The sequence below is a fragment of the Streptomyces hazeniae genome (assembly GCF_031845485.1).
GTDB classification, from domain to species: Bacteria; Actinomycetota; Actinomycetes; order Streptomycetales; family Streptomycetaceae; genus Streptomyces; species Streptomyces hazeniae.
Map to the genome: position 1 here is coordinate 57,672 of NZ_JAVREQ010000004.1, position 55,457 is coordinate 113,128.

General features: G+C 74.3%; 52 protein-coding genes, 2 pseudogenes and 1 riboswitch (2 of these 55 cut by a window edge). Of the genes and pseudogenes, 24 read left to right on the forward strand and 30 right to left on the reverse strand.

What is annotated here, in order from left to right:
* Together RM572_RS06640 and RM572_RS06645 are read right to left on the reverse strand one after the other, a co-directional pair.
* Positions 1 to 1,286, reverse strand: partial view of an MFS transporter gene (locus RM572_RS06640; protein ID WP_311672350.1) — the 5' portion only. The gene continues 184 nt to the left of window position 1, outside the view; the window shows 1,286 of its 1,470 coding nt (coding positions 1–1,286); it begins with the start codon at positions 1,284 to 1,286; its stop codon lies beyond the left edge, outside the window.
* An 86-nt stretch (positions 1,287 to 1,372) separates the two neighbouring features.
* Positions 1,373 to 1,849 (reverse strand): MarR family winged helix-turn-helix transcriptional regulator, encoded by a 477-nt coding sequence (locus RM572_RS06645; protein WP_311672351.1) that lies wholly within the window; start codon positions 1,847 to 1,849, stop codon positions 1,373 to 1,375.
* A gap of 138 nt (positions 1,850 to 1,987) precedes the next feature.
* On the opposite strand from RM572_RS06645, the gene RM572_RS06650 reads away from it, so the two are divergent.
* Positions 1,988 to 2,170: a ribbon-helix-helix protein, CopG family gene (locus tag RM572_RS06650; RefSeq protein WP_136183605.1), complete on the forward strand. Its 183-nt coding sequence runs from the start codon at positions 1,988 to 1,990 to the stop codon at positions 2,168 to 2,170.
* 19 nt (positions 2,171 to 2,189) lie between these two features.
* Here RM572_RS06650 and RM572_RS06655 read toward each other — a convergent pair whose 3' ends face one another.
* Positions 2,190 to 3,668 carry an NCS2 family permease gene (locus RM572_RS06655; RefSeq protein WP_311672352.1) on the reverse strand — a complete coding sequence of 493 codons (1,479 nt, stop codon included), beginning with the start codon at positions 3,666 to 3,668 and terminating at the stop codon, positions 2,190 to 2,192.
* Positions 3,669 to 3,955: 287 nt separating this feature from the next.
* Between RM572_RS06655 and RM572_RS06660 the strand changes: the two genes are divergently transcribed.
* The gene (locus RM572_RS06660; RefSeq protein ID WP_311672353.1) at positions 3,956 to 4,315 is read left to right on the forward strand and encodes a DUF2530 domain-containing protein; all 360 of its coding nucleotides are present in this window, start codon (positions 3,956 to 3,958) and stop codon (positions 4,313 to 4,315) included.
* Positions 4,316 to 4,341: 26 nt separating this feature from the next.
* On the opposite strand, the gene RM572_RS06665 is transcribed toward RM572_RS06660, so the two are convergent.
* Positions 4,342 to 5,310 (reverse strand): dihydrodipicolinate synthase family protein, encoded by a 969-nt coding sequence (locus RM572_RS06665; protein ID WP_311672354.1) that lies wholly within the window; start codon positions 5,308 to 5,310, stop codon positions 4,342 to 4,344.
* A gap of 72 nt (positions 5,311 to 5,382) precedes the next feature.
* Between RM572_RS06665 and RM572_RS06670 the strand changes: the two genes are divergently transcribed.
* Entirely contained in the window at positions 5,383 to 6,288 is a 906-nt protein-coding gene (locus tag RM572_RS06670) for a LysR family transcriptional regulator (RefSeq protein WP_136183601.1), read from the forward strand.
* A 28-nt stretch (positions 6,289 to 6,316) separates the two neighbouring features.
* On the opposite strand, the gene RM572_RS06675 is transcribed toward RM572_RS06670, so the two are convergent.
* On the reverse strand, positions 6,317 to 9,580 hold the full coding sequence (locus RM572_RS06675; RefSeq protein WP_311672505.1) for a sacsin N-terminal ATP-binding-like domain-containing protein: 3,264 nt from the start codon (positions 9,578 to 9,580) through the stop codon (positions 6,317 to 6,319).
* Positions 9,581 to 9,767: 187 nt separating this feature from the next.
* On the opposite strand from RM572_RS06675, the gene RM572_RS06680 reads away from it, so the two are divergent.
* On the forward strand, positions 9,768 to 10,490 hold the full coding sequence (locus tag RM572_RS06680) for a sulfite exporter TauE/SafE family protein (protein WP_311672355.1): 723 nt from the start codon (positions 9,768 to 9,770) through the stop codon (positions 10,488 to 10,490).
* An 83-nt stretch (positions 10,491 to 10,573) separates the two neighbouring features.
* On the opposite strand, the gene RM572_RS06685 is transcribed toward RM572_RS06680, so the two are convergent.
* Complete coding sequence (locus tag RM572_RS06685) at positions 10,574 to 11,452, reverse strand: hypothetical protein (RefSeq protein ID WP_311672356.1); 879 nt, start codon at positions 11,450 to 11,452, stop codon at positions 10,574 to 10,576.
* Between the two features lie 223 nt (positions 11,453 to 11,675).
* Here RM572_RS06685 and RM572_RS06690 point away from each other — a divergent pair, with 223 nt between their 5' ends.
* Positions 11,676 to 13,193: a globin domain-containing protein gene (locus RM572_RS06690; protein WP_311672357.1), complete on the forward strand. Its 1,518-nt coding sequence runs from the start codon at positions 11,676 to 11,678 to the stop codon at positions 13,191 to 13,193.
* Here the strand turns inward: RM572_RS06690 and RM572_RS06695 are convergent.
* Positions 13,085 to 13,720 carry an AMIN-like domain-containing (lipo)protein gene (locus RM572_RS06695; protein WP_311672358.1) on the reverse strand — a complete coding sequence of 212 codons (636 nt, stop codon included), beginning with the start codon at positions 13,718 to 13,720 and terminating at the stop codon, positions 13,085 to 13,087. The genes RM572_RS06690 and RM572_RS06695 overlap by 109 nt on opposite strands.
* Positions 13,721 to 14,123: 403 nt before the next feature.
* Positions 14,124 to 15,068 (reverse strand): annotated as a pseudogene (locus RM572_RS06700) (DUF3027 domain-containing protein); the annotation flags it as partial.
* 483 nt (positions 15,069 to 15,551) lie between these two features.
* On the opposite strand from RM572_RS06700, the gene RM572_RS06705 reads away from it, so the two are divergent.
* The 4 genes and pseudogenes from RM572_RS06705 (at position 15,552) to RM572_RS06720 (ending at position 19,069) form a co-directional block, all read left to right on the forward strand.
* Entirely contained in the window at positions 15,552 to 16,847 is a 1,296-nt protein-coding gene (locus RM572_RS06705) for an MFS transporter (protein ID WP_311672506.1), read from the forward strand.
* Positions 16,848 to 16,874: 27 nt separating this feature from the next.
* Positions 16,875 to 17,366 (forward strand): hypothetical protein, encoded by a 492-nt coding sequence (locus tag RM572_RS06710; RefSeq protein WP_027765740.1) that lies wholly within the window; start codon positions 16,875 to 16,877, stop codon positions 17,364 to 17,366.
* A gap of 56 nt (positions 17,367 to 17,422) precedes the next feature.
* A pseudogene (locus RM572_RS06715) lies at positions 17,423 to 18,166 on the forward strand (futalosine hydrolase); the annotation flags it as partial.
* 60 nt (positions 18,167 to 18,226) lie between these two features.
* Positions 18,227 to 19,069 (forward strand): 1,4-dihydroxy-6-naphthoate synthase, encoded by an 843-nt coding sequence (locus RM572_RS06720; RefSeq protein ID WP_311672507.1) that lies wholly within the window; start codon positions 18,227 to 18,229, stop codon positions 19,067 to 19,069.
* A 48-nt stretch (positions 19,070 to 19,117) separates the two neighbouring features.
* Here the strand turns inward: RM572_RS06720 and RM572_RS06725 are convergent, their stop codons facing one another.
* The gene (locus RM572_RS06725; RefSeq protein WP_311672359.1) at positions 19,118 to 19,501 is read right to left on the reverse strand and encodes a cold-shock protein; all 384 of its coding nucleotides are present in this window, start codon (positions 19,499 to 19,501) and stop codon (positions 19,118 to 19,120) included.
* A 204-nt stretch (positions 19,502 to 19,705) separates the two neighbouring features.
* Here RM572_RS06725 and RM572_RS06730 point away from each other — a divergent pair, with 204 nt between their 5' ends.
* Entirely contained in the window at positions 19,706 to 19,969 is a 264-nt protein-coding gene (locus tag RM572_RS06730; protein WP_311672360.1) for a hypothetical protein, read from the forward strand.
* A 22-nt stretch (positions 19,970 to 19,991) separates the two neighbouring features.
* On the opposite strand, the gene RM572_RS06735 is transcribed toward RM572_RS06730, so the two are convergent.
* From RM572_RS06735 to RM572_RS06745, 3 genes are all read right to left on the reverse strand, one after another.
* Complete coding sequence (locus RM572_RS06735; protein WP_311672361.1) at positions 19,992 to 20,627, reverse strand: HAD family hydrolase; 636 nt, start codon at positions 20,625 to 20,627, stop codon at positions 19,992 to 19,994.
* Positions 20,628 to 20,671: 44 nt separating this feature from the next.
* The gene (locus RM572_RS06740; protein WP_311672362.1) at positions 20,672 to 21,709 is read right to left on the reverse strand and encodes a hypothetical protein; all 1,038 of its coding nucleotides are present in this window, start codon (positions 21,707 to 21,709) and stop codon (positions 20,672 to 20,674) included.
* An 83-nt stretch (positions 21,710 to 21,792) separates the two neighbouring features.
* Positions 21,793 to 22,308 (reverse strand): GNAT family N-acetyltransferase, encoded by a 516-nt coding sequence (locus RM572_RS06745; RefSeq protein WP_311672363.1) that lies wholly within the window; start codon positions 22,306 to 22,308, stop codon positions 21,793 to 21,795.
* A 104-nt stretch (positions 22,309 to 22,412) separates the two neighbouring features.
* Here RM572_RS06745 and RM572_RS06750 point away from each other — a divergent pair, with 104 nt between their 5' ends.
* Together RM572_RS06750 and RM572_RS06755 are read left to right on the forward strand one after the other, a co-directional pair.
* On the forward strand, positions 22,413 to 24,971 hold the full coding sequence (locus RM572_RS06750; protein WP_311672364.1) for a helicase-associated domain-containing protein: 2,559 nt from the start codon (positions 22,413 to 22,415) through the stop codon (positions 24,969 to 24,971).
* A 161-nt stretch (positions 24,972 to 25,132) separates the two neighbouring features.
* Complete coding sequence (locus tag RM572_RS06755; protein ID WP_311672365.1) at positions 25,133 to 25,804, forward strand: hypothetical protein; 672 nt, start codon at positions 25,133 to 25,135, stop codon at positions 25,802 to 25,804.
* A gap of 16 nt (positions 25,805 to 25,820) precedes the next feature.
* Here the strand turns inward: RM572_RS06755 and RM572_RS06760 are convergent, their stop codons facing one another.
* Together RM572_RS06760 and RM572_RS06765 are read right to left on the reverse strand one after the other, a co-directional pair.
* Entirely contained in the window at positions 25,821 to 26,348 is a 528-nt protein-coding gene (locus RM572_RS06760; RefSeq protein WP_311672366.1) for a nitroreductase family deazaflavin-dependent oxidoreductase, read from the reverse strand.
* A gap of 45 nt (positions 26,349 to 26,393) precedes the next feature.
* Positions 26,394 to 27,068 (reverse strand): TetR/AcrR family transcriptional regulator, encoded by a 675-nt coding sequence (locus RM572_RS06765; RefSeq protein ID WP_311672367.1) that lies wholly within the window; start codon positions 27,066 to 27,068, stop codon positions 26,394 to 26,396.
* A gap of 259 nt (positions 27,069 to 27,327) precedes the next feature.
* On the opposite strand from RM572_RS06765, the gene RM572_RS06770 reads away from it, so the two are divergent.
* Positions 27,328 to 28,977 carry a DNA repair helicase XPB gene (locus tag RM572_RS06770; RefSeq protein WP_311672368.1) on the forward strand — a complete coding sequence of 550 codons (1,650 nt, stop codon included), beginning with the start codon at positions 27,328 to 27,330 and terminating at the stop codon, positions 28,975 to 28,977.
* A 39-nt stretch (positions 28,978 to 29,016) separates the two neighbouring features.
* On the opposite strand, the gene RM572_RS06775 is transcribed toward RM572_RS06770, so the two are convergent.
* Positions 29,017 to 30,318, reverse strand: coding sequence for a glycosyltransferase 87 family protein (locus RM572_RS06775; protein ID WP_394813537.1), 1,302 nt, complete (start codon positions 30,316 to 30,318; stop codon positions 29,017 to 29,019).
* 229 nt (positions 30,319 to 30,547) lie between these two features.
* Positions 30,548 to 30,823 (reverse strand): hypothetical protein, encoded by a 276-nt coding sequence (locus tag RM572_RS06780; protein WP_311672369.1) that lies wholly within the window; start codon positions 30,821 to 30,823, stop codon positions 30,548 to 30,550.
* A 491-nt stretch (positions 30,824 to 31,314) separates the two neighbouring features.
* Here RM572_RS06780 and RM572_RS06785 point away from each other — a divergent pair, with 491 nt between their 5' ends.
* A complete protein-coding gene (locus RM572_RS06785; protein WP_311672509.1) occupies positions 31,315 to 33,381 on the forward strand; it encodes a HelD family protein in 2,067 nt (688 codons plus the stop codon).
* Here the strand turns inward: RM572_RS06785 and RM572_RS06790 are convergent.
* Positions 33,368 to 34,009, reverse strand: coding sequence for a DUF4230 domain-containing protein (locus RM572_RS06790; protein WP_136183586.1), 642 nt, complete (start codon positions 34,007 to 34,009; stop codon positions 33,368 to 33,370). The genes RM572_RS06785 and RM572_RS06790 overlap by 14 nt on opposite strands.
* Positions 34,010 to 34,420: 411 nt before the next feature.
* Positions 34,421 to 35,122: a copper homeostasis protein CutC gene (locus RM572_RS06795; protein WP_311672370.1), complete on the reverse strand. Its 702-nt coding sequence runs from the start codon at positions 35,120 to 35,122 to the stop codon at positions 34,421 to 34,423.
* Positions 35,123 to 35,225: 103 nt separating this feature from the next.
* Between RM572_RS06795 and RM572_RS06800 the strand changes: the two genes are divergently transcribed.
* Positions 35,226 to 35,915 (forward strand): HD domain-containing protein, encoded by a 690-nt coding sequence (locus RM572_RS06800; RefSeq protein WP_311672371.1) that lies wholly within the window; start codon positions 35,226 to 35,228, stop codon positions 35,913 to 35,915.
* A gap of 14 nt (positions 35,916 to 35,929) precedes the next feature.
* Here RM572_RS06800 and RM572_RS06805 read toward each other — a convergent pair whose 3' ends face one another.
* The gene (locus RM572_RS06805) at positions 35,930 to 36,553 is read right to left on the reverse strand and encodes a Uma2 family endonuclease (protein WP_311672372.1); all 624 of its coding nucleotides are present in this window, start codon (positions 36,551 to 36,553) and stop codon (positions 35,930 to 35,932) included.
* A 155-nt stretch (positions 36,554 to 36,708) separates the two neighbouring features.
* On the opposite strand from RM572_RS06805, the gene RM572_RS06810 reads away from it, so the two are divergent.
* From RM572_RS06810 to RM572_RS06825, 4 genes are all read left to right on the forward strand, one after another.
* Entirely contained in the window at positions 36,709 to 37,272 is a 564-nt protein-coding gene (locus RM572_RS06810) for a TIGR03086 family metal-binding protein (RefSeq protein WP_311672373.1), read from the forward strand.
* Between the two features lie 203 nt (positions 37,273 to 37,475).
* Positions 37,476 to 38,702, forward strand: coding sequence for a Cmx/CmrA family chloramphenicol efflux MFS transporter (locus tag RM572_RS06815; protein WP_311672510.1), 1,227 nt, complete (start codon positions 37,476 to 37,478; stop codon positions 38,700 to 38,702).
* A gap of 39 nt (positions 38,703 to 38,741) precedes the next feature.
* Complete coding sequence (locus tag RM572_RS06820) at positions 38,742 to 38,987, forward strand: FitA-like ribbon-helix-helix domain-containing protein (protein ID WP_311672374.1); 246 nt, start codon at positions 38,742 to 38,744, stop codon at positions 38,985 to 38,987.
* Positions 38,988 to 38,989: 2 nt separating this feature from the next.
* Positions 38,990 to 39,430, forward strand: coding sequence for a type II toxin-antitoxin system VapC family toxin (locus RM572_RS06825; protein WP_311672375.1), 441 nt, complete (start codon positions 38,990 to 38,992; stop codon positions 39,428 to 39,430).
* Positions 39,431 to 39,440: 10 nt separating this feature from the next.
* Here RM572_RS06825 and RM572_RS06830 read toward each other — a convergent pair whose 3' ends face one another.
* Both RM572_RS06830 and RM572_RS06835 read right to left on the reverse strand, forming a co-directional pair.
* Positions 39,441 to 39,707: a DUF4031 domain-containing protein gene (locus RM572_RS06830; RefSeq protein WP_027765721.1), complete on the reverse strand. Its 267-nt coding sequence runs from the start codon at positions 39,705 to 39,707 to the stop codon at positions 39,441 to 39,443.
* A 4-nt stretch (positions 39,708 to 39,711) separates the two neighbouring features.
* Positions 39,712 to 40,089 (reverse strand): hypothetical protein, encoded by a 378-nt coding sequence (locus RM572_RS06835; RefSeq protein WP_311672511.1) that lies wholly within the window; start codon positions 40,087 to 40,089, stop codon positions 39,712 to 39,714.
* A 285-nt stretch (positions 40,090 to 40,374) separates the two neighbouring features.
* Between RM572_RS06835 and RM572_RS06840 the strand changes: the two genes are divergently transcribed.
* Positions 40,375 to 41,223, forward strand: a complete 849-nt coding sequence (locus RM572_RS06840) for a MurR/RpiR family transcriptional regulator (protein ID WP_311672512.1) — start codon at positions 40,375 to 40,377, stop codon at positions 41,221 to 41,223.
* Between the two features lie 129 nt (positions 41,224 to 41,352).
* Positions 41,353 to 42,306, forward strand: a complete 954-nt coding sequence (gene murQ, locus RM572_RS06845; RefSeq protein ID WP_311672376.1) for an N-acetylmuramic acid 6-phosphate etherase — start codon at positions 41,353 to 41,355, stop codon at positions 42,304 to 42,306.
* A 69-nt stretch (positions 42,307 to 42,375) separates the two neighbouring features.
* On the opposite strand, the gene RM572_RS06850 is transcribed toward murQ, so the two are convergent.
* From RM572_RS06850 to thrC, 6 genes are all read right to left on the reverse strand, one after another.
* Entirely contained in the window at positions 42,376 to 43,353 is a 978-nt protein-coding gene (locus RM572_RS06850; RefSeq protein ID WP_311672377.1) for a YihY/virulence factor BrkB family protein, read from the reverse strand.
* Between the two features lie 146 nt (positions 43,354 to 43,499).
* Entirely contained in the window at positions 43,500 to 44,996 is a 1,497-nt protein-coding gene (locus RM572_RS06855) for an alanine/glycine:cation symporter family protein (RefSeq protein WP_311672378.1), read from the reverse strand.
* 234 nt (positions 44,997 to 45,230) lie between these two features.
* On the reverse strand, positions 45,231 to 46,856 hold the full coding sequence (gene groL / locus RM572_RS06860) for a chaperonin GroEL (protein ID WP_311672379.1): 1,626 nt from the start codon (positions 46,854 to 46,856) through the stop codon (positions 45,231 to 45,233).
* Positions 46,857 to 47,179: 323 nt separating this feature from the next.
* On the reverse strand, positions 47,180 to 47,383 hold the full coding sequence (locus tag RM572_RS06865) for a cold-shock protein (protein WP_016472377.1): 204 nt from the start codon (positions 47,381 to 47,383) through the stop codon (positions 47,180 to 47,182).
* A gap of 436 nt (positions 47,384 to 47,819) precedes the next feature.
* Complete coding sequence (locus RM572_RS06870; protein WP_027765714.1) at positions 47,820 to 48,098, reverse strand: MoaD/ThiS family protein; 279 nt, start codon at positions 48,096 to 48,098, stop codon at positions 47,820 to 47,822.
* A gap of 86 nt (positions 48,099 to 48,184) precedes the next feature.
* The gene (thrC, locus tag RM572_RS06875) at positions 48,185 to 49,498 is read right to left on the reverse strand and encodes a threonine synthase (protein WP_311672380.1); all 1,314 of its coding nucleotides are present in this window, start codon (positions 49,496 to 49,498) and stop codon (positions 48,185 to 48,187) included.
* Between the two features lie 17 nt (positions 49,499 to 49,515).
* A riboswitch (SAM riboswitch) is annotated at positions 49,516 to 49,656 on the reverse strand.
* Between the two features lie 231 nt (positions 49,657 to 49,887).
* Between thrC and RM572_RS06880 the strand changes: the two genes are divergently transcribed.
* The gene (locus RM572_RS06880; RefSeq protein WP_311672381.1) at positions 49,888 to 50,853 is read left to right on the forward strand and encodes a glucosyl-3-phosphoglycerate synthase; all 966 of its coding nucleotides are present in this window, start codon (positions 49,888 to 49,890) and stop codon (positions 50,851 to 50,853) included.
* Between the two features lie 174 nt (positions 50,854 to 51,027).
* Positions 51,028 to 52,491, forward strand: coding sequence for an alpha,alpha-trehalose-phosphate synthase (UDP-forming) (locus tag RM572_RS06885; protein WP_311672382.1), 1,464 nt, complete (start codon positions 51,028 to 51,030; stop codon positions 52,489 to 52,491).
* Between the two features lie 54 nt (positions 52,492 to 52,545).
* Here RM572_RS06885 and RM572_RS06890 read toward each other — a convergent pair whose 3' ends face one another.
* Together RM572_RS06890 and RM572_RS06895 are read right to left on the reverse strand one after the other, a co-directional pair.
* The gene (locus RM572_RS06890; RefSeq protein ID WP_311672383.1) at positions 52,546 to 53,385 is read right to left on the reverse strand and encodes an endonuclease/exonuclease/phosphatase family protein; all 840 of its coding nucleotides are present in this window, start codon (positions 53,383 to 53,385) and stop codon (positions 52,546 to 52,548) included.
* 52 nt (positions 53,386 to 53,437) lie between these two features.
* Entirely contained in the window at positions 53,438 to 54,040 is a 603-nt protein-coding gene (locus tag RM572_RS06895; RefSeq protein WP_311672384.1) for a TetR/AcrR family transcriptional regulator, read from the reverse strand.
* Between the two features lie 159 nt (positions 54,041 to 54,199).
* On the opposite strand from RM572_RS06895, the gene RM572_RS06900 reads away from it, so the two are divergent.
* Positions 54,200 to 55,054 (forward strand): NmrA family NAD(P)-binding protein, encoded by an 855-nt coding sequence (locus RM572_RS06900; RefSeq protein WP_311672385.1) that lies wholly within the window; start codon positions 54,200 to 54,202, stop codon positions 55,052 to 55,054.
* 160 nt (positions 55,055 to 55,214) lie between these two features.
* Here RM572_RS06900 and otsB read toward each other — a convergent pair whose 3' ends face one another.
* Positions 55,215 to 55,457, reverse strand: the final stretch of a protein-coding gene (otsB, locus tag RM572_RS06905; protein ID WP_311672386.1) for a trehalose-phosphatase. The gene runs 648 nt beyond the window's last position; only the last 243 of its 891 coding nucleotides appear in the window; its start codon lies beyond the right edge, outside the window — the gene reads right to left on this strand; its stop codon occupies positions 55,215 to 55,217.

The following is a 55,457-nucleotide window of genomic DNA, read 5'->3' on the forward strand; positions in this document are numbered from 1 at the left end:
ACGCCCACCGCGACGAGCGCCGAGACCAGGCCGCCGGCCAGGAAGCCGGCCCGCGCGCCGTAGGTGTCGGTGATCCAGCCCATGACGGGCCCGCCGATCGGGGTGCCGCCGACGAAGACCATCATGTACAGGCTCATCACCCGGCCGCGCATCGTCGGGTCGGAGGCGAGCTGCACGCTGGAGTTGGCGGTGACGTTGAACGTCATGCCCATCACGCCGATGGGCAGCATGACCGCGGCGAACAGCCAGAAGGACGGGATGAGGGCCGCGGTCATCTCCAGCACGCCGAAGAGCAGCGCGGCGCCCAGCATCAGCCGCATGCGGCTGACCGCCCGCCGGGCCGCGAGCAGCGCGCCCGCCAGCGAGCCGATCGCGATCAGCGTGTTGAGCAGGCCGTACGTCCCGGCGCCCTCCTCGAAGACGCGGTCGGTGAACGCGGTCAGCCAGATGGGGAAGTTGAAGCCGAAGGTGCCGATGAAGCCGACCAGCACGATCGGCCACAGCAGGTCGGGGCGGCCGCGGACGTAGGCGAGACCCTCGCGCAGCTGGCCCTTGCTGCGCGGGGCGCGTTCGGTGGCGTGCAGCTCGCCCGTCCGGATCATCAGCAGGCCCGCGATGGGCGCGAGGAAGGACAGCCCGTTGGCGAGGAACGCCCAGCCGCTGCCCACGGCGGTGATCATCACGCCGGCGACGGCGGGGCCGACCAGCCGGGCGCTCTGGAAGTTCGCGGAGTTCAGCGAGACGGCGTTGCGCAACATGCGCGGGCCCACCATCTCGGAGACGTAGGTCTGCCGGGTCGGGTTGTCGACGACGGTGGCGAGGCCGAGGGCGAAGGCGAGGGCGTAGACGTGCAGGACGTGCACGTGTCCGCTGAGCGTGAGCGCGGCGAGCACCAGGCCGGTGACGCCCATCGTGGACTGGGTGAGCAGCAGCAGCCGTCGCTTGTTGCAGCGGTCGGCGATGACGCCGCCGTAGAGGCCGAAGAGCAGCATCGGCAGGAACTGGAGGGCGGTGGTGATGCCGACGGCGGTGGCGGAGCCGGTGAGGCTGAGCACGAGCCAGTCCTGGGCGATCCGCTGCATCCAGGTGCCGGTGTTGGAGACGGCCTGGCCGAGGAAGAAGAGGCGGTAGTTCCGCACCCGGAGGGAGCTGAACATCGAGGTCTTCGACGGCGCTTCGCCGGTGGCGTCCGTGGGTGCGGGGGCGGGCCGGGTGGTGCCGGCGGGCGTGTCGGCGGTCGTGTCGTGCGGCGCGGGTGCGGAGTCTGCTCCGTGGCCCGAACTCAAGGGTGGCCTCCTCGTGGTGTTCTCCTCCGGCAGAGGTGCGGTCGTCGTCCTCGGAGCGTCGTCCTCTGTAAAAGGTGCGGTCGTCGTTACAGGTGCGCGAGTTTCTCCAGGACGGGCGCGGCCTCGCGCAGCTTCGCCCATTCGTCCTCGTCGAGCCCGCCGGCCAGCTCCGCCAGCCAGGCGTTCCGCTTGGTGCGGCTCGCCGCGAGCATCGACTCGGCCTGCTCCGTCTGGGTGACCACCTTCTGGCGGCGGTCCTCCGGGTGCGGTTCCAGGCGGACGAGCCCCTTGCCTTCGAGCATCCCGACGATGCGGGTCATCGACGGCGGCTGGACGTGCTCCTTGCGCGCCAGCTCGCTGGGCGTGGCCGAGCCGCAGCGGGCGAGGGTGCCGAGCACCGACATCTCGGTCGGGCTCAGCGACTCGTCGACCCGCTGGTGCCGCAGGCGCCGGGAGAGGCGCATCACGGCGGAGCGGAGCGCGTTGACCGCCGCGGCGTTCTCCGCGGTGAGGTCGGTGTCGGGCACCGCTGCGAGCGTGCCACCAGAGGACGGTTCCGGCATGTCATTAGCATAACTCATTACCCGCGCTAACGACCACCTTCTTTCGAGTGGGTTTGACGAGGGCCTGGTCACACGTACGGGTGAGCTCGCGCGGGAAAACGGCACGCGCCGCGGGCCGGGTCGCGGACCGTGGGAGGCATGAATTCCACGGTGCTCAGTCTGCGCATGGACAGCGAGCTGTGCGCACGGCTTCACGATCACGCCGCCCGGCGGGGCATGAGCGTGCAGGACTACGTGATACGCACGCTGGTCCGCGAGGACTTCGATCAGCGCTTCCAGGCGGCCGTCGAGGAGACGGAACGTTTCTACGGCCGCACCTGACGCGGGGAGCGCCGCCCGCTCAGACGCCGAGCAGCTGCTCGATCGGGCCCAGCAGGAAGTACACCAGGAAGCACAGGCCGACGACGGTCAGCAGCCAGGGCACCGAGCGGAGGCGTCCGGTGGCGGCGCGCAGCAGGATGAAGGCGAGCACGCCGATGCCGATGCCGTTGGTGATGCTGTAGGTGAACGGCATCGAGACCAGGGTGAGGAACGCCGGGATGCCGACGGTGGGGTCCGCCCAGTCGATCTCCCGCACGTTCGAGGCCATGATCAGGAAGCCGACGACGACCAGCGCGGGCGTCGCCGCCTGCGACGGCACCACGGTGGCCAGCGGCGTCAGGACCAGCGTGAGCAGGAAGAGGCCGCCGGTGACCAGATTGGCGAGGCCGGTGCGCGCGCCCTCGCCGACGCCTGCGGTGGACTCGACGAAGCAGGTGTTCGCCGAGCAGGAGCCGAAGCCGCCGCCCGCCACGGCGGCGCCGTCCACCATGAGGATGCGGCCCATGCCGGGCAGCTGACCGTTCCGGTCGGTCAGCCCGGACTCCTCGCCGACGCCGATCACCGTGCCCATCGCGTCGAAGAAGCCGGACAGCAGCACGGTGAAGACGAAGAGGGATCCGGTGAGGACGCCGACCTCCTCGAACCCGCCGAACAGGCTGATGTCGCCGATCAGGCCGAAGTCGGGCGAGCCGATCACGTCGTCCGGGACGTTCGGCACCGCCAGCCCCCACGCGGCGTCGGGGATCACGGCCAGCGCGTTGATCACGACGGCGACCACCGTCGCCACCGCGATACCGATGAGGATGGCGCCGCGCACCTTCCGGACCACCAGCACGCACATCAGCGCGAGGCCCAGCACGAAGACCAGCACCGGCCAGCCCTCCAGCCGGCCGCCCTCGCCGAGGCCGAGCGGGACGGTGGTGTGGGCGGAGTCGGGATTGCGGGTGACGAAGCCGGAGTCGACCAGGCCGATCAGGGTGATGAAGAGGCCGATGCCGATGGCGATCGACCGGCGCAGCCCGTTCGGGATGGCGTCCATGACGCGCTGCCGCAGACCGGAGGCCACGAGGACCATCAGCACCAGACCGGCGAGGACCACCATGCCCATGGCGTCCGGCCAGCTCATCTTCGGCGCGAGCTGGAGCGAGACGACGGCGTTGATGCCGAGCCCGGCGGCGAGCGCGATGGGCACGTTGCCGATCAGGCCCATCAGCAGCGTGGTCAGCCCGGCCATCAGCGCGGTGGCCGTCACCAGTTCCGCGTTGTCGAGCGAGTGGCCGAACTTGTCCGTTCCGGCCCCGAGGATGATGGGGTTGAGGATGACGATGTAGGCCATCGCGAAGAAGGTGGCGAGCCCGCCGCGCACCTCCCGGCCGAAGCTGGAGCCGCGCTCGGACACCCGGAAGAAGCGGTCGAGGGCGGCGGAGCGCCCGGAGGGCCCGTCCGGAGCGTCGGGCTGTGGCGCATGGGTGAGCGTCTTGCCGGCCGTGGGGGACATGCGTGACCTCGGTGGTGCGGGCGCGCGACGGGCGCGAAGGGTGGCGGTGCGAAGTGCCGGCTTGGAGCTTCCGACGAGGAAAACCAGCCAGGCACAGATGGTTGCAGTATGAACAGATGATGCGCGCGGACGCCATCTCCGCGCGTAGACCAGGCGGGGCAGCGCGCGCAGGCGGGGGCCGCGGCGCGCGGCCGGAGCCGGGCCGAACGCCCGACCGGGCCAGCACCCGTGCCCGGCGCCGCACGCCCTAAGCTGGGTGCGACGGGCGAGCGGAGGAGCCGGAGCGCATGGGTCTGATCAGCAAGTGGACGGACGGCGAACGCGAAGCCCCCGAGCCGCTCGAGGGGCCCGTCGTCGGCACCGTGGTCACCGGCACGCTCGTCTGGTTCCTGCTCTTCGTCGGCCAGCTCCCGTTCTACGGCTGGTTCTCCGACCACGGCCACACGTGGTGGATCTGGACCTGCGCCGCGGGTGCCGGGCTCGGCCTCGTCGGCCTGCTGTACGTCCGCCTCCGCGAGGCGGCGCTGCGCCGCGAAGCGGCCGCCGCCCGTGACGCCGGGCGTACGGCCGGCCCGTCCGCGGGTGACGCGTCGCCGTCGGCACCGGACCCGGCGGGGGGAAGCGGCCGGCGCGCCCCGGCCGAATAGGCGGGCGGCAGGCAGGAAGCGGTCGGTCAGACGGCGGCCAGGGCCGCCGGTGGCGACGCCTCCGCCCACTCGGTGGCCCGGTACAGCGCGGCGTCCACCGCCGCGGCCGACGCCGACAGCAGCGGCAGCCGCACGTCCGGGCTGGGAATGCGGCCCTGCGCATGCAGCACGCCCTTCACCACCGTCGGGTTCGGCTCCGTGAACACCGCCGACGCCAGCCGCACCGCCCCGCGCCCGAGTTCCCGCGCCCGCGCCACGTCGCCGTCCCGCCACGCCGCGACCAGCTCCGCCCACCGCGCGGTGCACAGGTGCGCGGAGGCGAGGATGCCGCCCTGTCCGCCGAGTGCGAGCAGCGGCGGCAGGTACGCGTCGTCGCCGCCCAGCACGGCGAAGCCGTGGGACGCGGGCGGCGGGTCGGCGAGCAGGTTCACGGTGTCGGCGTCGATGCCGCCGACGGCGTGCTTGACCCCGGCGATGTTCGGCAGCGCCGCAAGTTCCCGGAGCGTGTCCGCGCCGATCCGCTGCCCGGTGCGGTACGGGATGTTGTAGACGACCAGCGGGACCGGACTGTGCGCGGCGAGTGCGCCGAAGTGCGCCAGCACGCCCGCCTCGGAGGGCCGTACGAACGACGGCACGGTCACCAGGGCGGCGGCGATCTCCGGCCGGCCGCCGAGTGCGGCCAGCTCGCGGACGCTCGCCCGGGTCGAGGAGGAACCGGCGCCGACGACGAGGCTCGCGCCGCGCTCCCGGCACACCTGCACGCAGACGTCCACCACCGCCCGGCGCTCCTCGTCCTCCAGCGCGCCCGGCTCGCCCGTGGTGCCCAGGGCCACCAGCCCGTCGGCGCCGTCGTCGAGCACCTGGTGCGCCAGCCCCTCCAGCGCGTCGGCCGCCAGGTCGCCCTGCGCGGTGAAGGGGGTGACCAGCGGCACGTGGAGGCCCGAGAGGGCGGGCCCGGAGGCGGCGGGCGCGGCGAGGGCGGCGGTGGCATCCATGCCACCGAGCCTCCCCCGCCCACTGCCGGGGCGTCCATCTCGAACTTCTGCGGTGGACCGTAAGCTGAGCTGATGCTCGACGTACGGCGGCTCCGCCTGCTGCGGGAACTCTCCCACCGGGGCACGATCGCCGCGGTCGCGGAGGCGATGGCGTACACGCCGTCGGCCGTCTCGCAGCAGCTCTCCGTGCTCGAACGCGAGGCGGGCGTGCCGCTGCTGGAGCGTACCGGGCGGCGCGTCGCGCTGACCGAGGCGGGCCACGCGCTGGTCGTCCACGCGGACGCCGTACTGGAGCGGCTGGAACAGGCCACCTCGGAGCTGGCGGGCATCCGCCGCGAGCCGTCCGGTCCGCTGCGCATCGGCACCTTCACCTCCGCCGCCCGGCTGCTGCTGCCGGAGGCGCTGGCGCGCCTGGCCGACACCCTGCCCCGGCTGGAGCCGCTGGTCAGCGAGGTCGACCCGGCACACGTCGCGGACGACCTGCGGTCCGGCGCGCTGGACGTGGCGCTCCTCCAGCACTACGAGGCGGAACCGCCGCCGCCCCCACCGGGGCTGAGCACGGTGCCGCTGTGCACGGAGCGGATGTACCTGGCCTCCCCCGCGCGGTGGAAGCCGCCGCCCGGCGGCCGGCACGCGGTGCGCGGCTGGCGCGAGGCGCCGTGGATCACCGCCACGCGCGGCACGCTGTGCCACGACGCGGCGCTGGAGCACTGCGCGGCCGAGGGGTTCGAGCCGCGCACGGTGCACCACGTGGACGACTTCGGCGCGGTGCTGGCGCTGGTCGCGGTGGGCATGGGCGTGGCGTTCGTGCCCGAACTCGGCGTGGCGGACGGGCTGCCGGACGGGGCGGTGCTGGCGGAACTGGGCGCCTACCGCTGCACCGAGGTCGCCTTCCGCCGCGGCGCCGAGGGCCATCCGGGCGTCACGGCCTTCGCCCACGCCCTGCTGGCCGCCGTCCCCCCGACCATGCGGGGCTGACTCCGGCGCCGCGCGCGGACTGCGGCGGTCACTCGAACCAGCGGGCGCGGGCCAGTTCGCCGGCGCGGGAGGGGTCCTCCAGGAGGGCCGCGAGGTCGAAGCGGCGGGCCCAGGCGCCCGCGGCCCACGCCAGCCCCGCGGCGACGCCCTCCAGGGTGGCGGCGTGCAGGGTGCCGTCCGGTGCCAGCCGCCAGTCCACCTCGACGCCGTCGACCAGCAGTTCGTCGTGCTCCAGGTACTCCGTCGGCGCCGTCGGCAGCAGGTGCCGCACGGCCTCCGGCACGTCGCGGCGGGTGCCGGGGTCGCCGCCGGCCGTGCCGGGGACCACGTCGCCCAGCCGCCGCACGTCCAGCACCGACGCCAGGTCGGCCGCCCGCGCGGGGCGGACGGGGAGCATCGGGCGGTCGCCGAGCAGCGGCACCAGGTCGGGGGCCTCCACCACGACCGCCTCCGCCGCCGCGACCACGCGCACCGTCCCGCCCACGACCGCGCGGAGCTCCTCGGGCAGCGTGACCTCGTCCGGGTCCAGGCCGGCGAGCAGGCCGTAGAGGCCGTGCAACTGCTCGGCGGAGACGGGCAGTCCGGGGTCGGCGAGCCGCGCGAGGAGTTCCGCCGCGCCGCCCGGCTCGTCCAGCAGGGCCACGGCGGAGGTGCGCACGCCCAGGGCGCGCAGCACCTGCTCGTCGGGCGCGCCGTCGCCGTCCGGCGCGACCAGCGCGGAGGCGTCGGCCTCCTCGTAGAGCCCGGCGAGGAGCCCGTCGCCGCCGGCGGCGCGCAGCCCGGCGGGCCGGCGCCCGTCCAGCACCGGGTGCCCGCGCAGCCACCACGCGGTGTACGGCCGCACGGTCTCCCGGGTGCCGTCCGGCAGCAGCACCCGGACGGGCGTGGTCAGCGCCTCCCGCAGCGGCGGCCGGGCCAGCATGGCGAGGGCCTCCGGCCAGTGGTCGTCGTCGACGAGGTCCAGGTCGCGGACGGCGACCAGTTCGGCGGCGACGGGCGGGACGGGGGTCTCGGGGAGACGGTCGAGCACGTCCTCGCACCACACGTCGACCGCGTCGAGGAGACCGGTGTCGTCGGGCGCGGCGTACTCGCCGCCGGCGTGGGCGATCTCCGGTTCGACGACCTCGTCCGGGTCCAGGACGACGTCCCCGGCGCGGACGAGGGCGAAGTCGGCGAGCACGCCGACGGCGGTGAGGGGCTGTGCGCCCCAGCGTTCGGCGAGCGCGGCGTCGCAGGCGGGGAGTTCGCCGTCGCGGATGACGCGGGCGAACGCACTGCCGGGCAGGACGAGTTCGCCTGCGGGCGCGAGTTCGCCGTCCTCGTCGGGGAGGGCGAGGGCGCCCAGCCACGGCTCGTCGCCCGGGGCCAGTCCCGCGTCGCGCACCAGTGCCAGGACGGTTTCGGCGAGTGCGTCGGCGTCCGGGGTGTCCGCGTCCTCGTCCCAGATCTCGCCCGCGTCCAACGACCCGGCGACGGCCTCCCGCACCTGCGGTGTGGTGAGCACCGCGCGCGGCGTGGCGGGGGTGGCACCGAGCTTCTCCAGCAGCGGGTGCACGGCATCGGGGTGGGCGACCCGCAGCCCCAGCCGGGCCAGCGCGCGGTGCCGCTCCCCGGGATCGCCGGGGGCGCCGGCCGGGCCGGTGCCGTCCGCCGAGGGCATGAGCACCTGCCGTGGGCCGATGACCGTACGGCCGTCGGCGAGCGGCACGGGCAGCCCGCTGAGCCGGTCCGGATCGACGCCGGCGAGCGCGTCGTACAGGCGCCGCCACCAGGCCGGATCGCGTTCGACACCCGCGAGGCGGTCGACGGCCTCGCCGAGCGGCACGCGGCCGACCTCCAGGGCGCGCAGTTCGCTGCGCCGCTCCAGCCCGGCCGGGAGCAGCGCGGGGTACAGCTCCGCGAGGACGCGCACGGTCTCCGCACCGGCGCCCTCGATCAACTCGGCCTCGCGCGGGCGGAGCGGGCGCGGCGCCTCGTCGGAGCCGTCGGCCGGGCCCCGGCCGGAGCGGTGCGCGAGGGCGGCCGCGCTGGGGAGGAAGGCCACGTCGGGCAGCCGTTCCAGGAGCATCCGGCGCAGCTCGCCGTCGAGTTCGCCCTTGCCGAGCGGGCCGGGCACCAGGTCGACGAGGCCGGTGCCGACCGGGCCCCAGTTCTCCAGGAGACCCGTGTAGGTCTCGGCCGCACGGGTCAGCAGGAAGTCCGCGAGCGGGCCGGGCGCGACGTGCCGCCGGGTGGGCTCCAGCGGGAAGGACGCGACCAGCAGGGCGGGCACGCCCAGCGGTTCGTCCGTGGGCGTGGGCGCGTGCAGCACGGGTTCGGTGCGCGGACGCACGGGTGCGCCGGCGTCGTCCACCGGGATCGCCCACGTCACCGTCCACCAGGGGCGCAGCCGTTCCTCCACGGGCCGGTCCGCGAACAGGTCCGGGTCCACGCGTCCGCCCGCGGTGGACACCCGCCAGCGGGTGTGGTGGCTGACGGCGGGCGGCGTCGGCCCCTCGGTGCGCGCCGCCGGCTCCGCCGCGTCGTCCACCACGACGTACGGGCCGTCGGTGCGCCGGGTCAGTGTGCGGACGCCGTCCGGGGTGTCGACGACGACCTCGGCCAGTCCGGGCAGCGCCAGCAGCAGCGCGTCGTCCACGGCGGCGAGCAGCCGTTCGGCGAGTGCCGCGGCAGCGGCGTCCCGCAGCGGCAGCACGACCGCGGTGTCGTAGCCCTCGGGGGCGCCGCCCTCGGCCGGGAGGGGCAGGCGCAGCAGCGGCACGTGGCCGTCGCGGCGCCGTACCTCGTCGGCGAGGCCGTCGGTGCGCTCCCCGGCCCCGGCGAGCGTGAGGTCGCGCGCCTCGGTCAGCGACCAGCGCACGCCGCCGGCCCTGCTCAGCACGGCCGGGGCGTCGGTCACGGCGAGCACGGCGGCGAAGCCGACGCCGAAGCGGCCCACGGGCTCGCCGGCGCCGGTCGGCGAGCCGTGGTCCTCACGTTTGGCGGAGGCGCGCAGCGTGGACAGCGATTCCACGGCGGCCGCGTCGAGCGCGGCGCCGGTGTTCGCGGCGACCAGCACGTCGCCGCGGAGGGTGAAGCGGATGCGGCCGGGCACGCCGGCCCGCCCCGCCGCGTCGGCGGCGTTCTGCGCCAGCTCCACGACGAGGCGGTCGCGGTAGCCGCCGAGCGCGAGGTCCTGCTCCGCGTTGGCGTCCTCGCGGAAGCGGGCGGGGGACGCGGACCACGCGTCGAGGACGCCGCGTCGCAGGCGCAGGGTCCCGAACGGGTCCTCGCCGCCGCCCTGCCCGACCATCACCGTGCCGCCGCTCACGTCGCCGCCTCCTCGCCGCAGTGGTGCGGGGCTGCGCCCGCACCGTTCCGTACGCCGTTTCACCCGGCCTGGTCCGGGTGACGGTACGGCATCCCGGCACAGGCCGTGCAGACGGCACGTCCCGCACCGGCGCGGGGGCGCGGCGAGCGGAGGCGTAGGCTCGGGCGACGTGCCCGATCCGCAGTTCTTCGTCGTCGCCGGTCTCGCCGTCCTGGTGGGCGCGCTCGTGCAGAGCTGCGTCGGCCTCGGGCAGGGCATGGTCGCCGCGCCCGTGCTGATCGTGGTGGAGCCCTCGCTGATGCCGGGCGGGCTGCTGGTGGCCAACGCGTCGATGGCGATGCTCACCGTCACCACGGACTGGCGGCACGTCGACTGGCGGGGTCTGGGCTGGGCCCTCCCCGCACGGGTGGTGGGCAGCGTCGGCGGCGCGTGGGTGGTGGCCGTGCTGGAGCCGACGGTGCTGGGCGCGGCCGTCGGGGTCATGGTGCTGCTCGCGGTCGCGGCCTCGTTGTGGGGCGACGTCCGGGTGGGGATCCGCCCCGGCACCCTCGTCACGGCCGGGACGCTCTCCGGCGTCACCGGCACCGCGACGACCATCGGTGGGCCGCCGATGGCGCTCCTCTACCAGCACGAACCCGCCTCCCGCGTCCGCGCGACGCTGGGCGCGTACTTCTTCATCGGCACCGTGCTGTCGCTGGTGGTGCTCGCGGGCGCCGGAGAACTCACCGTGCCGCAGGTGCAGTCGGGCCTGCTGCTCTTCCCGTGCGTGCTCGCCGGTTTCGCGCTCGGCCGGCCCACGCGCCGGCGCTTCGGGACCGACGGCCTGCGGACGCCGCTCCTCGCCGTCGTCTCCCTCTCCGGGATCCTGCTCCTGGGCCGCGCCCTGCTCTGACCACCCGGTGCTCTGAACGGACGCGGCTCTGAACGGACGCGGCTCTGAACGGGCGCTTACCCGGTGTGCGGTGAGCCGGGCCCTCAGAGGCAGATGATGAGCACGCAGTCGTCGGACGGTTCCGGCTCGGGGTCCGGGCTGGTGGGCGTGGGCTCCGGCGCGGGCGTGTCCGGGGCCGGCGGTTTCGTGGGGGCCGGTCCGGTGTCGCCGCCGCCCGGGGCGGTCTGTTCCGGTTGCGGCTGCTCGGGGGATTCCGTCGCGGTCCGACTGGGCTCGGCGGAGACGGAGGGGGACGGTTCGGCCGAGGAGGACGAGGGGGCCGGCGAGGGGGGCGTGCTGTCCCCGGCCGTCGCGGACGGCGCGATGCGGTCGTCCTCGGGCCCGGCGGGCGTCTCGTCCCCGCCGAACGAGAAGGCGGCGACACCCGCCAGCACGACGGCGCACAGGGCGGCGACGACCACGGCGGGCCGGCGCCTGCGGCGCGGCGGGGGCATGTCGTCCGGGTCCGGGTCGGGAGGCAGGGCGCCGCCGTCACCGGCGTCACCGCCGCCGCGGCCGTCACCGGAGTCGTCACCGGAGTCGTCGCCGGGGCGGGGGTGGCGGCCGGGGTCGCTGGGGCCGGCGTCGCCGCTCACGGCCCCGGTACCGGTCGGCGGCACGGCGGCGAGCGGAGCCGTCGGCTGTCCGTCGGGACCGTCGCCGGGTTCCGGTCCGGTACGGTCGCGCGCCTCCGCTGTGCCGTCGGTCCCGGCCGGGGCACGCTCCGGTGCCGGGGCCGGATCGGGGTCCACGTTGGGCGGGGCCTCCTGGTGGAACGGCTTCGCGATGTAGGCCTCTTCGCGAGGCGTTCCGGTCTCCGGGGCGGAATCGGGGTCCGCGGGCGCGGCGGCGGCGGGCGTCTCGCAGTTGGGGCAGGGCGCACCGGCGTCGAGACGGCGGAGGCATCCGGGGCAGTAGTTCATGACCCGGGCAGGTTAAGCCACTTTCACGCCGTCACCGAACACACGTGCCCGTGGATATTCCGGCCCCCGCCGGTGGAGGAACTGTGACGGCACCGGCAATCCGGCGGCGCTCCGGCGCCGAACGACCTAGGACTTGCCCGTGTCGCGCCGACGCACCGATCGGTTCCGGCCACGGCGCGCGCGCCACGAGACGACCGGAGAAACGCGTGGAGTCCGCACGGGGGTGAGGAAGATCGACGACGTCGAAAGAGTCAGAGCGAGCTTCGAGATAGCGCAGCGCCGCGCGGACCGTGTGGTGCGGTTCTTCTACGCGCATCTCTTCGGCTCCGATCCGCGGCTGCGCGGCATGTTCCCCGCCGAGATGCGCGAGCAGCACGACCGGCTGTTCGCCGCACTGGCGCAGATCGTCACGCACCTCGACGATCCTGCGCTGCAGACGCAGTTGGAAACGCTGGGGCGGGACCACCGCAAGTTCGGGGTGTGCACCGCCGACTACGACACCGTGGGCCACAGCCTGATCGCCGCGATGCGCATGGGCTGCGCCTCGGTCTGGGACGACGCGACCGAGGCCGCCTGGTGGGCGGTGTACGGCCGGGCGGCCCGCACGATGCTGCACGGCGCGGCCGCGTCCATCCGGGAGCGGGAACCGGCGTGGTGGGACGCCACCGTCGTGGAACAGGGCCTGCACAACGGCCGTACGGCCGTCCTGCGGATCCGTCCCGACCAGCCCTACCCGTACCGGGCCGGGCAGTACGCGACGCTGGAGTGCCCGCAGGTGCCCCGGGTGTGGCGCCCGTACTCGCTCGCCCGCGCCCCGCGCGCCGACGGGCTGCTGGAGTTCCACGTCGCCCGGGTGCGCGGCGGCTCGCTGAGCACGACGCTGTGCGACCACGTGCGCGCGGGCGACCGGCTGCGCCTCGGCGCCGCGTCCGGCACGGCGACGACCCCCGGAGCCGACGGCGCACCGGTCACGCTGATCGCCGCCGGTACCGGCTGGGCGCCGGTGAAGGCCGTGCTGGAGGACCTGCTGCGCGCCCGAACCCCGGGCCCGCCGCGGCGGATACGGCTGGACGTGCTCGCACGCACCCCGGACGACCTGTACGACGGCGCCACGATCGACGCGCTCGCGTCCCGGCACCCGCACCTGGAGGTGACGGTGTGGACGGCGCGCGCCGCCGAGGGCGCGAGCACCCTGACGCGACGCTTCCACGAGGCGCTGCGGCGACGTGACGACTGGGCCGACGGGCACGTGTACCTTGCCGGACCCACGCCGTTCACCGCCGAACTCCGCGACCTGCTCCCGCGGTGGGGTGCGGACCCGGCTCGTCTGGTCCACGACCCGCTCGCCCGGCGCGGCGGGGCGTCGGGGGCCACCCGTACCGCGCCGGCCGAATACTTCCTCGCCGACCGCACGGTGTCCTGGATCGATCCCGCGGCCCGCGCCCCCGCGGTCACCGGGCCGGAACCGGAAACGGAACCGGAGCCCTGCACGGAGCCGGAGGCGGAGGCGGAGGCGGAGGCGGAGGCGGAGGCGGAGGCGGAGACGGAGGCGGAGACGGAACCGGAACCGAAGACGGGGCCGGGCGATCGCGGAGACGAGCAGCCGGGCGGCAGTCGGACCCCGGAGTCCCGTCAGCCCGCGGAGGACGAGGCGGAAGGAGAACCGGAAGGAGAGCCGGAGGGCGAGGCGCGGTGGGCGACCTCGACGGTGACGGAGTCGCCCTTCACCTCCACCCGGTAGCCCGCCGGACCCTCGCCCTCGGAGTCGAGGCCGAGACCGACGATCATCTCGCCCTCGAAGACGCCGGTCGCGCGCACCTCGCGGACGGTGTCGGTGGTGTCCGCGCGCCCGGCGGGATCCTGCCGGGCGACGCCGACGAAGACCAGCACCAGCTTGTGCTCGCCCTTCAGGTCGATCGTCCTGCCGCGGCCGGGCTCGCGCAGTGCGTCCATGTACTCGGCGAAGACCTGGGAGACGCCGCCGTCGAAGGTGAACCGCACGCGGTCGTACGCCGGAAGCCGGGTCACCTTCACGGAGGAGAGCTTCGCGGCGCCGCCGGCGTCGCCCTGCTCCCGCGCCTCGACGGTTCTCGGCGTGACGTCCGCGGGTGCGGCGGACGGCGGGGCCGAGGACTTCCCGGCAGACGGAGCGGCTTCACCTCCGGGGGTGGAACGGCCGGAACCGTCCTCCACCGTGCCCTGACCGCAGCCCGAAGTGAGCAGCGCGGACGCGACGGCGAAGGCGACGAGGGCGGGACGACGTTTCATGGGGCGCTCCAGTGCCGTAGGTGTCGACGGGACGACGATCGTCTTCCGGCGCCGCCCGCGACGGCCCCGGCCGCCACCGGTGTCGCGACGGATTCATCCACGCGGGTACCCGGCTCGAACAGCGCAGCGAACCGTCCCCCGGCGCCCGGCGGACATCCGCGCGCCCCCTACGCCCGCCGTGTCCACCGTGTCCGCGGTTCCCCCGTGTCCGCCGTGCCGCTCGACGGCCTCAGCGGGCGGTGGCGCGACGGCGGCCGCGGCCGTTCCGTGAGCCTCTGCCGCTCTTCCCCGCCTGCTTGCCGCTCGCGCCGTCCGCCGCGCCGTTCCGACCGGACGTCCCGCTCTCGTCCGCCGTGCCGCCGTCGCCGTCGCCGTCGCCGTCGCCGTTCCCGGCGCTGCGTTCGGCGCGACCGGTCTCGCCCGGTTCGGTCTCCGTGGCGCCGCCGGCGGGCCCGGCGGCCCGGTCGTGCAGGTCGAAGGCGTCGGCGCGGGTCTCGTCGACGACCGGGGGCGGCGGTTGGGGCGGCTTCGGCATGACCGCGGCCTCGGAGTGGCCGCCGCAGCCGTAGGACAGGGACACCACCTGGCCGTCGGCGGGGCTGTACTCGTTCGCGCAGACGCCGAACGCCTGCCGCAGCGAGCCCGCCAGCGGCACCAGGAAGCCGCAGGAGAGGCAACTCGCGGGCGCCGCCTGCGCCATGGCGGTGCGGGGGCCGTGCGAGTCCTCCCAGCGGTCGGCCGCGGTGTGCAGGCCGTAGCGGGAGAGGACGCGGGCGCGTGCCATGCCCAGTTCCTGCGCGACGGCGTTGATGCCCGCCCGGGTGGGCAGCGGCTGCGCGGGGACCGCGACCGCCGCGGCGCCCCCGGACCCGGGCTCCTCCACGTTCCCGTCCTCGTCGCGGCCGGACGCCTCCTCCGCCACGGGCGAGTTGGGCGGCGGTGCGTCCTCGCCGGAGAAGCCGGGCTCCAGCCGCAGGTCCTCGCTCTCGGTGGGCAGCAGGTCGCCGGGGCCGAGGTCGCCGGGACGGAGCCGTTCGCTCCAGGGCAGCCACGTGGGGGCGAGTACCGAGTCGGGTCCGGGCAGCAGGACCGTCTCGTCGAGGGTCACGACGCGGGCGCGGGACGCGCGGGCGACGGTCGAGGCCCAGCGCCAGCCCCGGTAGCCGGGTTTGCGGCACTCGAAGAGGTGCGTCACCACCCGGTCGTCGTCCGCGACGGCCTCGAGCCACTCCCCGATCTCGTCGGCCGGGGCCACCTCCTCGACGGCCCCGCGCGCCAGGGCGACGGCCTCGGCGCAGAGCCGGTCGGGCGTACGCGTCGTACGGCGGCGTCGCGTGCCGGCGCTCATGCTGCACTCACAAGAATCGTCTCCCACGCCGAAGCGCCGTCGTAGTCGTTGGCGGGCGCTGGCCGTGCGGCCGGGCGGGGCGGGGGAAGCGGACGGAGCGGAACCTGTGGCCGCTGCGACGTCCGCGCCCACACTCGAGGCCGTGCGGGGCGCACCGTTTCATCCACGCTACCCCAACACGCCCGCCGCGACTCCGAGCGGCCCCCGGGCGCCCCCGGCCGTCGCGGGCGCGGACCCGGTCCGCGTCGCACGCGCGTCGCACCCGGGGCACGCCCAATCCGCCGCAACGCGGTAGCCGCCGACATCTGGGGCACACTGAACGTCGTGGCTGCCGACGAGGCGTATCAGGAGACACCGCCCGCGGTCCGCCCGATTCCGTCGCGCGCCGAGAGCGAGGGGACCGGTCCGGACCGGGCGGGCACCGGACGATGGCTGGGCGAGAACGCCGAGCCGGAGAAGGTCCGGCCCGGGCGCGCCGCCCGGATGGCACGCGCCGCGGGGCGTCCACCGGCGGCGCTGGCCCGCCGTGTCCGGCGTGCCACGCACGCGCAGGGGGCGGGCGAGTCGGGGCTGGGCAAGCTGATCGAGCTGCACGCGGTGAACTCCGCGGGCGACATGCTCATCACCATCGCGCTGGCGTCGACGATCTTCTTCTCCGTGCCGACGGGTGAGGCGCGCGGCCGGGTGGCGCTCTACCTGCTGGTGACGATGGCGCCGTTCGCGCTGCTGGCGCCGGTCATCGGTCCCCTGCTGGACCGCATCCCGCACGGCCGCCGGTTCGCGATGGCGGGCGCGATGCTGGCGCGCGCCCTGCTGGCGATCACCATGGCGGGAGCGGTGGCCGGCGGCGGCCTGGAGCTGTACCCGGCGGCGCTGGGCGTACTGGTGTCGTCCAAGGCGTACAACGTGGTGCGTTCGGCCGTGGTGCCACGGCTGCTGCCGCCGCGCTACCCCCTGGTCAAGGCCAACTCCCGGGTGACACTGGCCGGTCTGCTGGCGACGGGAGCGGCGGCGCCGATCGGTGCCGGCCTGCATCAGCTCGGCCCTTCGTATCCGCTGTACGGGGCGATGGCGCTGTTCGTGCTGGGCACCTTCCTGTCGTTCTCGCTCGCGCCGAAGGTCGACTCGGCGAAGGGCGAGCGGAAGGCGTTCCTCGCGGGTGAGAGCATGCACCGGCGCCGGCCGGGGCTGCGCACGGTCGGCGTGTCGGTGCGCAGCGGGCTGGTGGCGAACTCGTGCGTACGGGCGCTGTCCGGCTTCCTGATCTTCTTCCTGGCCTTCCTGCTGCGCGAGGAGCCGCTGTCGGGGATGAGTGCGTCGGTGTCGCTGGGCCTGGTCGCCGTGGCGGCGGGCGGGGGCAACGCACTGGGCACGGCCATCGGCGCCTGGCTCAAGGAACGCGCCCCAGAGATGATCATCACCACGGTGCTGTTGTGCGCGCTGGGCGCCACGGTCGTGGCCGCGGCCCTGTACAGCACGGTGATGGTGGCGGTGGTGGCCGCGACGGCCGGCATCGTGCAGGCGCTGGGCAAGTTGTCGCTGGACGCGCTGATCCAGCGCGACGTGCCGGAACAGGTGCGCACCTCCGCGTTCGCCCGGTCCGAGACGCTGATGCAGATGTCCTGGGTGGTCGGCGGTGCGATCGGCATCTCGCTGCCGCTGAACGGCATCCTCGGCATGGCCGTCGGCGCCGCGCTGATCGCCGTGGGCACGCTCACCGCCGGGCGCGGCCTGCTGTCCTCGGCCCGGCGCGGGTCCCCGCACCCCCGCGTGGCCTGAAAGCGACCGCCGGGTAGATTGCCCCACATGAGCTATGCCTTCTCCGTCTCGCGGCGCGGCCTGCGCACCGCCGCCGCCCTGGGCGCCGCCACTCTCGGCCTCCTCGTCACGACGGCCTGCGAGAAGCCGACGCCGCTGATGACGGTCACGGTCGGCAGCGAGACCGTGACGACCGAGGCCGCCTGCTACGCCGAGGACGGCAAGGCACTCTCGCGCGACGAGGGCTTCGCCTGCCTGAAGCAGAAGCCGGACGCGACCATCGGCGTCCGCCAGGGCGACAGGGTCCACGTCGGGGTCGAGCCGGAGATGGCGGACGCGGGCTGGGTCGTCTTCGCCAACCAGCGGCCCATGTCGGCCGAGGAGCTGACGAGCACGTACCAGACGTTCGACGCCGAGCAGTGGTTCCAGCCGCAGCCCGGCCAGGGCTCGGCACCCGACGAGGTGACGCTCAGCGTCGCCACCCTCGGCGAGGACGAGCTCGAGGGCGTCTGGAACATCAAGGTCACGCGCGAGAAGTGACGGTGGCCGCCGAGGTGTCCGCTCCCCTTTCCCCTGCCGTCGCCGGACCGCTGCGTGTGCTGGTCGCCACCGCCGTCGCGGCGGAGCGCGACGCCGTGACGGCCGGATTCGACGCCCCGGACGAGACCGCCACAGCCCACGAGCCCGCCACACCCCACGAAACCGGCGCCCGGCACGACGACCGCACGCTGCCCGGCGGGTACGCGCTGCACCGCGTGCGCCCGGCCGCCGCCCCCGGCGGACGTGGCCTGGCCGTGGACGTGCTGGCCGCGGGAGTGGGCCCGGCGGCGGCCGCCGCCGGTGCGGCGAGCGCGCTCACCGCCGCGGCCCTCGCCGGCGAACCGTACGACCTGGTGGTGTCCGCCGGAATCGGCGGCGGCTTCGCCGGCCAGGTGGCGGTGGGCGGCACCGTGGTGGCCACCGAGATCGTCGCCGCCGACCTGGGCGCCGAGACCGCGGACGGCTTCACCTCCGTCACCGACCTCGGGTTCGGCCGCGTCGTGCACACGCCGCCGCCCGCACTCGTACGCGCCCTCGCCGACGCCGCGGGCGCCGTCACCGGGCCGGTGCTCACCGCCTCGACGGTCACCGGCACCGCCGCACGCGCCGGCGAACTGGCCGCCCGGCACACCGGTGCCGTGGTGGAGGCCATGGAGGGCTTCGGCGTCGCCGAGGCCGCCGCCGCACACGACCTGCCGGTGCTGGAGCTGCGCACCGTCTCCAACCCGGTCGGTCCCCGGGACCGCGACGCCTGGCGCATCCCGGAGGCGCTGCGTGCGCTGACCACGGCCTTCCGCGCGGCTGCAGCCGTCCTCGGCGCCTGGCCGGACGGCCCGGAGACGCACAAGGCGGAGGCGCCGGTGCGGATCACGTACTCGCCCTGCCCCAACGACACGTTCGTCTTCGACGCCTGGGCGCACGGCCGCGTCCCCGGCGCCCCCGAACTCGACGTGACCTTCGCCGACATCGACGTCACCAACGCCCTGGCCGTGCGCGGTGAGGGCGACGTGCTCAAGGTCTCCTACGCCGTTCTGCCGTGGGTGCTGGAGGAGTACGCGCTGCTGCCGTGCGGCGGGGCGCTGGGCCGGGGCTGCGGGCCGCTGGTCCTCTCCCGCACGGCCGGCGCCGGCGGCTCCTCGCTCACCGGCGCCACGGTCGCGGTGCCGAGCGAACGGTCCACCGCCTACCTGCTGTTCCGGCTGTGGGCCGCCGACGCGGTACCGGGCGGCGTCGGCGAGATCGTGGTGCTGCCGTTCCACGAGATCATGCCCGCCGTGCGCGACGGCCGCGTCGACGCCGGCCTGGTGATCCACGAGGCCCGCTTCACGTACGGCTCCTACGGCCTGCACTGCGTCGCCGACCTGGGCGAGCACTGGGAGCACACCACCGGGCTGCCCATCCCGCTGGGCGCGATCGTCGCCCGCCGCTCGCTGGGCCCGGAACGGCTGCGCGCCCTCGCGGAGGCGGCGCGGACCTCCGTACGGATGGCGTGGGACGACCCGGAAGCCTCCCGGCCGTACGTGCGCGAGCACGCGCAGGAGATGGATCCGGCGGTCGCCGACCAGCACATCGGCCTGTACGTCAACGAGTACACCGCGGACCTGGGCGAGTCCGGCTACGCCGCCGTGCGCGGGCTGCTCACCCGTGCGGCGGCCGAAGGGCTGGTCCCGCCCATCCCGGCGGACGCGCTGCGCTTCCCCTGACCCGCGCGGGTCGTCCCCGCGTGCACGCGGGGGCGGGGCGTTGGCCGGTCAGACGTCCAGCTGGTCGGCGACGTGCCGCAGCATGCCCGCGATCTTCCGGCCGTGTGCCTTGTCGGGGTACCGGCCGCGCTCCAGCGACTGCGAGACGCCGTCCAGCAGCGTGGTGAGGTCCTGCACGATGCCCGCCAGCTCGTCCGGCTTCCGGCGCTGCGCCGCCGCGACGGACGGCGCCGGGTCGAGCAGGGACACCGACAGCGCCTGGTCGCCGCGCTGCCCGGCGACGACGCCGAACTCGACGCGCTGACCGGGGCGCAACACCTCCACCCCGTCCGGCAGCACGGACGAATGGACGAAGACGTCACCGCCGTCGTCGCGGGAGAGGAAGCCGAAGCCCTTGTCACCGTTGAACCATTTGACCTTGCCGGTAGGCACGTCCGTCTCGTCCTCGTCACTCGTTCGCGCAGCCGGACGGGTCGTCCGGCTGCGCGATGGTCTGCTGATCGTGGTCGCTAGAGCAGTCGAGCGGGCCCCTCGGCCCGCCTTCCCCCAGGCTAGTGCTCCGTGGCGGGGTGGCAAGACGACTCCGGGCGCCTCCTCGCCTCCTCGGTCGCCTGTCCACGGATCTACCCTGAGCGGGTGAACACTGAAACTCCCCGAGCCGGAGACGCGCTGGTACGGACCGGTGGCGTCGTCTTCCTCGTCGGCGCCGTCGCCACCCTGGTGACGGTCGCGCCGCTGTTCCTGGGCACCGAGCCCTTCCCGGCCCCGGCGTACTTCGTCTGCATGCTCATGGGCGTCGGCTTCGCCCTGGCCGGGGCGGGCGTCCTCCGCTCCGCCGCCGCCCAGCGCCGCGCCGCCCGCGCCTTCACGGCCGGGGGCCCGCCCCCCGCACGGGGCTGAACGGCCGGGCACGGCCCGGACCTCAGGACGCCCGGCGGCCCCCGGCCACGTACCGCGCGAGCCAGCCGGGAAAGTCGGGGAGCCCACCGTCCAGCACGACGTCGGCGCCGGCCTCGCGCAGCGCGTGCGCCCCGCACGGACCCGTCGGCACCGTCACGGCCAGCGCTCCCGCCGCCCGCGCGCCCCGCACGTCCCCCGTGTGGTCGCCGACGTACACCTGCGCCCCGTAGGCGCGCAGCGCCTCCGCCTTCGCCTCGGCCCACAGCCACCCGACCACCGCGTCCGGCTCCAGCCCCAGATGCTCCAGGTGCAGCTTCGCGTTCGGCTCGTGCTTCGCCGTGACGACGACCGTACGGCCGCCCGCGTCCCGCACCGCGTCAAGCGCCTCGCAGGCGCCGGGCAGGGCGAGGGCCGGGGTGATCGCGTACGCCGGGTACAGCTCGCGGTAGCGCTCGCCGGTCTCGGCGATCCGCTCGGCCGGGAACCAGTGGGCCAGCTCCTGTTCCAGGGGCGGCCCCAGGCGCGACACCGCCAGCTCGGCGTCGACGTGCACGCCCGTCTCGGCCGACAGCGCCTCGTAGGCGGCCCTGATGCCCGGCCGCGAGTCGATCAGGGTCATGTCCAGGTCGAATCCGACCGTCAGCGGGTGGGAGGCCATGCCCGCCATTCTGCCGGGGCCCCGAACCCGCCGGACCGGCGCCCTCAGGCCGAGCGCCTGCGCGCCCGCCACAGCAGGAACAGCGCGGACGCCACCGCCGCCACGCGCAGCGCCACCGGCCACGACTCCTCCATCGCCTGCTGCATCGCGTCCCCGCCGGACGGCAGCGGCGGCCCCCAACGGCCGTCCTGCCGCCCCCACAGCCACACCAGCCCGCCCACGGCGGTGAGTCCCGGCACACCGAGCGCGGCGCCCTTGGCCTCGCTCCGGGTCAGCCGCGGCGACCAGTACGCGGCCAGCCAGCCCAGTCCGAGCGGCACCAGAGATCCCAGCACCGCGCCGGCCACCAGCAGCCCGGCGGCGAGGAGTTCGACGACTCCGCCCGTGGCCGGGCCTGCCGCCCGCTTCCGGCGCCCCGCGAGCAGGGCGCCGAGCAGCGGCGCTCCCCCTGCCGGTGCGGCATCGGCGACCACGGGGGCGGCGGGCGCCTGCGGCGGCGTGGCCGGGGCACCGTCCTTGCCGTCCTCGGGCGGGCGCTGGAACACCTCGGGCAGCTCGATGCCGCCGCTGAACGCGTCCGGGATGTCGAACCGCGGATCGCGGGCCCCGGGCAGTCCCGACCTGGCGGTGCCGCCCGTCGCGGGGCCGCTCCGCCACCAGTCGGGGTCGGTCTCCTGCGGGCCGAGTTCGTCCATGCCGGCCATGTGCGGCGGCGACGCGCCACCCGAGGGCGGCGGCCCGGACCCGGTGTCCTCCTTCCTCATCTGCGGAAGGAGGGGCAGCCTGCGGCCGCGCGGCCGGTCCGGTTCCGCGTCGTCCGCAGGGCCGGTCTTCCGCAGCGAGACGGTCTCGCCGCCGAGCGCCGCGGAGACGACCTCCTCCGGCTTCCCGAGCCGGTCCAGCACCTTCCGTACGGCGGCCTTGCCGTCACCACCGCCGGATGCGGCACGCATCCGTTCGATCTCGGTACGCAGCCCGCCGACCAGCCGTGCCCGGTCGGCCGCGGTCATCGACGTTCCGTGCGCGAGGTCGCCGACCCGGCTCAGATAGTCGAAGACGAGCTGCTCGCTCTCGATCCCCACCGCTGCCTCAACACCCGCCTCGCCGCCCGGAGATGTCCGATCACCGCAGACGGTACCGCGTGGCGGCGGGGCGCGTCCGCAGGTCAGTCGGCATTGCGGGTCAGGTGGCGGGTGGTGCCGCCGTTCTCCTCCGCGATGTCGCGGACATGCCGGAAACCGATCCGCTCCAGCAGCGCGAGCGACGCGGCGTTCGCGGCGTCGACCGTGGCGTGCACCTCTCCCAGCCCCAGCGTGCGGAAGCCGTACGCGACCACCGCACCGGCCAGCTCGGTGCCCAGGCCCGCGCCCCACCGGTCGGGGTGCAGGGCGTAGACGATCTCGTGGCCGTCCACGTCGTCGGTGCGTTTGATCTCCGCGTGCCCGACCAGGCGCCCGCCCTCCCGCACCCCCCACACGTCGAACCTCCGCGCCGGATAGACGTGCGTGAAGATCCGCCGGAACAGCGCCCGGTCCTCCGCCTCGCTCTGCGGGCCGTCCCCCATCCAGCGCGACACCCGCGCGTCCTGGAAGAGTGTGACGAAGTCGTCCTCGTCGGCGGGCGTGTACGCGGTGAGGAGCAGCCGCCGCGTGCGCAGCTCCGGGCTCGGGTCGTCGGGCATGGACGCGAACCTAGAGCGCCCCTCCCACCCCCACAACGTGTTTTCCCCCGGCCCGGCGCCGCGAAGCACGGGGTCCCGCCGACACCCCCGCTACCGTAGGACGGATGAGTCAGGAGCAGCAGCCCACCGCCGCGGCGCCGTCCCGCACGCTCGCCGACGACCTGCGCGGCCGGGACGACGCGGCGCTGGCCGCGCTGCTGCGCACCCGCCCCGACCTGCTCTCCCCCGTCCCCGGCGACCTCACCCAGCTCGCCACCCGCGCCGGTACCCGCGCGTCCGTCGTCCGGGCCGTCGAGCGGCTGGACCGGTTCGCACTGCAGGTGGCCGAGGCGCTGGCCGCAGGTCCGGACCCGTGCGGCTACGAGGAGCTGCGCGGCCTGCTGACCGGCGTCGACGGCAAGGAGGCGGCCGCCGTCGACCGGCAGCTGCCCCGGGCGCTCGCGCTGCTGCGCGACCGCGCCCTGCTGTGGGGCGACGACGACCGGCTCCGGCTGCTCCGGACGGCCCGCGTCATCCTCGCTCCCCCGCCTCCCGCGGTCTCCCCGACCGGGCTGGGCCCCTCGCTCGCCGAGGCCACCGCCGGCATCTCGCCCGGCCGCATGCAGGACCTCCTCACCGCGAACGGCCTCCCCGCCACGCACGACCCGGTCAGCGCGCTCACCGAGCTGGCCACCCTGTTCACCGACCGGGAGCGCATGACGGCTCTGCTCACGGAGCACGTGCCGGAGGACAGCGCCGAGGTGCTGTCCCGCCTGGTGTGGGGGCCGCCGTACGGGACGGTCGACCACCGGGCGCCGACCCCGCCGGTGGCCCGACTGCTGCACCACGGCCTGCTGCTGCCGAGCGGGGACCGCACGGTCGTGCTCCCCCGCGAGGTCGCGCTGCACCTGCGCGGCGGCCGGGCCCACAGGTCACCGGAACCGGAGCCTCCGCAGCTCGTCGCCCGGCGCGAGCACCCCCCGCGCACGGTGGACGCCACAGCCGCCGGCCAGGCCCTCACCGCGCTGGCCACCGTCGAGGAGCTGTGCGGCGGCTGGGAGACCGACCCACCGGGCGTGCTGCGCGCCGGCGGCCTCGGCGTCCGCGAACTGAAACGCACCGCCGTCGCCCTCGACCTTCCCGAACCGACCGCCGCCTTCTGGGTCGAACTGGCCCTCGGCGCCGGGCTGCTGGCCTCCGACGGCGCCGTGGACGAGACGTACGCTCCCACCCCCGCGTACGACGACTGGCTGCGGGCCGCACCCGGCGAGCGCTGGACCCGGCTGGTCCGCGCCTGGCTGACCGGCACCCGCGTCGCCGGACTGGTCGGCGAGCGGGACCCGAAGGGCCGCAGCCTCGCCGCCCTCGGGCCCGGCCTCGACCGGGGCCCCGCCCCGGACGTACGGCACCGGGTGCTGTCCCTGCTGGCCTCGGAGGCACCCGGCACCTCGCCGGAACCGGAATCCGTGGTCGCACGCGTCACCTGGGAGCGCCCGCTGCGCGCCGCCGCGACGACCGGCGGCAGCCCGCGCCCCCGGGCCCGTGCGGCGGCGCCGCACGACGCCCCGGACGGCGACGGCACCCCACTCCGCACGCGTCTGGTCCGCTGGACCCTCGACGAAGCCGAACTCCTCGGCCTCACCGGCCGCGGCGCCCTCGCGTCCTACGCCCGCCCCCTCACCTCCCCGGACGCGGACACCTGGGGACCGTCCCTCACCGCCCGGGAACTCACCACCGCCCTCGCCGAGGCCACCTCCGGGCTCGCGCCGCTGCTGCCCGAGCCGCTGGACCACGTACTGCTCCAGGCGGACCTGACCGCCGTGGCCCCCGGCCCGCTGGAACGCGAACTCTCCCTGGCCCTCGGTGTCCTGGCGGACGTGGAGTCCAAGGGCGGCGCCACGGTGTACCGCTTCACCCCCGCCTCGGTGCGCCGCGGACTGGACGCGGGCCGCAGCGCGTCCGAGATCCACGCCTTCCTCGCCGCCCACTCCCGCACGCCGGTGCCGCAGCCGCTGTCCTACCTGGTGGACGACGTGGCCCGACGGCACGGACGGCTCCGCGTCGGCGCCGCCTCCGCGTACCTGCGCTGCGACGACGAGACGCTGCTCGCCGAGATCCTCGCCGACCGGCGCTCCGCCCCGATCCGGCTCCGGCTGCTGGCCCCGACCGTCGCCGCGACCACCCTCCCGCCCGACCAACTCCTCGCCCGTCTGCGGGACATGGGCTACGCTCCGGCCGCCGAGTCGGCGGAGGGCGACGTGCTGCTCGCCCGGCCGGACGCACACCGCACGCCACCGCGCAGCGCACCGGACCCGGTACCGGACGGCCCGCCCGTACCGGACGGCGCCCTGCTGACGGCCGCCGTGCGCGCCATCCGCGCCGGCGACCACGCGGCGACGGCGGCCCACAAGCCGCGGATTCCCGCCGCTGCCGCCCGCCCGCGCGACGGCGAGCCGCCGCGCACGACCTCCGCCGACACGATCGCCACGATGCAGTCCGCCGTACTCACCGGTTCCGCGCTGTGGATCGGCTACGTCAACGCCGACGGCGCCGCCAGCCAGCGCGTGATCGCACCGGTCCGGGTCGAGGGCGGCTTCGTCACCGCCTACGACCACACCGCCGACCAGGTGCGCACCTACCCGCTGCACCGCATCACCGGCGTCGCCGAACTCGCGGAGGGCTGACGGGGAGGACGGCGCAGCCGGGCTGCGCCGTCCTGCCTCCGCTCTCCTCCGACCCGTAAGGGCGAAACCGTCAGAACTGCACACCGTATGCCGAACCGTGCAGTCGGGTGACAGTTCCGGACATTCAGTACCTGCACCTGGCGTAATGCGTTGGTCCCTTTGTGGAACCCCGTGATCTGTGGGAGCGCAATTCCCTGCTTGCCGAGGCCTTCTGCGCCAGTGACGACGAGGTGCGGCACGCCCAGAGGATCCTGGACGAGGCGCAGGCCAATCGGACGAGAATACTGGCTGCCTTCGCGGTGACCGTCGGCAGCGACGGCGGCGTCGCCGACCTGATGGGACTGAACGAACGCGAAGTGCGGCTCGCACGGCGCACCGTCGGCAAGGACGACGCCCGCAGCGTGGCGAAGCGTCTCCTCACCTGCGACGCCCAACTCCGCCAAGAGGCAGCGACCGAGCAAGCACCTGCGCCGGAGGAGACGCCGCACGCCCCGCCGCCGGAGCCGCGCACGGAGGAGCCGCCCGCCCCTTCGCAGGCCCCTCACCCGGCACACGTCCCGTACCCGGAAACGGTGGCATGGTCACCGGCGATGGACTCCGTTCTCCTGTGGAGCTGGCAATCCGGACTCGACCTCACCACGGTGGCGTTGGAACTCGGCCTCAGCCCCCGCGACCTCCTGCTCCGCGCACAGGCCCTGGCGGCCGAGGGGCGGCTCACCCTCAGGCCGTCCGAGGACTTCGGGCAGGCTGGAGGGCGCCACCGCCGCGAGGACCTGGAGGTATCCGTGCCCGACAGCCCGCAGGACCTCTGCAGCCTCGCCTACCAGACCTGATCCCCGTCCGGGTGCGTCACAGCGGGCCGCCGAAGCCCGCACCGGCCTGTCGGTTCCCGGTACTTGGCCGCAGCGCGACCAGCGGTACGCCCCCTGTGCGGTCGGCGCCGATCGCGACGTACTCCTCGGCGGACTGCGGAGCATGCCCGAGTGCGTCCATCAGCGTGGCCGCCGTACGAGGGTGCCGTTCCGCGTACGCGGCGAGGCGGCGCCCGGACTCCTCCGGCGCGTACGGCACCGCCGTGCCCTCGTACGTGCGGCCACCCACCTGGTACCGCACACCGGGGTGGGCGAGAATGTTCCGGAACCACTGGGACCGCTCGCCGTAGCCGGAGGCGATGACGAAGCTGCCCGGCTCCTCGCCGCGGCCGACGACCTCCAGGCAGACCTGCCGGGGCTGCCCGCTCTTCCGGCCGATGTGGGTGAGCAGGACCAGGCGCCTGCCGAGCAGGGCCCCGAGGCCCCACCGGTAGAGGGGAATCGGGGCACGCAGCACCGTGCGGCGCCAACCACCCTGCGGCGGACCGCCCTTGAGGGGATTCACGGCGTGGACGCTCCTCTCCGCGCACCGTTCCGTGCGCGCTCGTGATCAACGTGGTCGCGGGCCGTCACCGCCGGACCCGGACCCCGCACCCGCACCCGCACCCGCACCCGCACCCGGCACCAGCAACCGCACCAGCGGCTCGGCCAGGGCGGCCGGGTCCACCGCCGGGTCGAAGAGCCACTGGAGCAGGCAGCCCTCGAGGGCGCCCACGACCACCGCCGCGTGCGCGTCGGGGGTCACCACCGCACGTGCCGCCCCCTCCGCAGACACCCCCTCTGCACGCGCCTGCTCCGCACGCGCCTGCTCCAGCAGCGCGGCGACCGCCGCCCGGTAGTCGCGATACGCAGCGGCCATGTCGACCGGCGAGTCCGCGTCCCGTCCGGCGGCCCAGATGTCCAGGAGCACCCGCGCGAGGTCGCGGTCCGCCGAGAGTTCCGTCACCGCGCCGCGGACCAGCGCGGCGAGCCGTTCGGCCGCCGTACCGTCGCCCTCCGCGGCCTCCCGCAGCAGTTCCGCCGAGCGCGCCGCGACGTCCTCGAAGGCGGCGTGGAGCAGCGACTCGCGACCGTCGAAGTAGAGGTAGACGCTGCCCTTCGCGATGCCCGCCTCCCGCGCCACGTCGTCGATACGCGCGGCCGCGTACCCGCGGCGGGCGAAGACCCGTACGGCCGCCGCCAGGATCTCCTCCCGACGGCGGGCGCGGTCCACCTTCTTCGGCATGTCGCTACCGCCCCGCCCTTCCGCAGTGAGGATGACTGACCAGTCAGTCATCATACACTCCCCCGGCCCCCGCCCGCGTTCCGCGCGGAATGCGCGACACTGGTGGGCGGCCCTCCCGGCCACCCGTGCCCGCTCGGCCGTCGCCGGGCCATCCGGACCGCCATCCGCGCGGCCCGGCGCCTCACCGGGCCCCGCCACACGGCCCGGCGTCCTGCGAGCCCTGCGCCCGCCAGGCACCCCCGCCCCGAAGGGAGAACACGTGAACGGCCCGCTCATCGTGCAGAGCGACAAGACCCTGCTGCTCGAGGTCGACCACGAGCGGGCGGGTGACTGCCGTCGCGCCATCGCCCCGTTCGCCGAGCTGGAGCGCGCACCCGAGCACATCCACACCTACCGGGTGACGCCGCTGGGCCTGTGGAACGCCCGCGCAGCCGGTCACGACGCCGAGCAGGTCGTCGACGCCCTCGTGGAGTTCTCCCGCTACCCCGTGCCGCACGCCCTGCTGGTCGACGTCGCGGAGACGATGGCCCGCTACGGCCGGCTCCAGCTCGTCAAGCACCCCACGCACGGGCTGGTGCTGGAGACCAGCGACCGGCCGGTGCTGGAGGAGATCCTGCGGTCGAAGAAGGTGCAGCCGCTGGTCGGCGCCCGGATCGACCCGGACACCGTCGTGGTGCACCCCTCCGAGCGCGGCCAGATCAAGCAGGTGCTGCTCAAGCTGGGCTGGCCCGCCGAGGACCTCGCGGGCTACGTGGACGGCGAGGCGCACCCGATGGAGCTGGAGCAGAACGGCTGGGCGCTGCGCCCGTACCAGGAGCAGGCCGTGGAGGGCTTCTGGCACGGCGGATCCGGTGTCGTGGTGCTGCCCTGCGGCGCGGGGAAGACGCTGGTCGGCGCGGGGGCGATGGCCCGTGCGCAGGCCACCACGCTCATCCTGGTCACCAACACCGTCTCCGCCCGGCAGTGGAAGCACGAACTGGTGCGCCGCACCTCGCTCACCGAGGACGAGATCGGCGAGTACAGCGGCACGCGGAAGGAGATCCGGCCGGTCACCATCGCCACCTACCAGGTACTGACGACCCGGCGGAAAGGCGTCTACCCGCACCTGGAGCTGTTCGACTCCCGCGACTGGGGTCTCATCGTCTACGACGAGGTGCATCTGCTGCCGGCGCCGGTCTTCAAGTTCACCGCCGACCTCCAGGCGCGCCGCCGCCTCGGCCTGACCGCGACGCTGGTGCGCGAGGACGGCCGGGAGACGGACGTCTTCTCCCTCATCGGCCCCAAGCGGTTCGACGCGCCGTGGAAGGAGATCGAGTCGCAGGGCTACATCGCGCCCGCCGACTGCGTCGAGGTGCGGGTGAACCTCACGGACTCCGAGCGGCTGGCGTACGCGACCGCGGAGACGGACGAGAAGTACCGGTTCTGTGCCACCACGGACTCCAAGCGCCGCGTCACCGAGGCGCTGGTGCAGCGGCACGCGGGGCAGCAGACCCTCGTGATCGGCCAGTACATCGACCAGCTCGACGAACTCGGCGCGCACATCGGCGCCCCCGTGATCAAGGGCGACACCTCCAACGCGCAGCGCGAGAAGCTCTTCGACGCCTTCCGGCGCGGCGAGATCCAGGTACTGGTGGTCTCCAAGGTCGCCAACTTCTCCATCGACCTCCCCGAGGCCACCGTCGCGATCCAGGTGTCCGGCACCTTCGGGTCGCGGCAGGAGGAGGCGCAGCGTCTCGGCCGGGTGCTGCGGCCCAAGGCCGACGGTCACGAGGCCCGGTTCTACTCGGTGGTCGCCCGGGACACCGTCGACCAGGACTTCGCCGCGCACCGGCAGCGCTTCCTGGCCGAGCAGGGCTACGCGTACCGCATCGTCGACGCCACGGAGCTGCTCGCCGGCGACGACGTCTGAGTCCACGACGGGACGGCGCCGCGCGGGGCGTCCCGCCGGTCAGCGTGAGGTCACCCCGCGCCGCCGGGCCAGGACGGCGAGCAGGGTGAGCAGGGCGAGACCGAGGCAGACGTACGGCGAGGTGAACGGCTGCACCCACCACGGCCCGCGCAGGTCGAGGTCCCCGTCCCGGGGCACCAGCCACATGGTGCGGGCGGCGAACACGGCCGCCACCGCGGCACAGAGCACCCGGCGTTCCCACAGCAGCGCCAGCAGCGGCACGCACCACACCCAGTGGTGCGTCCAGCTGATGGGCGACACCAGGAGGGCCGTGAAGGCGACGCTCAGCAGCCCCCACACGTCGCCGCACGTCACACCGCACGGCACAGCACGCGTCCCGCCCCGCGCCGGGTCGCCGACTCCGCCGGGGGGCCCGCCCCGCAGGCACAGGCGGCGGGCCAGCCACAGGCCGGTCCCCGCCACCGCGGCCGCGGGCAGCATCCACAGCGGGCCGGGGTCGGCGACGTGCAGCACGCGCGCCACCGCCCCCTGCACGGACTGGTTGTCGACGATCCACGCCGTGCCCACCCGGCCGGTCTCGAAGAGCCGGTCGGTCCAGAAGACGACGCTGTCGCCGGGCAGGAAGAACGCCCCGGCCAGCACCGTGCCGCAGAAGCCGCCGAAGGCGGCGCACGCGGCCCGGGCCCGCCCCGTCAGCAGCAGGTACACGGCGAAGATCGCCGGCGTGAGCTTGATCCCGGCGGCCAGGCCGACGGCGAGGCCCTTGCCGCGAGCGCCGTCCGGCCGTCCGAGGTCCCACAGCACTAGGCACGCCAGCGCGAGGTTGACCTGCCCGAACGCCATGGTCTGGAAGACCGGCTCCAGCCACAGCGCCGCCCCGGTCAGCGCGGCCAGCGCCGGTGGCGTGACCGTCCGCCCCGCGAGCCGTGCCGAGAGGTGGACGAGCAGCGCGAGCAGGGCCAGGTTTCCGGCGAGGAACGCGAGCTTCGCCCCCGTCGCGGGCAGGAGCTCGAGCGGGACGAAGAGCAGCGCGGCGAACGGCGGGTAGGTGGCGGGCAGTTCCCACTCGGTGACCGTGAAGTCGTACAGACCGTGGCCGCGCAGTGCCGCCGCGCCCTCGGCCCGGTAGACCTGCACGTCGGCCATGGGAAACGGTGTGACCAGGGCGTAGGCCGCGAAGGCGGCCAGGGACAGCGTGAGGACGGCGCCGCCGAGGAGTGCCTGCCAGGGGACGGGCGGCCGCTGCGGCGGAGACCTGCGGGGGTCGGGGACGCGGGTGGTGTTCCCCGCCGGGAGCCCTCGGGCGGTGACGGAGCCGTCTCCGAGTCGCGTGCTCGCCACCGCGCCGGTCGCCCCTTCCGTCCGGTATCCACCAGTCTGCGGTGACCCTAGTCGACGGTGGTGCATACGCGGCGACGCCCGCGCGAAGATCGGCGACGGATCGTGCGGACGCCGGGGAACGCCCGGCGTGCGCGCACGGCGGACCCCAGGGACCCGGCGGACCGGTCGGACCGTCCGGGCACGCCGCCACTTTCCCGCGGGCTCGGCGCCTGCGGACCGTGGGCGGAGGTCAGCCCTGGTGCGTCGCGGGCTGCTCCGGGGGTCCCGGCTGCTCGGGCCGGCCGGACTGCTCCGGCCGCGCGGAACGGCCGCCCTCCAGATCGCCGAGCACGACCACGTCGAACGCGGAGCTGACGAAGACCCGTGCGACGCGGAGCGTGTTGCCGACCATGTGCCGCGAGTGCCGACGCGGGCGGCCCTCCGCGTCCGCCCCGAGCGCAGTGGCACCGTGCCCGTGCCCGGGTCGCTGACCTGGGACGAGGCGTGTGTGCGGTGCTTTGCTCATACCCCCAGCATGGGCACCGCCCCACCCGCGTGCATCAGCCTAAAGTCCCGATTCGCCCCGAACGTCTCGCTCTCGGTGGCCCCACCGCCCCCTACGGGTGAGCGGGCCGGGAAATCCGTTTCGCCCGCGGCGCCCCGGAGGTCTAGACTTCCGCGTCTCCGCCTCCCGTCGGGAGGCCCCCGGCCGTTCGGAAACCGGCTGGCACCCGCCCACGCACCCGTTCACTCGTACGTGTCGCGCCCTGCCGCGCGCGCGTTCGCGGAGTCCAGCGGCGTGCGGCCCGTGCCGTGGCCCGGTCCTCGACGGTCCCAGGGCCCGACGGCCGCACGCCGCACCTCGGTCACTTCGCGCTCCCGCGCGCCCGCAGCCGTGCGCGCGCGTACGGCCACGACCGCACCGGAGGCCGTCCCGTGCCCGCGCACGACACCGACCCGTCCGCCGCCCCCGCGTCCGCCGCCGCCACCGCCACCTCGGCGGGCGACGACGGCCCGCTGGAACGCGAGCGCGCCCACCTCGCCGGCTCGCGCGCCGCGCTGCGCGCGATGCGCGCCGACGCCGAGTCCCTCGACATCTCCGACGTCACCGCGAACTGGGTGAACGCCGAAGTCCTGCGCGCCCAGCTCGACCAGCGGATCGAGTCCCTCGCCGACCTCGCGCACACCCCGCTGTTCTTCGGCCGCCTCGACTACGAGCATCCGCACACCGAGGCCGATTCCGCGCCCGCCTCCCCGTACGCCCACCACGCCGGGCACTCCTTCTACATCGGCCGCCGCCACGTCCACGACGCCGAGGGCGACCCCATGGTGGTGGACTGGCGCGCGCCGGTCTCGGAGCCGTTCTACCGCGCCTCGAAGAAGGACCCGCAGGATGTGGCGCTGCGCCGCCGCTTCGGCTACACCGGGGGCGAGCTGACCGCGTACGAGGACGAGCACCTCGGCGACCCGGCCGAGGCGTCACAGGCGAGTGCGCTGCTCCAGCGGGAGATCGAGAAGCCGCGCGTCGGCCCGATGCGCGACATCGTCGCCACCATCCAGCCGGAGCAGGACGCCATCGTGCGGTCCGGCATCGAGGGCACGGTGTGCGTCCAGGGCGCGCCCGGCACCGGGAAGACGGCCGTCGGACTGCACCGGGTGGCGTACCTGCTCTACACCCACCGCGAACGGCTGGCCCGCACCGGCACCCTGGTCATCGGACCGAACCGCTCGTTCCTGCACTACATCGAGCAGGTGCTGCCCGCCCTGGGCGAACTCCAGGTGCGGCAGGCCACGGTGGACGGGCTCGTCGAGGAGGTCGCCGGACGGTACGGCGTGCAGGTGCGCGGCCGGGACGGGGCGGAGACCGCCCGGCTCAAGGGCGACGCACGGATGGCGCAGGTGCTGCGGCGCGCGGTGCGCGCCGGGGTCACCCTGCCCGCCGAGGGGTGCGTGGTGGTGCGCGGCTCCCGGCGCTGGCGCATCCCTTCGTACGAACTCCAGGAGCTGGTCGAGGAGTTGCTGCAGCGCGACATGCGGTACGGGGCGGCGCGGGAGGCGCTGCCGCAGCGCATCGCGCACGCCGTGCTGGTGCGCATGGAGCAGGCGGGCGAGGCCCCGGACGACAGGGTGCAGGACGCGGTGGCGCGGAACGCGGCGGTCAAGGCCGTGGTGAAGACGGTCTGGCCGGCCGTCGACCCGGCGAAGCTGGTGCTGCGGCTGCTCTCCGACCCGGAGTTCCTCGCCGAGCAGGCCGACGGGCTGCTGGACGCGGACGAGCAGCAGGCCGTGCGGTGGGCGAAACCGGCCCGCGGGGTGAAGTCCGCGACGTGGTCGGCGGCGGACGCGGTGCTGGTGGACGAGGCGGCCGACCTCGTCGCGCGCACCCCGTCGCTGGGGCACGTGGTGCTGGACGAGGCGCAGGACCTCTCCCCGATGCAGTACCGGGCGGTGGGGCGGCGCTGCACCACCGGTTCGGCGACCGTGCTCGGCGACCTCGCGCAGGGCACCACCCCGTGGGCCACGGCGAGTTGGCAGGAGGCGCTGTCGCACCTCGGCAAGCAGGGCTCGGACGTCGAGGAGCTCACCCAGGGCTTCCGCGTCCCGCGTGACGTGATCGCCTACGCGTCCCGGCTGCTGCCCGCCATCGCCCCCGGGCTGGCCGAGGCGACCTCGATCCGCGAGTCGCCGGGCGACTTCGCGGTGCGGGCCGTCGCGGCGGAGGAACGAACCGACGCGGTGCTGGCGGCGTGCCGCGCGTCGCTCGGCCGCGAGGGCTCGACGGGTCTCATCGTCGCGGACGCGCGCGTACCCGCCCTGGCGGCCGCATTGGAGGAGGCGGACCTGCCCCACCTCGCCCCCGGCGAGGAGACCTCGGCCGGTGTCCGGCTGACGCTGGTGCCGGCGACGTTGGCGAAGGGCCTGGAGTACGACTACGTGGTGCTCGACGAGCCGGCGGCGATCGTGTCCGGGGAGCCCGACGCGCGCACCGGCCTGCGCCGCCTGTACGTGTGCCTGACGCGTGCGGTCTCCGGTCTCGCCGTCCTGCACACCGAACCGCTGCCGGAGGCGCTCACGCGTACGTGACGTCGACCCGCTCGTAGCCCAGCGAACGCAGCAGCTGCTCCAGCATCTGCGTGGTGTTCTTCTCCGCACGCTTGCGCAGGCCGCTGTCCTCGGCGGCCTGCGTGATGTGCTTCACGGCGGTCTGGCGCACCTTCTGCTCGCTGTTGGGGTTGTCGGAGAACCAGTCGCCGTAGCGGTCGAACAGGCCGCGTTCGCGGGCGACGACGTAGGAGCGGTCCTCGTTCAGTGCCGGCTTCTCCAGCTCGGCGCGCGGCAGGGTGAGGGTGGCGGACGTGCGGGCGTCGTTCACCTTCACCGCCTTCTTGTCGACGTCGCCGAGGTCGACGTAGGCGCCGACCGAGCCGGCGCCCACGAAGAGGGTGCGCTCGCCGAGGAGGGCGTCCGGCAGGTACTTGGCGTCCTTCTCCAGGTCGACGACGACCTGGAAGTTGCCGGAGGCGGCCTGGTAGCGGCTCATGTCCTGGATGGAGGTGAGCAGGGTCGGGCCGGTGCGGTCCTTGGTGTCGCTCTCGAACGGGTTCGGCAGCCCGGGGATCAGGTTGAGCCGCCCGGCGGCCGCGAGCAGGGCGACCAGGACGACGAGGGCGAGAGGCAGCGAGACCCACCAGGGGAGTCGTACGGCCCGCACGGTTCACCTCCGGTGAGTGTTCGACGGTCGTACCTTCCGCGGTGTCCTCTTCCCCGTCCCCGCGGGTCTGAACGCCCGCTGGGGACACCGTCGGCGCGTGCGGCCCCGCTCGCGGGCGACGACGCCGGGGACGGCTGGCTGCTCTTCACCCTGCCGCCCGCCGAACTCGGCGTGCACCCGGCCGAGTCCCCCGCCCAGGAGTTCTCCCTGAGGTACGACGACGTCGAGCGGAGGGGCGCCGAACTGACCGCCAGGGGAGTGGAGTTCGCGCAGGCGGTCACTGACCGGGGGTGGGGCCCGACGACCGCTTTGCGCCTCCCCGGCGGCGGGCTGCTCGGCCTCCACGAGCCCGGCACGACAGGGCGACCGCGCTCTGGCGGGCCGGCTCCCGACCGGCGGGCCGGCTCCGCGTCAGCCGTCCAGCAGGGTGCGCCAGCGGGCGACCGCCCCGGCCGTGACCGGCCCGTGCCAGCCCTCGGGTCGCGCGGCGCCCCCGATGTGAAACGCCGTCACCCCGGCGTCCTTCAGGCCGGGCACGTGGTCCAGCCGCAGACCGCCCCCGACCATCAGCAGCGGCTCGTAGCCGGGTTCGCCCGCAGCCGTACGGGCCGCCTCCGCGACCAGCACGTCCCAGCCGTCGTCCACGCCGGCCGCGGAGCCCGCCGTCAGGAAGGCGTCCGGGCCGGGCAGTTCGGCGAGCCGTTTGCGCAGGCCGTCCCGGTCGGCGGCCCGGTCGATGGCGCGGTGGAACGTCCACCGGCCGCCGCCGGTCGCCGCGTCCAGCGCGGCGACCGCCTCCACGTCGGGCTGCCCGGACTCCTCCAGGAACCCGAGCACGAACTCCTCCGCGCCCTCCGCGCGCAGCGCCTCCGCCTGCGCGCGGAGCACCGCGACGCCTTCGGGTCCCCCGGCGGAGAACCCGTCCGCCGCGCGCAGCATCACCCGCACCGGCAGATCCACGGCGGCCCGTACGGCCGCGAAGGTCCCGGGCGAGGGTGTGAGCCCGTCGGCGGCCATATCCGTCACCAGTTCGAGGCGGTCCGCCCCTCCGGCCTGCGCGGCCCGGGCGTCGTCCGCGTCGAGCGCGATCACCTCGAGCAATGGTCTAGACATGTAGCACAGCCTGCCACACCCCCGGTGCCCCGGAAACCCCGCCCCGGGCCGCCCACGCCGCACCGCGGGGCTCCTCGCGGGCCGGAGTGGGCACAATGGCGGTATGCCATCCGGGATTCCGTACGTGCCCGAGCCGCATCAGGAGCCGGGACCGGACCGCGACGCGCTGCTCGCGCGGTGGCGCGAGCTGCTCGTACGCACGCGGGGCGGGACCACGGAGCCGGCCCCGGAGGCGTACGGGCGGGACCTGCTCGACCGGTGGGAGGAGCGGCAGCGGCACTACCACACGGTGCGGCACCTGCGCGCCGTGCTGGACCGGGTGGACGAGCTGGCCGCGCACGCCGCCGACCCGGACGCCGTACGGCTGGCCGCGTGGTTCCACGACGCGGTGTACCGGCCGGACCGCAGCGAGAACGAGGAACGCAGCGCGCAGCTCGCCGAGCGGGCGCTGCCGGAGGCGGGGGTGCCGGACGGCACCACGGCGGAGGTGGCACGGCTGGTGCGGCTGACGGTCACGCACGCGCCCGAGCCGGGGGACGCGAACGGCGAGACGCTGTGCGACGCGGACCTCGCGGTGCTGGCGGGCTCGCCCGAGGAGTACGCGCACTATGCCGCGTCCGTGCGCCAGGAGTACGGCTTCGTGCCGGACGAGATGTTCCGCGAGGGCCGCGCCGCGGTGCTGCGGCAACTCCTCGGCCTGCCGCAGCTGTTCCGCACGGCGCACGGCCGCACCCACTGGGAGCGCACCGCCCGCCACAACCTGCGCGGCGAACTCGACCTGCTGAGCGTCTGAGACCGGCCGGCGGCTCAGCGCTCCAGCAGGAACTCCGTCTCCAGCGCCGGATACGGCTCCGGAAGCGGCAGGGGGCGGCCGATCTCGACCTCACTCTTCGTCGCGTAGTGCGGGTCTCCGCGCTCCGGCGCGCTCACGGGGTCGGAGTACGCGTACGCCTTGCCCTCCCGGCGGTGCAGCAGCACGTACACCGGCACGCCGGCAGCGGCGTACGTGCGGTACTTCGGGCCGGTGTCCGTCTCGTGGTTGGTCGAGGTGACCTCCCCGACGAGTGCGAGCAGGTCGATGGAGTACCAGCCCTTGTGGGTGCGGCGGTACGCCTCGTCGAGATCCGTGGGACGCCGGTGCTTCACGTAGAAGTCGGGGAGGAGGAGCGCCTGCGTCCGCTCGTACTTGATCCCGCGCCTCAGGCCGATGCCCATGCCGGCGAGCGGGAAGCCTGCGGTGCGCAGCTGGAAGTAGAACTCGGCAGCGGCGTCCATGTGCTGGTCGTCCGGTTGCGGCGGCAAGAACGCGCCCCTCTCGACGTACTGCGCCCGGACAGGCTCTCCGTAAGCCTCTTCGAGCGCGCTCAACTGGTCGATGGGGTCCGGCGCGTCTTCCACGATGTGGGTGACGGGGTCGGCGGTGACGGTCACGCTTACCTCCCTCTCGTAACTCCAGGCTACGCGCGAGCCTGGTCCCCGGCGCCATGATCGGCCGCGCGGGGCGGTGAAGGGGCCGTTCGGGCGTACGTTCATCCGTTCGGACGGCGCGGATGCGGAAGCGTTGACGCTGGGCGCACCATGGACGGATGGAACTCATCGAGGCGTTCGACACCGCCTACGCCGAGTGGGACCGGCTGGTGCACGAGGTCGGGACGGAGCAGTGGCACACGGCGACGCCCTGTGCGGACTGGAGCGTCCGGGACCTGGTCAACCATGTGACCGCCGAGCACCTGTGGGCGCCGCATCTGCTGGGCGGGGCGACGCTGGCGGAGGTCGGCGACCGCTTCGACGGCGACGTGCTGGGCGACGAACCCGTCGCCGCCTGGGAGGCGGCGGGCGCGGCCTCCCACCCGGCCTTCCATCGGCCGGGCGCGCTGGAGGGCGAGGTGCATGTCACCGGTGGCCGCGAGGCGGCGGAGGCGTACGGCTGGCAGATGACGACCGACCTGGCCGTGCACGGATGGGACCTGGGGACGGGGATCGCCCGTGCCGCGGTGATCCCCGACGCACTGGCCCAGGACCTGCTGGAACGGGTGCGTCCGATGGTCGGCGACCAGGGCATTCCGGGCGTCTTCGCTCCCCCGGTGGACGTCGCGGCCACGGCCACCCCGCAGGAGCATCTGCTGGCCCTGCTCGGCCGCCGGCCCTGAGACACGGATCCGGACCCGGGCCGGGCGGACCACGGCCGGAGATCTCGCGGCCTGAGACGTCGCGGCCTGAGACCTCGGACACCACCGCTCCGGGACGGGAATGCGGCCGTCGGGGTGCGCCGTTGAACACGACCATGCCCGCCGACGCACCGACAGCCGATCCGCACCTGCCCCGAGCCGCCACCAAGACGACGCGCACCCGCATGCCCGCTGCGGTCTACGTGCTCGGCATGTCCGTCTTCGCGCTCGGCACCTCGGAGTTCATGCTCTCGGGCATCCTGGAGCCGCTGGCCCGCGACATGGACGTGTCCATCCCGCAGGCCGGGCTGCTGGTGTCGGCGTTCGCCATCGGCATGGTCGTCGGCGCGCCGCTGCTGGCGGCCGCCACGCTGCGGCTTCCGCGCCGCACCACCCTGATCGCGCTGCTCACCGTGTTCGGCCTGGGGCAGGTGGCGGGTGCGCTGGCGCCCTCGTACGGGGTGCTGTTCGCGTCCCGTGTGGTGAGCGCGCTGGCCTGTGCCGGGTTCTGGGCCGTCGGTGCGGCGGTCGCCGTGTCGCTGGTGCCGGTGACCGCGCGGGCCCGCGCGATGGCCGTCATGGTGGGCGGCCTCAGCATCGCGAACATCGCGGGCGTCCCGGCCGGCGCGTTCCTCGGGCAGAGCGCCGGGTGGCGCTCGGCGTTCTGGGCGGTGGCCGCGATGTCGGCGGTCGGCCTCGTCGGGGTCGTCGCCGTGGTGCCGCGCACCCAGCCGCCGACCGGCGAGGACGCACCGCGCCTGCGCCGCGAGCTGCGCATCTACCGCGACCGGCAGGTGTGGATGACGCTGGTGACCATCGCCGCCACGGCCGCCACCGGCTTCTGCGTCTTCTCCTACCTCTCGCCGATCCTCACCCGCACCGCGGGCCTGTCGGAGAGCTGGGTGCCGTGGGTGCTGGCGCTGTTCGGCCTGGGCGCACTGATCGGCACCTCGGTCGGCGGCCGCATCGCGGACGCGCACCTGTTCGGCACCATGTACGCCGGGATCTCCGCCGCCGCGGTGGTGCTGACGGCGCTCGCGCTGCTCGCGCACGTGCCGGTGGCCGCGGTCACCCTGTCGTTCCTGCTCGGCCTGGCCGTCTTCACGGCCGCGCCCGCGCTCAACGCGCGCATGTTCAACGTGGCCGACGCGGCGCCCACACTGGCCGGGGCGACCACCACCGCCTCGTTCAACATCGGCAACACGCTCGGTCCGTGGCTGGGCGGGCTGGTCATCGGCGCGGGCTGGGGCTTCGCCGCCGTGGCGTGGACGGGCGCCGCGCTGGCGGTGACGGCGCTGCTCGCCACCGCCGTCGCCTCCCGCCTCCGCGGCGCCCCGGCCGGCACCCGCGTGATCGCCCACGCCCCGGCGACCCCCCACGACGTCCCTACGGACGCGCGCCAGCAGTGCTAGCATTGCCAGCAGTGCTGTCACAGCTCTGGAGGACGTGGGATGGCGACTCTCACCGTGCGCGGGCTGGACGAGGAGACCCGCTCCCGTCTGCGCGTCAGAGCGGCCCGCAACGGGCGCTCCATGGAGGCCGAGGTCCGGGCCATACTGCGCGACGCGCTCTCTGCCCCGGCCGAGGCGTACGGCCTCGGCAGTCGCATGCACGCACGCTTCGCCGGGATCGAGCCGGGAGACCTGCCGCTGCCCTCCCGCGACGACGCTCCCCGCGCGGCGGTGTTCGACGAGTGATCGTGCTGGACACGAACGTCCTCTCGGAGCTGGTGCGCAGGAATCCCGAACCGTCGGTGATCGCCTGGCTCGACGGCGTCCCGGGCCGCGACCTCGCGACGACCGCCGTCACGGCCGCCGAGCTCTTCCACGGCGTGGAGCGCCTCGCCCCGGGCAAGCGCAGGACCGCTCTCCGCGAGGCCCTCCACGCCCTGCTCCACGAGGATCTGCGAGGCCGCGTCGAACCCTTCGACGCCGTGGCGGCCGAGGAGTACGCCCTCGTGGTCCGCGACCGGGAGGCCGCCGGCATGCCCGTCTCGGTGCCCGACGCCCAGATCGCCGCCGTCTGCCGGGCCCTCGGGGCCACGCTGGCCACCCGGAACGTGAAGGACTTCGTCCGCACGGGCATCGCCCTGATCGACCCGTGGAGCCTTCCCGCGGGCGGGACGCCCACGCCGGACTGACCGGCCGCCGTCACTCCCGGCCCGGACGGGGGCGGCGGAGACCGGCGGCGCGCAGCCGGAGCAGCAGTTCCTTGCTGCCGACCTCGACGGCGCCGTGGTGCACGGCGGTGGCGTAGCGCTCGGCGGGCACGTCGTAGTGGTCGCGGTCGAACGCGCGGCGCGGACAGCCGATCGCCGCCGCGAACGCGTGCAGTTCGTCGTACGAGCTGTCGCTCACCAGGTGGGACCACATGCGGCCGTGGCCGGGCCAGGTCGGGGGGTCGATGTAGACCGTCACGCGCTCAGGCGCCCCCGCCGAGCGAACCGACGCGGGCCACGGCGGTGGCCGTCTTGGCGCAGACCCAGTGCGGGTTCTCCCCGAGAGCCGGCTCGACCTCCAGGGCGTGCAGGTCGGATCCGCCGCAGACGGGGCACAGCGGCCAGCGGCCGTAGCGTTCGAGAAGGGCGTCCTGCACGTCCTGGGCGATCAGGCCGTCGACGAAAGCGACACCGTCCGGCCACTGCTCGACCCACCAGCGGCGGTGCACCACGGCGTCCTCCACCAGGGAGACCACGTCCGCCTGCGCGACGTCGCCCGCGGTCAGGTCGGCGAGGACGAGCGCCCGCGCGGTGTGCAGCGCCTGTTCGAGCGCCTGGTCCTGGGGGGAGTGCCGGTCCATGTCCATGCCCTCCATTGGACCAAAGTCGGGCCGTTCGCGGCGGACGGCCCGACGGCCGGGCGGCCCGCGGCCCGCCGACCACCCGGAACCCACTGGGGCGCGGGTCGTGCACAGGGGCTTGACGCCTTTCCTGGCTGAAAATACCTTCCTCCTGTGACGTACAGCGTGAAGGAAAGTTTCTCCGGAGCTGCCGGGCCGGGTGCCGGCAGAGGCCCCTCGACGGGCCGCGGACACTCCCACCCGGCACCACCCGGCCCGCCCGGACCGGCCGCGCTCGCGGCGAAGGTGCGCACCATGGCGCCCTCGATGACGCGTTCCATGCAGCGCGTCGCGGAGACCGTCGCGCACGACCCCGCCGGCTGCTCGCGGCTCACCGTCACCGGGCTCGCCGAGCGCACCGGCACCAGCGAGGCCACCGTCGTACGCACCTCGCGGCTGTTGGGCTATCCGGGTTACCGGGACCTGCGGCTGGCACTCGCCGGCCTGGCGGCGCAGCAGGAGTCCGGGGCGGCGCCGTCGGTGACCGCGGACATCGCGGTGGACGACCCGATGGCGGACGTGGTGGCGAAACTGGCGCACGACGAGCAGCAGACGCTCGCGGACACCGCCGCCGCGCTGGACACCGGCCAGGTGGAGGCCGCCGTGGGGGCGCTCGCCTCGGCCCGCCGGGTCGACATCTACGGCGTCGGCGCGTCCTCGCTGGTGGGCCAGGACCTCGCGCAGAAGCTGCTGCGCATCGGCCTGGTCGCCCACTCGCACGCCGACCCGCACCTGGCCGTCACCAACGCCGTCCAGCTCCGCGCGGGCGACGTGGCCCTCGCCATCACGCATTCCGGTCGTACGGTGGACGTGATAGAGCCGCTGCGCGTCGCCTTCGACCACGGCGCGACGACCATCGCGCTCACCGGCCGTCCCGACGGCGAGGTGGCGCAGTACGCCGACCACGTGCTCACCACCTCCACCGCGCGGGAGAGTGAACTGCGCCCGGCCGCCATGTCCAGCCGCACCAGCCAGCTGCTGGTGGTCGACATCCTGTTCATAGGCGTCGCGCAGCGCACCTACGAGACGGCGGCACCGGCGCTGTCCGCCTCCTACGAGGCGCTCGCCCACCGCCACTCGCCGCGGCAGCGCTGACCCCCCGCAGCCGCACGCACGCGCACACCCGCTCGCAGGAGCCCACTCGCAGGCACACCCGCCGCACGTACGCCACCAGCACGTACGCCACCCCAGGACCTCACGCACCGGAAAGAGCCGCCCCCACTCATGACCTCCACCGCCGACCCCTCGCACAGCCCGTCGTACAGCGCGCTGCGCGCGCAGCTGGAGACGCTGACCACGGAGGCGTTCCGCAGCGAACTGGCCGAGATCGACCAGCTGCCCACCCTGGAGATCGCCAGGCTGATGAACGCCGAGGACGCCACCGTGCCGGCCGCCGTCGCCGAGCAGCTGCCCGTGATCGCCGCCGCGATCGACGGCGCCGCGGAGCGCATGGCGCGCGGCGGCCGGCTGGTCTACGCGGGCGCCGGGACCGCCGGACGGGTGGGGGTGGTGGACGCCAGCGAGTGCCCGCCGACCTTCAACACCGCGCCCGAGCAGGTGGTCGGGCTCATCGCGGGCGGCCCGGACGCGATGATCACCTCCGTGGAGGGCGCCGAGGACAGCCGTGAGCTGGCCGCCGCGGACCTGGACGGCCTCGGCCTCGCCCCGGAGGACACCGTCGTCGGCGTCTCGGCCTCCGGCCGCACCCCGTACGCCGTCGGCGCCGTCGAGCACGCACGGGAGCTGGGCGCCCTGACCGTCGGGCTGTCGTGCAACGCCGGATCGCCGCTCGCCGCCGCCGCGGAGCACGGGATCGAGGTGGTCGTCGGCCCCGAGCTGCTGACGGGTTCCACCCGGCTCAAGGCCGGCACCGCGCAGAAGCTGGTGCTCAACATGCTGTCGACGCTGACCATGATCCGCCTGGGCAAGACCTACGGGAACCTGATGGTCGACGTGCGGGCCTCGAACGAGAAGCTGCGGGCCCGTTCCCGCCGCATCGTCGCACTCGCCACCGACGCCTCCGACGAGGAGATCGAGAACGCGCTCGCGGCGACCGGCGGCGAGGTGAAGAACGCCATCCTCACCCTGCTCGGCGAGGTCGACGCACCCACCGCGGCACGGCTGCTGTCCGACGCGGACGGCCATCTCCGCGCGGCCCTGCGGGCGGCGAAGGGCTGAGGTGCCGAGGCACCGCCACGCCGGCGCACCCCCACCAGCACGGGGTCCGGGCCGAGGCGGTCCGGGCGGTCACATCTTCCGCGTGTCCCGCGGCTCGGCGTACGGCTCCTCGTCCTCCGGGTGACCGGTCTCCATCGCCCGCTGGCGCTCCAGCTCCGCGTTGAACTCCAGGCCGAGCAGGATCGCGATGTTGGAGATCCACAGCCAGACGAGGGAGATGATGATCCCGGCGAGGCTGCCGTACGTCTGGTTGTAGCCGGCGAAGTTCGCCACGTAGAAGGCGAAGGCCACCGAGGCGACGATCCAGATCAGCACCGCCAGCAGGCTGCCGGGCGAGACCCAGCGGAAGCGGCGCTTCACGTTCGGCGCGGCCCAGTAGAGCAGCGAGAAGACGACGCTGACCAGCAGCACCATCACCGGCCACTTGGCGAACGACCAGACGGTGACGGCCGTGTCGCCGAGCCCGAGCGCGTCACCCACCGTGCGGGCGACCCCGCCGCTCACCACCACCGCGACCGCGACCAGGGACAACATGACGAGCACCGCGACCGTGGTGAAGAAGCGGGTCGGCAGCGTCTTCCAGAAGGGGCGGCCCTCGCGGATGTCGTAGATGCGGTTGCCGGCCCGCATGAAGGCCGCGACGTACCCGGAGGCGGACCAGATCGCCAGCACCAGACCGATGACGAGGGCGAGCCCCGCACCGCTGCTGCCCTGGAGCTGCTCCAGGATGCTGGTCAGCGTCGACTTCACGGGCCCCGGGGCGAGACCGCCGAGTTCGTCGATGACCGACTGGATGGCCGAACTGCCGAGCAGCCCCATGATCGACACGACGGCGATCAGCGCGGGGAAGACGGACAGCACGCCGTAGTAGGTGAGGGCTGCCGCGATGTCCGTGAGCTCGTCCTCCTGGAACTCCTTCCCGGTGCGCTTCAGGACGGCCCCCCACGAGCGTTTCGGCAGGTCACCGGGGCCCTTCGCCGGGCCGCCGGGCTCCGGTTCCGCCGTCCCGGGGCTCTCCTGGCCCGCCTGCGGGGTGTTCTGCGCCATGTGCTCCGCTCCTCCGTTCCGGGCTCCGGCCCGCCCGAGCCCGGCCGCCGTCTCGCGTCGGACGAACGGCCGGGTACCCCGGGGGCGGGGCGGAACTCACGGGCCGGGCCCCTTTCACCGGTACGGGCCCCCCGGAGCGGCGGTGCTCAGCCGACGCGCACGTCCTGCGCCGCGGACGGGTCGGCGTCCCCGCCGGCCCGTGGGCCGGCCGTCCCGCCTGCGGGCTCCCAGCACTCCACACCCTTCAGGCCGGGTACCCGGTCCCGGGTGAAGACGGGATCGAGTCCGGCGCGCCGCTGCGCGACGTAGTCCTCCAGGAGCCGGAAGGCGATGACCGACAGCGGCAGCACGGCCAGCAGGTTGACCAGCGCCATCGCACCCATCGTGACGTCGGCGAGGCTCCACACCACGCTGACCGAACCCATCGCGCCGAGCACCGTGCAGGCCAGGATGACGACCCGGTACCCCGCCATGACCGGCTTGCTGCCGGTGACGAAGCGGACATTGGACTCGCCGTAGTAGTAGTTTCCGATCATCGAACTGAAGGCGAGCATGAACACCACGACGACCAGCACGTAGCCGGCCCAGCCGCCCAGCGTCTCCTCCAGCGCGGACTGGGTGAGGTCCGCCCCGCCGCGCTCGGACAGCGACGGGTTGGTGGAGAGGATGATGAAGGCGGTCATGGAGCAGACGATCAGGGTGTCGAAGTAGACGCCGAGGGTCTGCACCAGTCCCTGCTTGACCGGGTGGCTGACCTCCGCGGTCGCGGCCGCGTTCGGGGCGGAGCCGAGACCGGCCTCGTTGGAGAACATGCCGCGCCGCACGCCCTGGATGATCGCTGCGCCGATCGCGCCGGACGCGGCCTCCCGCAGGCCGAAGGCGCCCTCCACGATCGAGGCGAGGACCGACGGGAGCTCGCTGAGGTTCAGCGCCAGCACCAGCAGGCCCATGAGCAGGTACAGCACGGCCATCACCGGGACGAGCACCTGCGTGACGTGGGCGATCCGCTTCACGCCGCCGAAGACGCTGAGCGCCAGCAGGCCGGCCAGGGCCATGCCGACGACGAAGGTGAAGGAGGACGATTCGCTGCTGCCGGAGCTCTTCAGCACCGTGGTGATGGTGTTGGACTGCACGGCGGTGAAGACCCAGCCGAAGGTGAGCGTGATGATCACGGCGAACGTGACGCCGAGCCAGCGCTTCCCCAGGCCCCGCTGCATGTAGTACGCCGGGCCGCCGCGGTAGGTGCCCTCACCGCCCGGGTGGGTGTTGCGCACCTTGTAGAGCTGGGCGAGCGTCGACTCGACGAACGAGGACGCGCCTCCGACCAGCGCCATGACCCACATCCAGAACACCGCGCCGGGGCCGCCGAGGGTGATGGCGGCGGCGACGCCCGCGACGTTGCCGGTGCCGATGCGGGCGGCGGCGGAGATGGTGAAGGCACCGAACGCCGAGACGGACCTGCGGCCGGTCCCGGGGCTCTGCGCGGGGGTCTTGAGGACCCGCAGCATCTCGGGGAGCAGCCGCAGCTGCACGGCCTTGGAGCGGATCGTGAACCAGAGGCCCGCGATCGCCACCAGGGGGATCAGCAGGTACGTCCAGAAGTGGTCGTTGATCTCGACGATCAACGCGTCCAGCGTGCTCATGGGATGGGTGGTTCCTCGGAGTCGGGTGGTGCTCGGCTCTGGACGACGGGACGTACGTGCAGGCCGCGGAGGAAACGGAACACCGCCCTCCGTTCACAGCGGTCCCAGGGAACCTCACCGTTGCCTGCGGCGTTAATCGCCGTTCACCCGGTGCGGTATCTCACACGCGCGCGAGCGGCCCCCTCCCGCGAAGGGAGGGGGCCGCTCGAAGGTTCAGGCGTCGATCCGCGAGGATCAGAAGCCCATGTCACCGCCCATGCCACCGGTCGGGTCGGCGGCGGCGCCGGCCTTCTCGGGCTTGTCGGCGATGACGGCCTCGGTGGTGAGGAACAGCGCCGCGATGGAGGCGGCGTTCTGCAGCGCGGAACGCGTCACCTTGGCGGGGTCGATGATGCCCTCGGCGATCATGTCGACGTACTCGCCGCTCGCGGCGTTCAGGCCGTGACCGACGGGCAGGTTGCGCACCTTCTCGACGATGACGCCACCCTCGAGACCGCCGTTGACGGCGATCTGCTTCAGCGGAGCCTCCAGCGCCAGCTTGACGGCCTGGGCACCGGTGGCCTCGTCGCCGTCCAGCTCGAGCTTCTCGAAGACCGAGGAGGCCTGGAGCAGGGCCACGCCACCGCCGGCGACGATGCCCTCCTCGACGGCCGCCTTGGCGTTGCGCACGGCGTCCTCGATGCGGTGCTTGCGCTCCTTGAGCTCCACCTCGGTGGCGGCGCCGGCCTTGATGACGGCCACGCCGCCGGCCAGCTTCGCGAGGCGCTCCTGAAGCTTCTCGCGGTCGTAGTCCGAGTCGGAGTTGTCGATCTCGGCACGGATCTGGTTGACCCGGCCCTGGACCTGCTCACTGTCGCCGGCACCGTCGACGATGGTGGTCTCGTCCTTGGTGATGACGACCTTGCGGGCGCGGCCGAGCAGCTCGACACCGGCGTTCTCCAGCTTGAGGCCGACCTCCTCGGAGATGACCTGGCCGCCGGTGAGGATGGCGATGTCGCCGAGCATGGCCTTGCGACGGTCGCCGAAGCCCGGGGCCTTGACCGCGACGGACTTGAAGGTGCCGCGGATCTTGTTCACCACGAGGGTGGACAGGGCCTCGCCCTCGACGTCCTCCGCGATGATCAGCAGCGGCTTGCCCGACTGCATGACCTTCTCCAGCAGCGGAAGGAGGTCCTTCACGTTGCCGACCTTGGAGTTGACGATGAGGATGTACGGGTCCTCGAGCTCCGCCTCCATGCGCTCCATGTCGGTGGCGAAGTAGGCGGAGATGTAGCCCTTGTCGAAGCGCATGCCCTCGGTGAGCTCCAGCTCCAGCCCGAAGGTCTGCGACTCCTCGACGGTGATGACGCCTTCCTTGCCGACCTTGTCCATGGCCTCGGCGATCAGCTCGCCGATCTGGGGGTCGGCGGCGGAGATGGAGGCCGTGGAGGCGATCTGCTCCTTGGTCTCCACGTCCTTGGCCTGCTCCAGCAGGGCGGCGGAGACGGCCTCGGTGGCGCGCTCGATGCCGCGCTTCAGCGCCATCGGGTTGGCGCCGGCGGCGACGTTGCGGAGACCCTCGCGGACCAGCGCCTGGGCGAGAACGGTCGCGGTCGTCGTGCCGTCACCGGCGACGTCGTCCGTCTTCTTCGCGACCTCCTTGACCAGCTCGGCGCCGATCTTCTCGTAGGAGTCCTCGAGCTCGATCTCCTTGGCGATGGAGACACCGTCGTTGGTGATGGTGGGAGCGCCCCACTTCTTCTCCAGCACGACGTTCCGGCCCTTGGGGCCGAGCGTGACCTTGACGGCGTCGGCGAGCTGGTTCATCCCGCGCTCGAGGCCGCGCCGCGCCTCCTCGTCGAACGCGATGATCTTGGCCATGGAAGTGGTCCTCCGGGACTCGGGTGGGGTTCGAAGGACCGTGCCGGCGCCCGCGACGGACGACCTGCGGACCCGGCGGTTCCTTGCCCCGCCCGGCCTGCGGGCCTCACCGGACCCGGTCCTGCTGTCACTCTCACCTTCAGAGTGCTAACGCCAATGATTAGCACTCTCCCCCCTCGAGTGCAAGCGTCCACCGCACCCCGGGACGACCGGGAGGAGAGCACCCCGACCCCGCGGCACCCGACGGACACGAGCAGGGCCCGCACCTCCGGGTGGAGGTGCGGGCCCTGCTGTCGGTTACGTCGGTCGGTACCGGTCGGCGCTCAGCCGGTCACGCGGACCATGTCCGCCTGCGGCCCCTTCTGACCCTGCGAGATCTCGAACTCGACCCGCTGTCCTTCGTCCAGGGTGCGGTAGCCGTCCATCTGGATCGCGCTGTAGTGGACGAACACGTCCGCACCACCGTCGACCGCGATGAAGCCGTAGCCCTTCTCCGCGTTGAACCACTTGACGGTGCCCTGAGCCATTGCAAACTCCCCTATTACTGGCCCTTGCACGAGCCCACACTTCGCGGACCCGGGTCAGACCTCACCCCCGGCGGAGCCGGTGGCGTGCGCCGGAACGCGTCGACCGCCGCTGAATGTATCTGTCCGAACGCCGTCTGCAACAGGTCAGGCGGACGAGAAATCGGGGCACGACACTTCACGGAATGTGGGGAGAAAGTGCGGGAAAGCGGGGCAATCGTGAAGAGGCAAACCGGCACAGGCGCGGCAAAAGAGACATCGAATTCGCGCAGAAGTTGTCGCGTTCTCATATGCGCGCGGCATTCACAGAAGGGGAACGGCTTCACTCTACTCCCTCGCGGAACGCGGAATCGCCCCCTCCGTTTCCGTGTCGGAGGAGGCGATTCCGTTCCCGCACGCTTCCTGCGCGGTTCCCCGCGCCGTTCCGCGCGCCGGGGCGTCAGCAGCCGCCGGCGACCGCCGGGATGATCGAGACGCCCGCGCCGTCCGGCGTCGGCGTCTGAAGGCCCTCGGCGAAGCGCACGTCGTCGTCGTTCACGTAGACGTTCACGAAGCGGCGCAGCTTGCCGGAGTCGTCCAGGACGCGGGCGCCGATGCCGGTGTGGTTCTTCTCGAGGTCGGCCAGCACCTCGGCCAGCGTGACCCCCTCGGCCGGGACCTCGGCCCGGCCGCCGGTGTAGGTGCGCAGGATGGTCGGGATGCGGACGTTGACGCTCATGGGTTCACCTTCCGTGGGTTCGGAGTGCGCAGCAGTGCGCAGCAGGGGGACGCGGCGGCACGACGCCGCGGGACGCCCGCGCCGCGTCAGGCCAGGCCCGCGGCGCGGAACGCGTCCAGGCTGGGGCGGATGGTCGCGCTGGGCCGGGCGGCGTCCGCGACGGCGTCCAGCGTCTTCAGCCCGTCACCGGTGTTCAGCACCACCGTGTTCAGCGACGGGTCCAGCAGGCCGTCCTCGATCAGCTTCCGGGTGACGCCGACGGTCACCCCGCCCGCCGTCTCCGCGAAGATGCCCTCGGTGCGGGCCAGCAGCGTGATGGCGTCGACGATCTGCGCGTCGGTGACGTCCTCCACCGCGCCGCCGGTGCGCCGCGCGATGTCCAGCACGTACGGGCCGTCCGCCGGGTTGCCGATGGCCAGGGACTTCGCGATCGTGTCCGGCTTCACCGGTCGTACGACGTCGTGGCCGTCCTTGAAGGCGCGGGAGACCGGGGAGCAGCCCTCGGCCTGCGCGCCGAAGATCCGGTACGGCTTGTCCGCGACGAGGCCGAGCGCGATCAGCTCCTTGAACCCCTTGTCGATCTTGGTGAGCTGCGAGCCGGACGCGATCGGGATGACGATCTGGTCGGGCAGCTCCCAGCCGAGCTGCTCCGCGATCTCGTACGCCAGGGTCTTGGAGCCCTCGCCGTAGTAGGGGCGCAGGTTGACGTTGACGAAGCCCCAGCCCTCGCCCAGCGGGTCGCCGATCAGCTCGGAGCAGAAACGGTTCACGTCGTCGTACGTGCCCTCGATGCCGACCAGGTCACCGCCGTAGACGGCGGCCATCACGACCTTGCCCTGCTCCAGGTCGTGCGGGATGAACACGCAGGACCGGAAGCCTGCACGGGCCGCGGCGGCGCCGACCGCGCCGGCCAGGTTGCCCGTGGAGGAGCAGGAGAGGGTGGTGAAGCCGAAGGCGCGGGCCGCCTCGACGGCGATGGCGACGACCCGGTCCTTGAAGGAGTGCGTCGGGTTTCCGGAGTCGTCCTTGACGTGGAGCGTGCCGCCCGCCGCGGCGACGCCCAGTTCGCGGGCCAGGTTGTCGGCCTTCACCAGCCGGGTGAACCCGGGGTCGGTGTTCGGCTGGTCCGCGACGTCGGCGGGGACGGGCAGCAGCGGCGCGTAGCGCCAGATGCTCGCCGGACCGGCCTCGATCCGCTTCCGCAGGCCCTCCGGGTCGCCGGTCGGCAGGTCGTACGCGACCTCCAGCGGACCGAAACACTCCTCGCAGGCGAAGAGCGGCCCCAGCGGGTTGCGGGCGCCGCACTCGCGACAGGACAGAGCGACGGCGGGACCGAGTGAGACGTCGGCGGCAGCGGTGGCGGCGGTGTCGGCGGACTGCTCGGGAGCTTGCACAGCCATGAAGGCGAGGCCCTTTCTCCTCATCTTCCCCGTGGCGTATCTCGCCACGAGCCGGAATTGGCACCTTCCCTAGCCGGGGGCCCGCCTGGATGCGCGAGACCGGCTGGAGGGTTGCCGGGGCTTCATCGGGCCGTTCCCTCTGCCCCTCTGGATGAGCGGTGTGAAGTTGTGGGTCGGGTCACTCGGACCCGTGCGTCCGACCCCGGCATGTCCGGGCCGGTCGCGTTGTTCAAGACTGTAGCCCAAGGCCCCCGCCCCGCCTGCGGGGTGTCCGCACCGCGAGACGCGGTGCCCGCAGTGCGGTCGCAGCGGCGCCGTACGCTCGCGCGGCGGCACGCTGGAGCGGGGGCGGGTTCCCACACCTACAGGAAAGCAGCAGGAGAGCAGACGTGCTGGACGAGGTCCGCGACTGGCTGGACCGCCGCTCCTGGGCGGCGGCAGACCGCCCGCTCCCGGCGCTCGCCGCGGCGAAACGCGCCGCCGGGCCGGCCGGCGGCGTCAGCGTCGTGCTGCCCGCCCTCGACGAGGAGGCCACCGTCGGCGAGATCGTCGCCGTGATCCGCCGCGATCTGATGGACGGTCCTCATCCGCTGGTCGACGAGCTGCTCGTGCTCGACTCCGGCTCCACCGACCGTACGGCGGAGGTCGCCGCCGCGGCCGGCGCGAAGGTGGTGCACCGCGACGAGGTGCTGCCACGGGTCCCCGCCGTCCTCGGCAAGGGCGAGGTGCTCTGGCGCTCGCTGCTCGCGACCAGCGGCGAGATCGTCTGCTTCGTCGACGCCGACCTGCGGGACTTCTCCGCCGACTTCGTCTCCGGCATCGTCGGCCCGCTGCTCACCGATCCCGGCCTGCAACTGGTCAAGGCGATGTACGACCGGCCGTTCGGCGACAGTCCGGAGGGCGGCGGCCGGGTCACCGAACTGGTCGCCCGGCCCCTGCTCAACCTCCACTGGCCGCGCCTCGCGGGCTTCGTCCAGCCGCTCGGCGGCGAGTACGCGGCGCGGCGCACGCTCCTGGAACGGCTGCCGTTCCCCGTCGGCTACGGCGTGGAGCTGGGCCTGCTGGTGGACGCGCTCGGCCTGGCGGGCCTGGACGCGCTGGCCCAGGTGGACGTCGGCGTCCGGCGGCACCGGCACCAGGACGGTCAGGCGCTGGGACGGATGGCCGCGGCCATCCTCCGCACGGCGGAGGTGCGGCTGCCCCGCGGGAGCGACGGGCTCGCGGTGCGGCACCGCCTGACGCAGTTCGCCCGCGCGGACGCGGGCGGCTTCGCCGCCCGGACCTTCGCCGTGGACGAGGTGGAGCGGCCGCCGATGCTGAGCGTCCCCGAGTACGCCGCCCGCCGCCCCGCCTGAGCACCCCGCTCACCGCGCCGCGGCCGGCGTCTCCTCCCGGCCCGGCGGCAGCGTGCGGCCCGGAGGACGCCCCCGGGGGGACGGCTCCGGACGAGGGGCGCCGCGGGCGGCAGCGTGCGGCGGCGCGGGAGCGGCGTACGTTTGCGCGGGAGCGCGGACGGCTAGGCTCCGGCCATGGTCGCTGAGCGCTCCGCCCAGGTACTCGTCGCGTCGAACAGAGGCCCCGTCGCCTACCGCCCCGCCGAGGACGACCCGGCCCGCCTCACCGCCCGACGGGGCGGCGGCGGCCTCGTGTCGGGGCTGAGCGCGATCGGCCCGGAGACGGGGGCCGTCTGGGTGTGTTCCGCGCTGAGTTCCCCCGACCGGGAGGCCGCCTCCCGCGCCGGGCGGCGGCTGGACTCCGCCGACACCGGCGGCCAGGCCGTGCGGATGCTCGACATCCCCGCCGACGTGCACGACGGCGCCTACAACGGCGTGGCCAACTCCGTGCTGTGGTTCGTGCACCACCTGCTCTACCGGACGCCGGTGGAGCCCTCCTTCGACGCCGAGTTCGCCCGGCAGTGGGCGGCCTACGAGGCGTACAACGCCGCGTTCGCCGACGCCTTGGCGGAGGAGGCCGCCGAGGGCGCGGCCGTGCTGGTGCAGGACTACCACCTCTCCCTGGTGCCCGCGCTGCTCCGCGAGCGCCGGCCCGACCTGCGGATCGGGCACTTCTCGCACACCCCCTGGGCGCCGCCGGACTACTACCGGATGCTGCCCGACGACGTCGCCGCCGACGTGCTGCGCGGGGTGCTGGGCGCGGACCGCGCCGGGTTCCTCACCGCCCGCTGGGCCCGGGCCTTCGCCGACTGCTGCGCGGACGTGCTGGGCGCGGAGGTGACCACCGGCGAGGACGGTCACGTCCACGTCGTGCACGAGGGACGCACCACCCGCCTGGGCGTGCACCCGCTCGGCGCGGACGGCGACTTCCTCCGCGAGCGCTCCCGGCGCCACGACGTCGCGGAGCGGCGGCAGCAGCTGCGCGCCCAGATCGGCGGCGGCGACCGCCGCATCGTGGTGCGGGTGGACCGCACCGAGCTGTCGAAGAACATCGTCCGCGGCCTGTACGCGTTCCGCCGCCTGCTCACCGACCACCCGGAGTGGCAGGGGCGGGTGGTGCACCTGGCGTTCGCCTACCCCTCGCGGCAGGACCTGGCGGTGTACCAGGAGTACACCGCGGAGGTGGCGGAGGTCGCGGAGGAGATCAACGCCGACTTCGGCACGCCGGCGTGGACCCCGGTCGTGCTGCACGTGGAGGACGACTTCGCCCGTTCGCTGGCCGCCTACCGGATGGCGGACGTGGCCCTGGTCAACCCCATCCGCGACGGCATGAACCTGGTCGCCAAGGAGGTCCCCGTGGTCTCCGACGAGGGCTGCGCGCTGGTCCTGTCCCGGGAGGCGGGCGCGTACGCCGAACTGGCCGAGGACGCGCTGACCGTCAACCCGTACGACATCGCGGAGACCGCGCGGGCGCTGCACGAGGCGCTGAGCATGCCGAAGGGCGAGCGGGCCGAACGGTCCAAGCGGCTCGCCGACGCGGCCACGGCGCTGCCGCCCGCCGACTGGTTCCTGGAGCAGCTGGAGGGGCTCCGCGGCTGAGGCCGCGCCGGTTCGCCCGGACCGGACACCCCGGCCGTCAGTCCGCCCCGGACGTCAGTCCTCCTCCTCGAGGGCGAGGTCGGCGACCACGGCCAGGTGGTCCGACGGCCAGACGCCGTCCACCGGCCCGTCCCCGGCCCGCCGTACCGACCGCACGTGCCCGACGTTGCCCGGCCCGGGCGGACCGACATGGACGTAGTCGATGCGCACGCTCGGGTCCCGGCGGGCCGCGACGTAGGGGTTGGCGGCGTCCCAGGTGACGGCGGGCAGGCCCGGCGCGGCGAACTCCCAGGCGTCCAGGAAGACCTGACGGCCGACCGGCGGCGCGGTGCGCAGACCGCCCAGCAGCCGCATCTCGTCGCTGTCCGGCCAGGCGTTGTAGTCGCCGGTGAGCACCGGCGGGAAGTCCGTGCCGGCGCGGTGCTCGGCGACGAACGCGGCGAGCGCCCGCACCTGGGCGCAGCGGACGGCCGACTCGTGCGCGCCGGAGTTGAGGTGGGTGGTGAAGAACGGCACCGGCCTGCCGCCGGGGGCGTCGATCAGTGCGTGCAGGCTGAGCCGTCCGTCCGCCCGGCCGCCGTCGGTGGGCAGTCGCAGCCGGGCCCGGTCGACGACCGGCCACCGGCTCAGCACGGCGTTGCCGACGCCGATCTCGTGCGCGTCGGGGTCGTCGAGCCGGCGCTGCCAGCCGCCGGGGGCGTCGGAGTCGGCGCGCACGCAGTACATGCCGAGGTCCGCGGCGAGGTGGTCGGCGAGGCAGTCGTCGCCGTGCGACCACACCTCCTGCAGGCCCAGCACGTCGGGCCGGACGTCGAGCAGAACCTGCCGGATCGCCTTCCAGCGCCGCTCCCACCCGCCGAAGCGCCACCACAGGTTCCAGGTCATCACGCGCACACCGGGTGCCTCCCCCGTGGTCGGCCGCCTCATGCCCCCGCCCGGCGGCGGGTCACCGTCCGCCGGAGACGGAGGGACGCCTTCGGATTCCGTCCAGGAGGTACCCGGTGCGGCGGTCGTAGTCGTCCCGGGGAGGCCGCTCGCCGTACTTGAGGGCGAGGGCGTTGTCGACGACGAGGGCGTGGAGGTCGCCGGCGGTGAACTCCGGCCGCAGCGCGCCGGAGGCCCGCGCCGCGGCGACGATCTCTTCGTTGGCCTCGCCGCCGGCCCGGCAGATCTCCATGAGCTGCCGCGCGTGCGGATAGGTCTGCAGCAGGACGTCGTTGAAGGCGGGCTGGCGGTACTGGAGGTCGCGGAGCGCGGTGAGGTAGTACCCGATCCGCTCGCCGGGGTCGTCGAGGGCCCGCGCGTGGTCGATGACGGCGAACAGCTCACGCGCCACGACCTCTTCGATGACGGCTTCGATGAGGCCGATGCGCCCGCCGAACCGGTTGAAGATCGTGGCCTTGCTCACGCCTGCGGCCTTGGCGACCTCCTCCAGCGGCACGGTGAGGCCCTGCCCCCGGAAGGCGCCGATCGCGGCAGAGCGGATCTGCCGTGCGTTGCGCCGGGCGTCGGCGCGCAGCGGGGAGCCCGGAGGTACCGCACCGGTCATGGCCCTCACCGTCTCTCGGTCGTCGCTGCTCATCGCAATTTGACTCGGCGGGTCAGCTTACCTACGGTCGCCCGTGAAACGAAAAACTGACCCTTGAGGTCAGTTTACGATCCCGCCCACCGCCGCGACGGACTGTGGGCGCGCGGAAAGGGCAGGAACATGATCGTTGTCACCGGCGCCACGGGTGGGCTCGGCGGCTCCACCGTCGAACACCTCCTCCAGCGCGTCCCCGCGGACCGGATCGGCGTCAGCGTGCGCGACGCGGCCGCGGCTCGGCACCTCGCTGCCCGCGGCGTGCGCGTGCGGCAGGGCTCGTACGAAGACCCGGCCTCGCTGCGCGACGCGTTCGCGGATGCCGAACAGGTCCTTCTGGTGTCCGGCAACGACCCTGCCGCCGACATGGTCGGCCTGCACCGCAACGCCGTCGAAGCCGCGGTCGCGGCCGGCGCCCGGCGGATCCTCTACACCAGCCAGCAGGGCGCCGTCCCCGGCAACCCGTACCGGCCGTCGGACATCCACGTCGCCACCGAGGCGATCCTCGGCGACTCCGGAGTCCCCTGGACCGCACTGCGCAACGGCGCCTACGGCCCGCTCGATCAGGTGCTCGGCCCGTGGCAGCGGACCGGCGTGATCGCCCGGCCGGCGGACGGCCCCGTCCCGTACACCGACCGTGCCGACGTAGCCGAAGCCACAGCGGTCGTACTCGCCGGGGACCGCTCCTTCGACGGTCCCGTCACCCTGACCGCGCCGGCCGCCCTCACCTTCGACGACGTCGCCGGGATCGCCTCCGCCCTCACGGGTCGCCCCATCGAGCGCATCGTCGTGGACGACGAACAGTGGGTCGCCGACCAGGTCACGACCGGTGTGCCGGAGCAGGCTGCCCGGCTGCTGCTCACCTGGTACCAGGGAGCCCGCGCGGGCCACTTCGCCGAGGCCGACCCGCTACTGGCCGAACTCCTCGGCCGCGAGCCCCGCAGCGCAGCCGACCGGCTCGCAGCCGCCGTCACCGCCTGACGCCGCGTTCCCTCCGGACCGCCGTGCCCGCGCGGACCAGAGCCTTGCCGGGGGCGGACGCGGCGGCGGTCCACCGGACTTCGCCCGCGCGACCCGCTAGGAGCGCCACCCCCTCGAACGGCGCATCGACCACCCGCGGCAGACGAGGAGCGAGGCGACCCTAGACCTCGGCGGCCCCGGCGGGGCCGAGGGCGGCGGCCAGCGCCTCCAGCAGGGCGACCACGCCGTCCGGGCCGTCCACCACCAGGTCGGCGCGGTCGGCGAGTTCGCGTACCTCGTCGCTGCCGCTGCACACCAGCAGGCCGCCGACGCCTTCGCTGCGCAGCGCGTCGACGGCCGCGAAGGCGGCCAGGTCACCGAGGTCGTCCCCGGCGTACACCACGGACGTCGCGCCCGTCTCGCG

What these genes read in the sequence shown, in the direction of transcription:
- RM572_RS06885 (WP_311672382.1), top strand. Translation starts at nt 51,028, where the DNA reads ATGGTCGCTGAGCGCTCCGCCCAGGTACTCGTCGCGTCGAACAGAGGC.
- RM572_RS06870 (WP_027765714.1), bottom strand. Translation starts at nt 48,098, where the DNA reads ATGAGCGTCAACGTCCGCATCCCGACCATCCTGCGCACCTACACCGGC.
- RM572_RS06810 (WP_311672373.1), top strand. Translation starts at nt 36,709, where the DNA reads ATGGAACTCATCGAGGCGTTCGACACCGCCTACGCCGAGTGGGACCGG.
- RM572_RS06670 (WP_136183601.1), top strand. Translation starts at nt 5,383, where the DNA reads ATGCTCGACGTACGGCGGCTCCGCCTGCTGCGGGAACTCTCCCACCGG.
- RM572_RS06655 (WP_311672352.1), bottom strand. Translation starts at nt 3,668, where the DNA reads ATGTCCCCCACGGCCGGCAAGACGCTCACCCATGCGCCACAGCCCGAC.
- RM572_RS06665 (WP_311672354.1), bottom strand. Translation starts at nt 5,310, where the DNA reads ATGGATGCCACCGCCGCCCTCGCCGCGCCCGCCGCCTCCGGGCCCGCC.
- RM572_RS06765 (WP_311672367.1), bottom strand. Translation starts at nt 27,068, where the DNA reads ATGCCGAAGAAGGTGGACCGCGCCCGCCGTCGGGAGGAGATCCTGGCG.
- RM572_RS06780 (WP_311672369.1), bottom strand. Translation starts at nt 30,823, where the DNA reads ATGAGCAAAGCACCGCACACACGCCTCGTCCCAGGTCAGCGACCCGGG.
- RM572_RS06815 (WP_311672510.1), top strand. Translation starts at nt 37,476, where the DNA reads ATGCCCGCTGCGGTCTACGTGCTCGGCATGTCCGTCTTCGCGCTCGGC.
- RM572_RS06820 (WP_311672374.1), top strand. Translation starts at nt 38,742, where the DNA reads ATGGCGACTCTCACCGTGCGCGGGCTGGACGAGGAGACCCGCTCCCGT.
- RM572_RS06800 (WP_311672371.1), top strand. Translation starts at nt 35,226, where the DNA reads ATGCCATCCGGGATTCCGTACGTGCCCGAGCCGCATCAGGAGCCGGGA.
- RM572_RS06710 (WP_027765740.1), top strand. Translation starts at nt 16,875, where the DNA reads ATGAGCTATGCCTTCTCCGTCTCGCGGCGCGGCCTGCGCACCGCCGCC.
- RM572_RS06835 (WP_311672511.1), bottom strand. Translation starts at nt 40,089, where the DNA reads ATGGACCGGCACTCCCCCCAGGACCAGGCGCTCGAACAGGCGCTGCAC.
- murQ (WP_311672376.1), top strand. Translation starts at nt 41,353, where the DNA reads ATGACCTCCACCGCCGACCCCTCGCACAGCCCGTCGTACAGCGCGCTG.
- RM572_RS06865 (WP_016472377.1), bottom strand. Translation starts at nt 47,383, where the DNA reads ATGGCTCAGGGCACCGTCAAGTGGTTCAACGCGGAGAAGGGCTACGGC.
- RM572_RS06675 (WP_311672505.1), bottom strand. Translation starts at nt 9,580, where the DNA reads ATGGTCGGGCAGGGCGGCGGCGAGGACCCGTTCGGGACCCTGCGCCTG.
- RM572_RS06750 (WP_311672364.1), top strand. Translation starts at nt 22,413, where the DNA reads ATGAGTCAGGAGCAGCAGCCCACCGCCGCGGCGCCGTCCCGCACGCTC.
- RM572_RS06895 (WP_311672384.1), bottom strand. Translation starts at nt 54,040, where the DNA reads ATGACCGGTGCGGTACCTCCGGGCTCCCCGCTGCGCGCCGACGCCCGG.
- RM572_RS06650 (WP_136183605.1), top strand. Translation starts at nt 1,988, where the DNA reads ATGAATTCCACGGTGCTCAGTCTGCGCATGGACAGCGAGCTGTGCGCA.
- RM572_RS06685 (WP_311672356.1), bottom strand. Translation starts at nt 11,452, where the DNA reads ATGAACTACTGCCCCGGATGCCTCCGCCGTCTCGACGCCGGTGCGCCC.
- RM572_RS06900 (WP_311672385.1), top strand. Translation starts at nt 54,200, where the DNA reads ATGATCGTTGTCACCGGCGCCACGGGTGGGCTCGGCGGCTCCACCGTC.
- RM572_RS06705 (WP_311672506.1), top strand. Translation starts at nt 15,552, where the DNA reads ATGGCACGCGCCGCGGGGCGTCCACCGGCGGCGCTGGCCCGCCGTGTC.
- RM572_RS06855 (WP_311672378.1), bottom strand. Translation starts at nt 44,996, where the DNA reads ATGAGCACGCTGGACGCGTTGATCGTCGAGATCAACGACCACTTCTGG.
- RM572_RS06645 (WP_311672351.1), bottom strand. Translation starts at nt 1,849, where the DNA reads ATGCCGGAACCGTCCTCTGGTGGCACGCTCGCAGCGGTGCCCGACACC.
- RM572_RS06850 (WP_311672377.1), bottom strand. Translation starts at nt 43,353, where the DNA reads ATGGCGCAGAACACCCCGCAGGCGGGCCAGGAGAGCCCCGGGACGGCG.
- RM572_RS06795 (WP_311672370.1), bottom strand. Translation starts at nt 35,122, where the DNA reads ATGTCTAGACCATTGCTCGAGGTGATCGCGCTCGACGCGGACGACGCC.
- RM572_RS06695 (WP_311672358.1), bottom strand. Translation starts at nt 13,720, where the DNA reads ATGAAACGTCGTCCCGCCCTCGTCGCCTTCGCCGTCGCGTCCGCGCTG.
- RM572_RS06735 (WP_311672361.1), bottom strand. Translation starts at nt 20,627, where the DNA reads ATGGCCTCCCACCCGCTGACGGTCGGATTCGACCTGGACATGACCCTG.
- RM572_RS06660 (WP_311672353.1), top strand. Translation starts at nt 3,956, where the DNA reads ATGGGTCTGATCAGCAAGTGGACGGACGGCGAACGCGAAGCCCCCGAG.
- thrC (WP_311672380.1), bottom strand. Translation starts at nt 49,498, where the DNA reads ATGGCTGTGCAAGCTCCCGAGCAGTCCGCCGACACCGCCGCCACCGCT.
- groL (WP_311672379.1), bottom strand. Translation starts at nt 46,856, where the DNA reads ATGGCCAAGATCATCGCGTTCGACGAGGAGGCGCGGCGCGGCCTCGAG.
- RM572_RS06745 (WP_311672363.1), bottom strand. Translation starts at nt 22,308, where the DNA reads ATGCCCGACGACCCGAGCCCGGAGCTGCGCACGCGGCGGCTGCTCCTC.